The organism is Streptomyces sp. NPDC059477 (assembly GCF_042749375.1).
Classification (GTDB): Bacteria; Actinomycetota; Actinomycetes; order Streptomycetales; family Streptomycetaceae; genus Streptomyces.
Genome location: NZ_JBHYUG010000005.1, coordinates 37,524 through 94,874 on the forward strand (window position 1 = coordinate 37,524; position 57,351 = coordinate 94,874).

A 57,351-nucleotide genomic window follows, 5' to 3' on the forward strand; every position below is an offset into this window, starting at 1 on the left:
GCACGCCACAGTGCCGCCGGGGCTTTCGTTTTCTCGCGTACGCAGGCGTATAACGGCACAAGACGCTCAAAGGCTTGTGTGATCGGATGGCCAGGCATTGTGAGCATGCCTGGGAGGTGGGAGACGCGTGCGCGGGCCGCTCCGGCACGGCTTCCGGTACTGACGCTTCCTCAGGAGGACAAGTGGGACGACTCTTCGGGACGGACGGCGTGCGCGGCGTCGCCAACGTGGGACTGACGGCCGAGATGGCGCTCGGGCTGTCGGTCGCGGCGGCCCACGTACTGGCCGAGGCGGGCACGTTCGCCGGCCACCGGGCGACGGCGGTGGTCGGGCGGGACCCGCGCGCGTCCGGGGAGTTCCTGGAGGCCGCGGTGGTCGCCGGTCTGGCGAGCGCGGGCGTGGACGTACTGCGGGTGGGCGTGCTGCCGACCCCGGCGGTCGCCTATCTGACCGGCGCGCTCGGCGCCGACCTGGGCGTGATGCTCTCCGCCAGCCACAACGCCATGCCGGACAACGGCATCAAGTTCTTCGCCCGCGGCGGCCACAAACTCGCCGACGACCTGGAGGACCGGATCGAGTCCGTCTACGAGGAGCACCGCACCGGCGCGCCCTGGGACCGGCCGACCGGCGCGGGCGTGGGGCGGGTACGGGAGTACACCGAGGGGTTCGATCAGTACGCCGCCCATCTCATCGGCGTACTGCCGAACCGGCTCGACGGGCTGAAGATCGTCCTGGACGAGGCGCACGGGGCGGCGGCGCGGGTGTCGCCGGAGGCGTTCTCGCGGGCCGGGGCCGAGGTCATCACCATCGGGGCCGAGCCGGACGGGCTGAACATCAACGACGGGTGCGGGTCGACGCACCTGGGGCAGCTCACGGCGGCCGTCATCGAGCACGGCGCGGATCTGGGCATCGCGCACGACGGGGACGCCGACCGGTGCCTGGCCGTGGACCACACCGGTGCGGAGGTCGACGGGGATCAGATTCTCGCCGTGCTGGCGCTGGCCATGCGGGAGCGGGGGGCGCTGCGGTCGGAGACCGTGGTGGCGACGGTGATGTCGAATCTGGGCTTCAAGCTGGCCATGGAGCGTGAGGGTATTCACGTGGTGCAGACCGGGGTGGGGGACCGGTATGTGCTGGAGGAGATGAAGGAGCACGGGTTCGCCCTCGGCGGTGAGCAGTCCGGGCATGTGATCATCCTCGACCACGCGACGACCGGGGACGGCACGCTGACCGGGCTGATGCTGGCGGCGCGGGTCGCGCAGAGCGGGCGGTCACTGCGTGAGCTGGCGGGGGTCATGGAGCGGTTGCCGCAGGTGCTGATCAATGTGCCGGATGTGGATCGGTCGCGGGTGGGGTCGTCGGGGGATGTCGCGGCGGCGGTCGCCGAGGCGGAGCGGGAGCTGGGGGCGAGCGGGCGGGTGCTGCTGCGGCCTTCCGGGACCGAGCCGTTGGTGCGGGTGATGGTGGAGGCGGAGGATATCGAGCAGGCTCGGGCCGTGGCGGGGCGGTTGGCTGATGCCGTGAAGTCCGCGCTGGGGTAGTTCCGGGGCGGGTTCGGGGTGGGGGGCTTCGTCGTTGCGGGGTTTCCGGTGCGTCGTGGCTGGTCGCGCAGTTCCCCGCGCCCCTAGGCGCGCCGCCCTGCTCGGGGTTTGAGGTTCTGGCGGGTTTTTGACCAGAACCACTTCTGGGCCAGCAGGGTCAGGGTGGAGGCCAGGATGATTCCCAGGAGGTTGAGGAGGAGTTGTTCGGTGGAGCCCCAGGTCTGGGCGGGGTCGCCGTAGGCGAAGGCCACGGCGGCGTTGGCGGCGGCCGGGACCGTCGTGACGGAGATGGCCACGCCGACCAGGGCGCCCGACTTGGCCGAGGTCAGGGAGAGGGTGCCGGCGGCGCCGGCCAGGACCGCCACGACGAACGAGAACCAGTCGGGGGCGTACACGAAACTGGTCTGCGGGCGCTCGCCCTCCAACTGGGCCTCGGTGAACAGGCCCACGGCGTCCATGAAGAGGCTGAACCCGACCGTCACCACCATCGCCACCGCGAACCCGACCAGCAAGGCGATCAGGGAGCGGGCCGCCAGACGGGGCCGGCGGCGGACGATCGACGTGGAGATACCGGCCAGCGGGCCGAACTCCGGGCCCACCGCCATCGCGCCCACGATCAGGATCGCGTTGTCGAGCACGACACCGCAGGCCGCGATCATCGTGGCCAGCGTGATGAACGCGAGATAGGTGAACGAGAGCGTGGACTCCTCGTGGGTGGCGTCGGTGAGGTGGTCCCACAGGACCGCGTCCGCGGCCTCGCCGGGGGCCTCCTCCTCGGCCTTGGTGCCGCGCCTGGACAGGGACAGGTCGATGTTCTCGACAGCGATCGAGCCGTTGTCCTCGATGCCCAGGTCCTGGAGTCCGGTGAGGAGTTCGTCGCCCGCCTCCCGGGCGACATCGCACATCACCACATCGCCCCGCGGGTTGCGGGCCGCGCCCTCCATCACCACCAGATGCGTGGTGCCGACGGTGTGCTCGATGAGACGCACCACGTCGGCGGTCCGGTCGGCCGGGGTGATCAGGCGCAGATGCAGCAGCATGACGCCTTTCTAACAGGCGTCCGGCGCGGCTCTCACACCTTTCGCAGGCTCAGGCGCTGCACCTTGTGGTCCGGCCCCTTGCGTACGACGAGGGTGGCCCGGCCCCGGGTGGGGGCCACGTTCTCCACCAGATTGGGCCTGTTGATGGTCCGCCAGGTCGTACGGGCGTAGTCCAGTGCCTCCTCCTCGGAGACCTGGGTGTACTTGCGGAAGTACGAGGACGGGTTCTGGAACGCGGTGGCCCGCAGCTTGCGGAAACGATTCAGGTACCAGCGCTCGATGTCCTCGGGGCGGGCGTCGACGTACACACTGAAGTCGAAGTAGTCCGCGAGGCCGACGCGGGTACGGCCGTCCTTGCCGGGGAGGGCGGGCTGGAGGACGTTCAGGCCCTCCACGATGAGGATGTCCGGGCGGCGGACCACGAGCTTCTCGCCGGGGACGATGTCGTACTTCAGATGGGAGTAGACGGGGGCCGTGACCTCGTCCTTGCCCGCCTTGATGTCGGCGACGAACCGGGTCAGGGCGCGGCGGTCGTACGACTCGGGGAAACCTTTCCTCGCCAGTAGTCCGCGCGCCTCCAGCTCCTTGGTGGGCAGCAGGAAGCCGTCCGTGGTGACCAGCTCGACGCGCGGGTGCTCGGGCCAGCGGGAGAGCAGCGCCTGGAGGAGCCGGGCGACGGTCGACTTCCCCACGGCGACCGAACCGGCCACCCCTATGACGAACGGGGTGCCCGACTGCGAGCCCTGTTCGCCCAGGAAGGTGTTCAGCGCGCTGCGCAGCCCGGAGGAGGCGCCGACGTAGAGGTTGAGCAGGCGGGAGAGCGGGAGGTAGATGTCCCGCACCTCGTCGAGGTCGATGACGTCGCCCAGCCCGCGCAGCCGCTCGACCTCCTCGGCGGTGAGGGGGAGCGGCGTCTTGTCCCGCAGGGCGCTCCACTCGGCGCGGGTGAGATCGACGTAGGGAGTCGCCTCCGGGCGGTGCCGGTGGGCGCTCCGGGGCATCGAGGAGACCGGAGAGATCACAGTCCATTGTTACGGGAGATTGAACGGGGGGTGGGGTGGGGTGCGTCACGTGAGCGGTGCGTGACGCTTGCCAGCGCCTCTGGCTAGTGCTTCTTGCCAGTGCTTCCTGCCTGGCGGCGTGTGAGGGTACCCGGCGGTGGTGGGAAGCGGCGACCGGCATTCGTACCACCGTGGGAATTTCCGATTTCGGGCACGGTGTGACCCTTTGGGGAGGGATGTCGATCGTAGGCTGCGGGGTATGTGCGGAATTGTGGGATACGTGGGGCCCCAGTCGGCTCTCGATGTGGTGATGGCCGGTCTGAAGCGGCTCGAATACCGGGGGTACGACTCGGCGGGTGTCGCGGTGCTCGCGGACGGTGGACTCGCGGGCGCGAAGCGGGCCGGGAAACTGGTCAATCTGGAGAAGGAACTCGCCGAGCGGCCGTTGCCGAGCGGGCCGACGGGTATCGGGCACACCCGGTGGGCCACGCATGGCGGTCCCACGGACGCGAATGCGCATCCGCATCTCGACAATGCCGGGCGGGTGGCCGTCGTCCACAACGGAATCATCGAGAACTTCGCCGCGCTGCGGACCGAATTGGCCGGGCGGGGGCATGATCTGACGTCCGAGACCGACACCGAGGTCGTGGCGCATCTGCTCGCCGAGGAATTCTCGTCCTGCGCGGATCTGGCGGAGGCGATGCGGTTGGTGTGCCGCCGGCTGGAAGGGGCGTTCACCCTGGTGGCCGTACACGCCGATGAACCGGATGTCGTCGTGGGCGCGCGTCGCAATTCGCCGCTGGTGGTCGGGGTGGGTGAGGGCGAGACGTTCCTGGCGTCGGATGTGGCCGCGTTCATCGCGCACACCCGTTCGGCGCTGGAGCTGGGCCAGGACCAGGTGGTGGAGCTGCGGCGGGACGGGGTGACGGTGACCGGCTTCGACGGGCGCCCGGCCGACGTGCGCGCGTACCACGTCGACTGGGACGCCTCGGCGGCCGAGAAGGGCGGCTACGACTACTTCATGCTCAAGGAGATCGCCGAGCAGCCGAAGGCTGTCGCCGACACGCTGCTGGGCCGGATCGACGCCGAGGGGTCACTGACGCTGGACGAGGTCCGTATCCCCGCGGCGGAACTCCGGGAGGTGGACAAGGTCGTCATCGTCGCGTGCGGTACGGCGTTCCACGCCGGGCTGATCGCGAAGTACGCCATCGAGCACTGGACGCGGCTGCCGTGCGAGGTGGAGCTGGCGAGCGAGTTCCGTTACCGGGACCCGATCCTGGACGCCCGGTCGCTGGTGATCGCGATCTCCCAGTCCGGCGAGACGATGGACACGCTGATGGCCGTACGGCACGCGCGCGAGCAGGGCTCGAAGGTGCTGGCCATCTGCAACACGAACGGCTCGACGATCCCGCGTGAGTCGGATGCCGTGCTGTACACGCACGCGGGTCCGGAGGTCGCGGTCGCGTCGACGAAGGCGTTCCTGACGCAGCTGGTGGCCTGCTATCTGGTCGCCCTGTATCTGGGTCAGGTGCGGGGCACGAAGTGGGGTGACGAGATCCAGGCGGTGGTCCGGGATCTGTCGGGGATCGCGGGGGCGGTGGAGCGGGTCCTGGAGACGATGGAGCCGGTACGGGAGCTTGCGCGGACGCTGGCCGACAAGGACACGGTGCTGTTTCTGGGGCGGCATGTGGGATATCCGGTCGCGCTGGAAGGCGCGCTGAAGCTGAAGGAACTGGCGTACATGCACGCCGAGGGGTTCGCGGCGGGGGAGTTGAAGCATGGGCCGATCGCGTTGATCGAGGACGATCTGCCGGTGGTCGTGATCGTCCCGTCCCCGCGTGGCCGCTCCGTCCTCCACGACAAGATCGTCTCCAACATCCAGGAGATCCGGGCGAGGGGTGCGCGGACGATCGTGATCGCGGAGGAGGGTGATGAGGTGGTGGTCCCCTACGCCGACCATCTGATCCGGATTCCGGCGACGCCGGTGCTGTTGCAGCCGGTGGTGGCGGCGGTGCCGCTTCAGGTGTTCGCTTGTGAGTTGGCTACGGCGAGGGGGAATGAGGTGGATCAGCCTCGGAATTTGGCGAAGTCTGTGACGGTGGAGTAGCTGTTGGTGGGGGGTTTGAGGGCTTCTACGAAGGTGGTGAAGGCGGAGGTGGGGATGGTGAGGATGGCTCCGGCCGGGGTTTTTGAGTCGCGGATGGCTATGTGGGCAGCACCGTCGGCCACTTCGACGCAGCCGTTGCCCACGCCGCCGCCAGAGTAGGAGGACTTACGCCAGGTATAGGGCGTGATCATGGGAGCCTCACAGTTCCTTCGTCAGCTTGTGGATGAAGTCGCGGGATTCCTCGGGCGCGAGTGACGCCTCCTCAAGCCGACGAAAGAGCGCTCGAAAGTGGCTGAGTTGTGCTTCGGCGTCAAGATGGACAACGCCCTGCGGGGTGTCGCGAACGACGGTGTCGAGCTTTGGAACAGGGCTGCCCGCGTAGAGCATGGCGCTTCCCGCTCCCCCGAAATGGTCGAGGTCGAAGGGGATGACGCGCAACGTGATATGTGGAGCCTCGGCGACTTCCAGGGTGAATGACAGCTGACGTCGGGCGGATGCGCGGTCGCCGACGCGGATGCGTAGGGCTGCCTCGTGAACGAGCGCCTTGTACGGAATGGGTTCGGCGCGCTCGATGATCGTGCGGCGCTTCATGCGGTGCTCCACCCAGCGGTCGATCTCACTCTCGGGGAACTCCGGGTTGATGTAGGAGAAGAGCGCGTGCGCGTACGCCTCGGTCTGGAGGAGGCCCGGAACGTGGATGAAGTCCACGTCCCATCGGTAGCTCGCGTGGTGCTCCAGCTCAGCCAGGTCCAGGAAGGGCGTGGCCAGCTGGCCTCGGTCCGCTTCCCACCAGCCCGGGGTGCGGTCGGTCGCCATGCCCACCAGTGCGTCGATCAGCCTGGTGTCCGAACAGCCGTAGATGGCGGCCATGCGGCGTAGGCGCTGCTCGCTCACACCTGAAGTGCCGTACTCGATCTGGCTGATCTGCACGGAGTTGACGCCGAGCCGCGTCGCCGTCTCGCGAGCGCTGAGGCCGGCTGCGTCCCGCAGTCTGCGTAGTTCGGTCGCCAAACGCATCTGACGTGCTGTTGGTTCGCGCTTGGCGCCCATGACTGCTCCTTCATCCAATGTGCCTGTGAGGGCGGCTCGTTCAGGGTGAGATTACGCGATGGACTTGCGTCACCTTAAATCTAAGCTCTACCGTCAGTGACGCAACGCGCACTCTGCGGATACCGGAGATGTCGGAAGTGCACCGCCCTGCCCTGCCCCGGGCCGACGCGGCAATGACACCGGCTCCGGTCTGCCAACCCCCCACCCCAGAACGGAGTTACCCCATGCCCGAAACAGAGTCCTGGGAGTACTCGCTCAACATCCCTAACGACCTCCGCGCCGTCACCGTCTGCCGCCGCACCCTCCGTCTCATCCTCACCATCCACGGGCTCATCGGCCTCGTCGACCTCGCGGAGTTGCTCGCCGCCGAGCTGGTCTCCAACGCCGTACGGCACACCAAAGGGCCGGCGGCGATGCGCGTGAGCTGGTCGGGCGGGGTGCTGTGGATCGGGGCCTGGGACGCCGACCCCGAACCGCCGGAGCCGCCGTGCGCGGTGGAGCGGCTCGATCTGCTGGGTGAGTTGGAGGGCGGGCGCGGTCTCGAACTCGTACGGGCGTGCTCCGACCGTTGGGGATGGCTGACCGGTGGTGGCGATCCGGGCAAGTACGTCTGGTGCCAGCTGAGTTCGGTGGCGTGAACGTTTTTCCGCAACTCGAACGGGTGAACACGCCCGACTCGGCTGGATTTTCAGCCCTCTTCGCCACAAAGGTGGTCGCATGGTCACATCAGCCCATGAAGGAATGCACCGGATTTTTCAGGAGCGTCCTGAGATCCTTGGTCCCGTGTTCGAAGTGCTGGGCGTCCCGCTGTCCGCGAAGGCGACGGTGGACGTCGTCAACCCGGACGTGACGGAGACCCGCCCGCTCGAACGGCGCGTGGACACCGTGTTACGTGTCGGCCCCTCCGATGGCGAGGACTTCCTGCTCGCCATCGAGGCGCAGAGCGGCAAGAAGCAGGCCAAGTCCGTGAGCTGGGCGTACTACGTCTCGTATCTGCAATCGAAGTACGGTCTGCCCGTGCTGCTGGTCGTGGTGTGCCAGGACATGGCCACGGCCAAGTGGGCGACGGGTCCCTTCGACTGCGGGACGGCGGGGTGGACGACCCAGCGCACGACTCCGCTGGTCGTGGGGCCGCACAATCTGCCGGTCATCACCGATGCCAGGACGGCGCTGAAGATGCCCGCGCTGGCCGCGTTTTCCGCGCTGGCACACGCTCGCGTCCATGAGAGTCAGAGTCTGGCCATACTGGAGCCAATCGCCAAAGCCCTCCAGCAGCTTGGGGAAACGGACCCCAGCAGCGAAAGGTATTTCGACGATTTCTTGCAGGTCACCCTGGGGGACACCCCCGCCGGAAAAGAATGGAGTCGCATCATGACTTTCGTCAGCTACTTCCCTGGTCGGGGGACCGTCCGAGAGACGGCGTACCTGGAGGGCAAGGCCGAAGGTGAGGCCAAGGGGCAGGCCAAGGGCATCCTCTCTGTCCTCGACGTGCGTGGCATCCCCGTCTCCGACAGCGTGCGTGAGCGCATCGCCACCTGCACCGATCTTGACCGAGTGGACGCCTGGCTGAAGCGTTCCCTGACGGTCGAGCGGGCCGAGGATCTGTTCGCCGACGAGTAGAGGGATACCCCCGACCGGGGAGAAACGGAGTCGCATCATGGGTTTCGTCAGCTACTTCCCCGGTCGGGGAACGGTCCGGGAGATGGCGTACTTGGAGGGCAAGGCGGTGGGCGAGGCGGTGGGTAAGGCGGTGGGTAAGGCCAGGGGGCTGGCCAAGGGCGTCCTCCTCGTCCTGGACGTACGCGCCATCCCTGTTCCCGACACCGCCCTCGAACGCATCATCACCTGCACCGACCCCGACCTCGCCACGACCTGGCTGAAGCGTTCCCGGACGGTCGGGCGGGCCGAGGAACTGTTCGCCGACTCGTAGAGTGCCCGCGTGAGCATCATCGGAGTCGGGATCGACGTCGCCGAGATCGAGCGGTTCGCCGCGTCGCTGGAGCGGACACCCGGGCTGGCTAAGCGGCTTTTCCTGGACAGTGAGCTGTCGTTGCCCAGTGGGGAGCGGCGTGGGGTCGCCTCGCTTGCCGCGCGGTTCGCTGCCAAAGAGGCCCTTGCCAAAGCGCTCGGGGCGCCCGCCGGGCTGCACTGGACCGACGCCGAGGTGTATGTCGAGGACAGCGGGCGGCCTCGGCTGCGGGTCACCGGGACCGTGGCCGCGCGGGCCGCGCTTCTCGGGGTCGCCTCCTGGCATGTGTCGCTCAGCCATGACGCCGGGGTCGCCTCCGCCGTCGTCATCGCCGAGGGGTGACCGGTTCCGTGCGGTGACTCCCCGTTCACGAGAGACTCGAACGCATGCGTACTGCGTACAGCGTCGAGACCGTCAGGGCCGCTGAGCGGGAGCTGATGGCACGGGTGCCCGAAGGGGCCCTCATGCAGCGGGCCGCCGCCGGGCTGGCCGCCGCCTGCGCCGATCTGCTGGGGCGGGTGTACGGCAGCCGGGTGGTGTTGTTGGTCGGGAGCGGAGACAACGGGGGTGACGCCCTCTACGCCGGGGCCCGGCTGGCACGACGGGGGGCCGGGGTCACCGCCGTACTGCTGTCGCCCGCGCGGGCGCACGCCGGTGGGCTCGCCGCCCTGCGTCGGGCGGGCGGGCGCGTGACCGGGGTGCCCGGTGCCGAGGCGCTGATCGAGCGGGCCGACCTCGTGGTTGACGGGATCGTCGGGATCGGGGGCTCGGGCGGGCTGCGCAGTGAGGCCGTGCCTCTCGCCCAGGCCGCCGACCGGTCCCGCGCGGCCGTGGTCGCCGTCGATCTGCCCAGTGGCGTCGACGCCGACACGGGGGAGGTGCGCGGGGCCGCCGTCCGGGCCGATCTGACCGTCACCTTCGGGACCCATAAGCCGGGGCTGTTGATCGATCCCGCCCGCGAGTACGCCGGGGCCGTGCGGCTCGTCGACATCGGGCTCGGGGGCGTGCTGCCCGGTGAGCCCGAGCTTGAGGCGCTTCAGCATGTGGATGTGGCCGCGCTGCTGCCGGTGCCGGGGGCCGAGAGCGACAAGTACCGGCGGGGGGTCGTCGGGATCGCCGCCGGGTCCGGGCGGTATCCCGGGGCCGCCGTGCTGGCCGTCGCGGGGGCGTTGCGGGGTGGGGCCGGGGCCGTGCGGTACGTGGGGCCGGGCGCGGACGCGGTGATCGCGCGGTTTCCCGAGACGCTCGTCTCCGACCGGGGGCCCGCTCACGCCGGGCGGGTGCAGGCGTGGGTCGTCGGGCCGGGGATGGGCGATGAGTCGGGGCCGGTCGCGGAGGTGGTCGCGGCGGACGTGCCGGTGCTGATCGACGCCGATGGGCTGCGGCTCGCGGATCCGGCGGCCGTTCGGACGCGGCGGGCGCCGACCCTGATGACCCCTCACGCCGGGGAGGCGGCTGCGCTGCTGGGGGTTGCCCGGGAGGAGGTCGAGGGGGGTCGGCTGGCGGCGGTGCGGGAGTTGGCGGGGCGGTTCTCGGCGACGGTGCTGTTGAAGGGGTCCACGACGTTGGTCGCCGGGGGCGGCAACGTCGTACGGGTGAACGCCACCGGGACGGGGTGGCTGGCCACCGCCGGGAGCGGGGATGTGCTGTCGGGGCTCGCCGGATCGCTGCTGGCGGCGGGGCTCCCGGCGCTCGACGCGGGGAGCGTGGCGGCGTATCTGCATGGGCTGGCGGGGAGATTCGCGGCGGATGGGGCGCCGGTGGGGGCGCATGACGTGGCGGACGGGATTCCGGGGGCCTGGCGGGATGTGCGGGAGTGATGGTCAGGGCGGCTGGAGGGGGCTGCTCCCGCCGGTGACCGCCACGTCCTGAAGGGGCGCGGGGAACTGCGCGATCAGCCACCGTCCAGCCGCACGCGATCTACAAGCCCCCCGCCCCCCTCTGAGACACTGGACCCGTCATGACTGTGATCGCTGAGAACGTGCCGCTGTCCAGTGCCCCCGCACGCGCCCGTGCCCTGATCGATCTCGCCGCGCTGCGCGCCAACGTGCGGGTCCTGCGCGAGGCCGCGCCCGGCGCGCAGCTGATGGCGGTCGTGAAGTCGGACGCGTACGGGCATGGGGCCGTGCCCTGCGCGCGGGCGGCGCTGGACGCGGGCGCGACCTGGCTCGGGACGGCCACCCCCGAAGAGGCGCTGGCGTTGCGCGCCGCCGGGATTCCCGGGCGGATCATGTGCTGGCTCTGGACCCCCGGCGGGCCCTGGCGGGAGGCCGTCGAGGCCGATATCGATGTGTCCGTCAGCGGGATGTGGGCGCTGGACGAGGTGATCGCCGCGGCCCGGGGCGCGGCGACCCCCGCGCGCGTCCAGCTCAAGGCCGACACCGGCCTCGGGCGCAACGGCTGTCAGCCGGGCGACGACTGGGAACGGCTGGTCGACGCCGCGCTGCGGGCCCAGGCCGACGGGCTGCTCCGGATCACCGGGCTCTGGTCCCACTTCGCCTGCGCCGACGAACCCGGGCACCCCTCCATCGCCGCCCAGCTCAGCCGCTTCCGGGAGATCCTCGCGCTGGCCGAGGGCAAGGGCGTCACGCCCGAGGTGCGGCACATCGCCAACTCGCCGGCCACCCTCACCCTTCCCGAGAGCCACTTCGACCTCGTCCGCAGCGGGATCGCCGTCTACGGCATCTCGCCCAGCCCCGAGATCGGCACCGCCGCCGACCTCGGACTGCGCCCGGTGATGACGCTGACCGCGTCGGTGGCGCTGGTCAAGCGGGTGCCCGGCGGGCACGGCGTCAGCTACGGGCACCACTACACCACCCCCGGCGCCACCACCCTCGGCCTCATCCCCGTCGGCTACGCCGACGGCATCCCCCGCCATGCCTCCGACCGCGGTCCGGTACTCGTCGGCGGCAAATGGCGGACCGCCGCCGGGCGGATCGCCATGGATCAGTTCGTCGTGGATCTCGGGGGGGACGAGCCGCCGGCCGGGACCGAGGCCGTGCTGTTCGGGCCCGGCGACCGCGGTGAGCCCACCGCCGAGGACTGGGCGCAGGCCGCGGGGACCATCGCGTACGAGATCGTCACCCGGATCGGCACCCGGGTGCCGCGCGTCCATGTGCACCTGGACGCGGACGCCGACGCCGACGCCGACGCCGACGTGGACGTGGACGGGAGCGGTACGTGACCGACAGCGGCGCCGGGCCCAACTGGCGCAAGGCGACGGGGATCGCCGGTGCCGCCATAGGAGTGCTCGCGGCGGGCGCGGCGGCCGGGGTCGCGATAGAGCGGATGACCGTCGGACGGGGCATACGGCAGAAGGCGCGGCTGGCACTGGACTCGGCGGGCCCGTACGGCTCGCTGCGCGGCAATCCCGGCCGGGCCCACGGCGACGACGGCACCGAGCTGTACTACGAGGTCGATGAGGCCGAGGAGCCGGAGAAGTCGCAGAGCTCGAACAAGGAGGACGGACTCGCGCCCCGGCGGCGTCGGCTCTTCGGGCGGAAGGCGCCCGCCCCGGTCACCGTCGTCTTCAGCCACGGCTACTGCCTCAACCAGGACTCCTGGCACTTCCAGCGGGCGGCGCTGCGCGGTGTCGTGCGGACCGTGTACTGGGATCAGCGCAGCCATGGGCGCTCGGGGCGCGGGCTCGCGCAGATCGAGCGGCGGGAGCCGGTCAGCATCGACCAGCTCGGCCGGGATCTCAAGGCCGTCATCGACGCCGCCGCGCCCGAGGGGCCGATCGTGCTGGTCGGGCACTCCATGGGCGGGATGACGATCATGGCGCTCGCCGCGCAGTTCCCCGAGCTGATCAGGGACCGGGTCGTCGCCGTGGCGCTGGTGGGGACCTCCGCCGGGCGGCTCGGCGAGGTGAGTTTCGGGCTGCCGGTCGCCGGGGTCAACGCCGTACGGCGGGTGCTGCCGGGGGTGCTCAAGGCGCTCGGGCAGCAGGCCGAGCTGGTGGAGCGGGGGCGGCGGGCGACCGCCGATCTGTTCGCCGGTGTCATCAAGCGGTACTCGTTCGCCTCGCGGGACGTCGATCCGGCGGTGGCCCGGTTCGCCGAACGGATGATCGAGGCGACGCCCATCGATGTCGTCGCGGAGTTCTACCCGGCGTTCACCGAGCACGACAAGTCCGAGGCGCTGGAGCAGTTCACCGAGCTGCCGGTGCTGGTGCTGGCCGGGGTCAAGGATCTGATCACGCCCAGCGAGCACAGCGAGGCCATCGCCGACCGGCTGCCCGACGCCGAACTGGTCCTGGTCCCGGACGCCGGGCACCTGGTGATGCTGGAGCATCCGGAGGTGGTCACCGACCGTCTCGCCGACCTGCTCACCCGCGTGGGCGCCGTCCCCGCAGGGGTTACGGTGGGTGGCTATGGAAGCAGCACCGCACCACCCGGCTGACACCGGGGTGATCACCCACTCCCTGACCGTCAAGTCCCCCGAGCTGATGCGCGAACTGGGCCGCCGGCTGGCCGCCCTGCTGCGCGCCGGGGACCTCGTCATGCTCACCGGGGAGCTGGGCGCCGGAAAGACGACACTCACCCGCGGGGTCGGTGAGGGGCTCGGCGTGCGCGGGGCGGTCACCTCCCCGACCTTCGTCATCGCCCGGGTGCATCCGCCGCTGGGTGACGGGCCGCCGCTGGTCCATGTCGACGCCTACCGGCTGGGCGGCGGGCTCGACGAGATGGAGGATCTCGACCTCGATGTCTCACTGCCCGAGTCGGTGATGGTCGTGGAGTGGGGCGAGGGCAAGGTCGAGGAGCTGACCGAGGACCGGCTGCACATTTTGATCCACCGGGCCGTCGGGGACACCACCGACGAGGCGCGCGAGGTGACGCTGACCGGGATCGGCGCGCGCTGGCGGGCGGCGGACCTCCGGGCGCTGACCGTCTGACGTCCCGTGTGAGGGGCGCCGTCTGACGCCCGGCGCCCGGTGGGGGCGAGGAATTGGGCGGACTTTCCGACAAGCCGTCGGGAAGATATTGCGTTCGCCCTCTTTCCCGTGGTCACATGGTATCCCGAACGTAGTTAGGTTCACCTAACTATCCCGCCCCCGAACCTCAGGAGGCGTCCATGTCGGCCATCGAGAACACGCCGGAGCCGCAGCAGGAGCCCCGGCAGGAGCCGCACGGATCTGCCGGGGTGGTGTCCATGCGCGATCTGCTGGCCTCCTGCGCGGCGGCGGAGCTGATCTCCACCCCGCCCCGCGCCCCCGAGCCGACGGCCCCGGCGACGGCCATGGTGGTCAGGACGCCGGCCCCGTCCCCTTCGCGAGCGGCGTGACGTCGATCCGTCCGTGCTGAAGCACCTCGCCCAGCGTCCAGGCGGTGGTCAGGTGCCGGTGCGCGTCGGGCGGGGTCACCTCCAGCCGGGTGGGGTTCCGCTCGGCCTTCGTGGGTTCGCCGTCCGCCGGTACGACGGTCCAGTGCAGCAGGGTGTAGACGCTCTGCCCCGGCTTCAGCGTGAGCTGCGGGGTGCGCCCGGGACCCCGTACGACCTTGGTCGGGACGGCCTCGCCCCGCGCGTTCCGCAGTTGCAGTCCGACGTACCCCTCGGTGCGTACGGCGCTGTCCGTCTTGTTGGTGAGGACCACCGCCGCGTAGCGCTGGCCCGCACCGGGGCTGAGTCCGCGCACATGCACGGAGAGTGAGGTCGTGTCCGCCCAGCCGGGGCGGGTGGCCGCCTGTGCGGGGGCGGTGGTGAGACCGACGACGGCCGCCGTCGCGACGGTGCTGAGGGCGAGGGGGAGGGCGAGGAATCGGGTGCGCTTGCCTATTCGCATGACTGTTCCCTTTCGTTGAACACCTCTGCCCCGAGAGAGAACGTATGTGCGGGCGCGGTTTCGGGTGATTCGCAACCTTTGCCCAATGGCAACCCTACGCGGTCGGCTGTTGACCCGCTGTTGGGGAGTCCGGGAACCTCGTGCGCCGCCTCAGCGGATCACGACCACCTTCGCGCCGATCGTCGCGAACTCCCACAGCGCGTCCCCGTCCGGCCGGGACTCCCGGATGCCGCCCGTCTTCACCGCCGGGTCGTGCGTGGGCGACGAGCCGTCGACGGCCGCGCTGAAACCGATGGTGACGCCCTCCACCGAGGTGAAGCGGACCACGTGCTCGATGGCGGTGCCGTCCGAGCCGGTGGCCCGGTTGGAGCGGGACGTGACGCCGTAGGTGCCCGGCTCCGGGTCGACCGAGGAGGGGGTCACCGTGAAGGTCCGCGTGACCCGGTCGCCCGGCGCCACCAGCCAGATCCGGTCGTCGTCCAGCGAGTACACCACCCGCTCGCCGTGCCCGCTGCGGCCCGGCAGCGCCTTGGGGTGCCGCTTGTCGCGCGGGGCCTTGGGGGCGCTGCTCGCGGCGGACGCCTGCGTGCCGGCCAACTTGGCGGGAGCGGTCGCGAACGCCTGGTAGGCGAGCGTCCCGACCGTCAGGAGGGCCGCCCCGGTGAGCCCGAACACGATCCCCGCGCTGCTGCTTGTCACCTCGGCCACCTCTGCGTGAGACGTATGACGTGGGACACATGACGTGAGACATGTGACGTGAGGCAGGTGAAGAATGCGGAATGTCCGCTTCGTACCTGCTTCCAGGTGACCGTAACAGCCACCGGACCGCCGACCGGGGCGGCAGTGCGCGCCTCGCGAGCGCCGTACGCTGTTTGCGTGCTCTTGCTCGCTCTGGATACCGCCACGCCCGCCGTCACCGTCGCCCTGCACGACGGAACGGACGTCATCGCCTCGTCCGGTCAGATCGACGCCCGCCGCCACGGCGAGCTGCTGCTCCCGGCCGTCGACCGGGTGCTGTCCGAGGCCGGGCTCGGGCTGGACGCCGTCACCGGCATCGTCGTGGGGATCGGCCCCGGCCCCTACACCGGGCTGCGGGTCGGGCTGATGACCGCCGACACCTTCGGGCTCGCGCTCGACATCCCCGTGCACGGCGTGTGCACACTCGACGGCCTGGCCTACGCGGCCGATCTGCCCGGACCGTTCGTCGTCGCGACCGACGCCCGCCGCAAAGAGGTCTACTGGGCGCGCTACGCCGACTCCCGCACCCGGCTGACCGACCCGGCCGTCGACCGCCCCGCCGACCTCGCCGAGCAGGTGGCCGGGCTCCCGGCGGTGGGCGCGGGCGCGCTGCTCTACCCGGAGACCTTCCCGCAGGTGCACGAGCCCGAGCATGTCTCGGCCGCCGCGCTCGCCTCGCTGGCCGCCGAGCGGCTCGCGGCCGGCGCGGAGCTGTCCGCGCCCCGGCCGCTGTATCTGCGCCGCCCGGACGCGCAGGTCCCCAAGAACTACAAGGTGGTCACCCCGAAGTGACCGCCACCGTGACCCCGGCCACCGAACCGTCCCTGGCGCCCCGGCTGCGCGAGATGCGCTGGTGGGACATCGACGCCGTACTGGAGCTGGAGAAGGCGCTCTTCCCCGAGGACGCCTGGTCGCGCGGCATGTTCTGGTCCGAGCTGGCGCACGCGCGCGGCCCCGAGGCGACCCGGCGCTATCTGGTCGCCGAGTCCGGCCCCGGACGGATCGTCGGGTACGCGGGGCTGGTCACCGCCGGTGAGCAGGGGGACGTGCAGACCATCGCCGTCGCGCGCGAGCTGTGGGGCAGCGGGCTCGGCGCCCGGCTGCTGACCGAGCTGCTGCGGGCGGCGACCGCGTTCGAGTGCGCCGAGGTGATGCTCGAATGCCGGGTCGACAATGTGCGGGCCCAGCGGCTGTACGAGCGGTTCGGCTTCGAGCCCATCGGCTTCCGGCGCGGCTACTACCAGCCGGGCAACGTGGACGCGCTGGTGATGCGGCTGAGCGACCCGGCCACGTCCGTGAACGGTGCGGGGAACGCCTCCGGCGGGGGGATCGGGAAGGGCTCTGACGCGGGCGACGACAGCACCGGCGGCGGCAGCAGCGCCAGTGACAGCAGCGCGGGCAACAGGAACAGCGCGGGCACCAGCAAGAGCACCAGCAAGACCAACAGCAACGACAACGGCGTACAAGGAACCGAGAGCAATGGCTGACGAACCTCTGGTCCTGGGGATCGAGACCTCCTGCGACGAGACCGGCGTCGGCATCGTGCGCGGCACCACCCTGCTGGCCGACGCCGTCGCCTCCAGCGTCGAGGAGCACGCCCGCTTCGGCGGGGTCGTCCCCGAGGTCGCCTCGCGCGCCCACCTGGAGGCGATGGTCCCGACGATCCAGCGCGCCCTGAAGGACGCCGGGGTGAGCGCCAGGGACCTCGACGGCATCGCGGTGACCGCCGGTCCCGGGCTCGCGGGCGCGCTGCTGGTCGGGGTCTCGGCCGCGAAGACGTACGCGTACGCGCTCGGCAAGCCGCTGTACGGCGTCAACCATCTCGCCTCGCACATCTGCGTCGACCAGCTGGAGCACGGCCCGTTGCCGGAGCCGACGATGGCCCTGCTGGTCAGCGGCGGCCACTCCTCACTGCTGCTGTCCTCCGACATCACCTCCGACGTGCGCCCGCTCGGCGCGACCATCGACGACGCGGCGGGCGAGGCGTTCGACAAGATCGCCCGGGTGCTGAACCTGGGCTTCCCCGGCGGTCCCGTCATCGACCGGTACGCGCGAGAGGGCGACCCGGCCGCCATCGCCTTCCCGCGCGGACTGACCGGCCCGCGCGACGCGGCGTACGACTTCTCCTTCTCCGGGCTGAAGACGGCCGTCGCGCGCTGGATCGAGGCGAAGCGGGCGGCGGGGGAGGAGGTACCGGTACGGGATGTGTCGGCGTCCTTCCAGGAGGCCGTGGTGGATGTGCTGACCCGCAAGGCCGTCCGCGCCTGCAAGGACGAGGGCGTGGAGCATCTGATGATCGGCGGCGGCGTGGCCGCGAACTCGCGGCTGCGGGCGCTGGCCCAGGAGCGGTGCGAGCGCGCCGGTATCCAACTGCGGGTGCCCCGCCCGAAGCTGTGCACCGACAACGGCGCGATGGTCGCCGCGCTGGGCGCGGAGATGGTGGCGCGCGGGCGGGCGGCCTCCGACTGGGACCTGTCGGCGGACTCCTCAATGCCGGTGACGGACCCTCATGTGCCGGGGCGCTCCCATTCCCTGCCTCAGTCCCACTCCCATTCGCACTCGCACTCGCACTCGCACGACCATGTGCACGAGGTCGGCAAGGGGAACCTGTACTCGTGACGGTGGCGTTGATGTGGGAGGCGCGGGCGGTTCCCGGGCGGGGTGCGGAGCTGCTGGACTGGGCGCGGGAGCAGCGGTTGTCGCCGGAGCCGCTGCGGCGAGAGACTTTCAGCGCGCCGCAGGACCGGGTGCTGGTGGTGACGTGGTGGGACGCGCCGTACGCCGCCGAGCTGCCCGAACTGCCGGAGCCGGAGGGGGAGTTGGGCATGCGGGCCGTCCACAGGTGGCGATTCGAGTCGGTCGGGGTGGAGACGCCGGGCGCGGAGGTCGGCTGACCCGTGCCGCCGCCGCAGCCCGAGGGCGTCACCCCTGACGCCCCCACGCACATACGCACCCCTCTTCTCACCCAGCAGTGGCTCGACCTCGCCTTCGTGCACTGGGCGGTCGAACCGGCGGTGGTGGCACCGCTGCTGCCGCGCGGCACCTTCCCGGACACGTACGAGGGGGTCACGTACGTCGGGCTGGTCGCGTTCCGGATGCACCGGGTGGGCTGGTTCCGGCTGCCGGGCGTCCCGTACCTGGGCAGCTTCCCGGAGACGAACGTACGGCTGTACTCGGTGGACGGGCAGGGCCGGCGCGGGGTCGTGTTCCGGTCGATGGACGCGTCCCGGCTGATCCCGGTCGTGATGGGCCGGGCGGGGTTCCGGCTGCCGTATCTGTGGTCCCGGATGAGCGTGCGGGCCGACGGGGCCGACGGGGCTGATGGGGCCGACCGGGTCGACGGGGCCGACGTGGTCGATGGGGGCACTGTCACGTACACCAGTTCGCGGCGCTGGCCCGGCCCGCGCGGGGCGTTCAGCCGGATCGTCGTACGGCCCGGGGAGCGGATCGCCGCGCCGACCGGCCTCGAACACTTCCTCACCGCCCGCTGGGGCATGCACAACGCCTTCTTCAACGGCGCCGCCTATCTCGCCAACGACCATCCGCGCTGGCCGCTGCACCGGGCCGAGTTGCTGGAGTGCGAGGAGAACCTGATCGCGGCGGCCGGACTGCCGACGCCGGGCGAACCGCCCGTCAGCGTCCTCTACTCGCCGGGGGTTCCGGTGCGGCTCGGGCGGCCGGCGTCCCGTCCGGCGGGGATTCCGACGCCCTGAGGGCGCGTTGGGCCACGCAGTGCGACCGTCGGGCGTCATCGCGCCTCCGAAGTCTGAGATTTTCCGAAGAAAAGCCTTCCGACCAGCGGTCGTTGTCATAATTCACACTTAGGTTCGTATGTGTGACGGCAGATGATGAGCGCGGTGACGCGGGCGAGAACGCGGGCGGGGCGGCGACGGGCAACACCGAGCGGGAGGCCGCCGGACCCGGGCGCCGGGGGCGCGGGGTGCTCAAGGTGCTGGCGATGGCCGTCGCCGGGGCGGTGGTGCTCGGGGTGGCCGCTGGCGGCTGGGTGTACTGGAAGCTCAACGACAACATCACCGGCGTCGACATCAACAGCGCGCTCGGCGACAACCGCCCGGCCAAGCCCGCGATCACTCCCTCGCCCGGCGCGGAGGCCGCCTCCGCGCCGCTGCCGAGCCAGGCCATGAACATCCTGGTGCTGGGCTCGGACTCGCGCAGCGGCGCCGAGAACCAGCGGCTGGGCGGCGGCGACACCTCCGGCGCCCGCTCCGACACGGCGATGGTGTTCCACCTCGACGCGGGCGGGGAGTCCGGCACGGTCGTCAGCATCCCGCGCGACACGCTCGTCACCCGGCCGTCCTGTCCGCTGCCGGACGGCGGCGAGACGGAGGAACGGCACGGGGTCATGTTCAACACCGCGTACTCGGTGGGCGGGCCCGTCTGCGCGGTCAAGACGGTCGAGTCCTTCACCGGCGTACGGATGGACCACTATCTGGAGATCGACTTCGCGGGGTTCGCCGCGCTCATCGACGCCGTGGGGGGTGTCACCGTCACCGTCGACCAGGACATCGAGGACGAGCAGTCCCATCTGAGCCTGGAGGCGGGCACCCATCTGCTGGACGGCGAGCAGGCCCTCGGTCTGGCCCGCACCCGCTACAGCCTGCCCGGCGGCAGCGACCTCGCCCGCATCGAGCTTCAGCAGCGGCTGGTGAAGGCGCTGCTGACGCAGATCGCGGACACCTCCCTGCTGACCGACCCGGCCAAGCTGTACGACGTCGCCACCACCGTCACCGGCAGCCTCACCACCGATACCGGGCTGGACTCCCTGGGCGAGCTGGTCGGCCTCGGCGAGAGCCTGCGCGCGCTGTCGCCGGACGCGGTGGAGACGCTGACCCTGCCGGTGGTCCGGGCGCCCTCCGACCCCAACCGGGTGGTGGCCGACGAACCGGAGGCGGGGGAGCTGTGGGAGTCGCTGAGGTGAGGCGAGGTGAGCCGAGGTGAGGCGAGCTGAGGTGAGGTGAGGTGAACCCGGTCCGCCCGGCTCCGGAAAAAGAATCCGGCGCGCGTGTCGATCCGGCGTCCCCCCGCTCGACGCACAGGGTGAGAGGCGGAAAAGGAACCCGCCCCCGACCCGAGAGCGAGCGTCATCATGCCGCGCTACATGTCCCTGATCCGAGTCGACGAGAACAACGCCCCCGAGGGCGGCCCCAGCCCCGAGCTGATGCAGCGGATGGGGGTACTGCTGGAGGAGATGACCAAGGCCGGGGTCATGCTCGACACCGGCGGGCTGCTGCCCACCGCCGAGGGCACCCGGGTGCGCTGGGAGGGCGGCAAGATCTCCGTCACCGACGGGCCCTTCACCGAGACCAAGGAGGTCATCGGCGGGTACGCGCTGCTCCAGTGCAAGGACCGGGCCGAGGCCGTCGAGTGGACCACCCGCTTCCTGAAGGTGCACGAGGACCACTGGACGGTGACCGTCGAGCTGCGGGAGATCGTGGCCGGTTAGTACGGGGGCCGGCCCCCGCCGGACCCGCAACCTGCTTGGCCCCCGGCGCCGCGCGGTGTTCCATGGGGGCTGTGAACGACGCACAGCCCCCCGGCGACCCGCGCGGCACCGTCGAGAGCGGCGGTCCCACCGAATCCGACAGGCCCACCGAATCCGACAGGCCCGCCGAATCCGACAGGCCCGCCGAATCCGGCAGACCTGCCGAGAGCGACAGGCCCGCCGAAACCGACAGGACCGTCGAGACCGTCTTCCGGCTGGAGTCCCCCCGGGTCATCGCGGCCGTCACCCGGATCGTGCGGGACATCGGCATAGCCGAGGAGATCGCCCAGGACGCCCTGGTCGCCGCCCTGGAGCAGTGGCCGCGCGACGGGGTGCCGGACAACCCCGGCGCCTGGCTGACGACCACCGCCCGGCGCCGGGCGATCGACCTGGTCCGCCGCCGGGACACCTACGCCCGCAAGCTCACCGAGATCGGCCGCGACCTCACCGACGTACCGCCGCCGCCCGAACCCGCCGACCCGCAGGACATCGACGACGATCTGCTCCGGCTGGTCTTCACGGCCTGCCACCCGGTGCTGACCCGGGAGGCCCGCACGGCCCTCACGCTGCGCCTCCTCGGCGGGCTGACCACCCCCGAGATCGCCCGCGCCTTCCTGGTCCCCGAGCCGACGGTCGCCCAGCGCATCGTCCGCGCCAAACGCACCCTCGCCACCAGGAACATCGCCTTCGAGGTCCCGTACGGCCCGGACCGCGAGGCCCGCCTGGGCTCGGTCCTGGACGTCATCTACCTGATCTTCAACGAGGGGTACGCGGCCACCGCCGGGGACGACTGGCTGCGCCCGGCGCTGTGCGAGGACGCCCTGAGGCTGGCCCGGCAACTGGCGGCGCTGATGCCGAAGGAGTCCGAGGTGCACGGGCTGGCCGCGCTGCTGGAGTTCCAGTACGCGCGCACCGCCGCCCGTACCGCCCCCGACGGCACCCCGATCCTGCTCAAGGACCAGAACCGCCGCCGCTGGGACCGCCTCCTGATCGCCCGGGGCGTCCACGCCCTCACCCGCGCCGACGCCACCGCCACCGGCGCCCTGGGGCCGTACGCCCTCCAGGCGGCCATCGCCGCGTGCCACGCCCACGCGTACACGTACGAGGACACCGACTGGCACCGCATCGCCACCCTCTACACCCTGCTCGCCACCCGGGCCCCGTCCCCGGTGGTGGAACTCAACCGCGCGGTGGCCGTCTCGATGGCACAGGGCCCGGCCCAGGCCCTGGAGATCGTGGACACCCTCACCACCGAACCCGCCCTCCGCGACTACCACCTCCTCCCCAGCGTCCGAGGCGACCTCCTGGAACGGCTGGGCCGAGTGGCGGAGGCGAGGGCGGAGTTCATCCGGGCGGCAGCCCTGGCGGGCAACGAGAGAGAACGGAACCTCCTCCTACGCCGGGCAAGGGCAACGCCCTAAAGGGGCGCGGGGCTGCTTCGACATGCGGCTCCGCCGCGTGGGCGCGACCGGCCACAAACAACCCGCACTCGACCACTCACACCGGCCGCCCGACAAGCATCGCCGGCGCCCCCGCAACCCGTGTGAGAAAGACAGTCGCCGCCGAAGCCCCCCGAGGCTTCACCATCCGCCGCAACTCCTCCGGCTCCACAGCCGACCCCCGCTTCTTCACGGTCAGATTCCCCACCCCCCGCTCCCGCAGCAACGCCTTCAACTTCTTCACCCCGAAGGGAAGCTGATCGGTGATCTCATAGGCGCTGGCATACGGAGTACCCCGCAAGGAGTCCCCCGTGACGTACGCGATCGTCGGATCGATCAGCCCACCCCCCACCTCCTCGGCCACCTCGGCCACCAGATGCGCCCGGATGACGGCCCCGTCAGGCTCGTACAGATACCGCCCGACGCCCCGCACCGCGGGATCCGGCAGCCCCCGCCCCACCAGGCTGTGCCCCCCCGGCAGCAAGGTGGCCCGCACGCCCCCCGCCCCCCCGCTCCCGAACCACAGCACCGCCTCCTTCACATCCCCGCCGTCCGAGATCCACTCGGCCTCGGCGGCGCCCGGCACGGCCTCGTGCGGGATGCCGGGCGCGACCTTGAGGGCGGCGTGCGGAGCCTTGAGCGCGGTGGCCACCGCCCAGGACAGCGGCGGCGAGTACGCCTCCGGATCGAAGATCCGCCCCCGCCCGCCACGCCGCGCCGGATCGACGAACACCGCGTCGTACGGCGCCACGTCGATGTCCGTCACCTCCGCCTCCCGTACGTCGATCAGCTCGGCGAGCCCGAGCGCGGCGGCGTTGGCGCGGGCGGCGGCGGCCGTGAGCGGGTCGCGGTCGACGGCGAGGACCCGGATCCCGGCGCGGGCGAAGGCGATCGCGTCCCCGCCGATGCCACAGCACAGATCGGCGACCGAGGTCACCCCGGCCTCCCGCAGCCGCGCGGCGCGATACGTGGCGACACTCGCCCGCGTCGCCTGCTCGACCCCGTGGGGCGTGAAGAACATCCGCCCGGCGTCCGCCGCGCCGAACTTCGCCGCCGCCCGCTGCCGCAGCCGGGCCTGGCCGAGCGCGGCCGAGACCAGGTCGGCCGGGTGCGAGCGGCGCAGCCGGGTGGCGACGGCGAGTTCCTGGGCGGGATCGGTGTCGCGCACCTCGTCGAGCAGGGCGCGGCCCTCGGGGGTGAGCAGGCTGTGGAGCGGGGCGAGGTCGTTCACCGGGTCATTGTGGGCCAGTCGGTGGATGGTGTGCGCCCGGTGGCGGTGTCGGCGGGGGGAGGGGACGGGGGGCTGCCAGGATCCGAGGGCATGGGAGAAGTCGTACAAAAGGATAAAAATAGGGTGGCTGGGTGCGCAGGGCGGGCCCCGGCGCGGATGGGCGTGGCCGCGCTGGCGATCACCGCGCTCGCGTCGGGCTGCGGGCTGGACGGCGCGCCCTCCGGCTCGGTCTCCGTTTCCGGATCGTCCGTCAAGTCCGCGCCCGGACAGCAGAACGGCGGCGGCCCGCAGGACGTGGCGGCCCGCCAGCGCGCCGAGCGGCAGGCGGTGGTGGCCGCCGCCAAGCGCTGGGGCCTGAAGACGCCCCCGCTCACGCCCCCCGCGCCCCCGGCGAAGAAACCGGTCATCACCACCCGCGACGGCTTCGAGGTCGACGGCCATGTGGAGGAGGGTCTGCCGCCCGTCTTCACCACCATCCCCACCCGCGAGAAGGTCGTCTTCCTCACCATCGACGACGGGGCCGAGAAGGACCCGGAGTTCCTGCGGATGATGAGCGAGCTGAAGGTGCCGTACACGGCGTTCATCAGCGACTACCTCGTCAAGGAGGACTACGCCCACTTCAAGGACATGCAGGCCAGGGGCGTCGTCCTGAACAACCACACCCTCGACCACCCCTATCTGCCGGGCCTGTCCTACGAGCAGCAGAAGCAGGAGATCTGCGGCATGCAGGACGTGATCGACAAGCGGTACGGCAAGCGCCCCGTGCTCTTCCGCCCGCCCTTCGGCAACTACAACAAGGACACCCTGGTGGCCGCCAAGGCGTGCGGCATCACGCACGCGCCGCTGTGGAACGAGGAGGTGTTCGTCGACCACTGGGAGTACCGCGAGTGGGACCGGGATCTGCACCCCGGCGACATCGTCCTCAGCCACTTCCGGGGCCGCGACGACTGGGAGGGCACCATGCCCGACATGATCCGCCTCTTCCTCGACAAGGTGACCGAGAAGGGGTACGCGGTGGGCCGCCTGGAGGACTACCTGTGAGGCACCGCCTGCTGGCCGCCGCGCTGCTGCTCCTCACCGTCTCGTCGGTGGCGGGCTGCGGCCGGGGTCCGGGCCCGTCGGCCTGGGTGGAGTCGGCGGGCGGCGGCCCGGGCACGTCACCGAGCGCCTCCGGCACATCCCCCGTCCCCCGGGTGCTCTCCCGCGTCCCGACCCGGGACAACGTGGTCTTCCTGACGTACGACGACGGGGCGGAGCGCGATCCGCGCTTCGTGGACATGGTCCGTCAGCGGCGGCTCCCCGTCAGCCTGTTCCTGACGGACAGCGTGGCGGGCCCGGGGTACGGCCACTTCGCCCGGCTGCGCGCGGTGGGCGCGACCCTCCAGAACCACACCATGGACCACGCCGCCCTGCGCGGCCTGCCGTACGCCGGTCAGCGCGCCGAGATCTGCGGCCAGCAGAACAAACTCAAGGCCCGCTTCGGCATCCGCCCGGCACTGCTCCGCCCGCCGTACGGCATGTACGACGACACGACCCTGCGGGCGGCCCGGGACTGCGGTATCCAGGCCCTGATCCTCTGGCGCGTCACGGCAACCGACACCGACACCCACTTCACCACCGCCCCGCACCAGCTGATGCCCGGCGACATCATCTCCGTCACCCCCGACGAAACCCCCGGCCCCACCTTGGTGACCCGCACGACCAGACTCCTGAAGGAGATCGAGCAGCGGGGACTGAGGGTGGCCCGCCTGGAGGACTACCTGTAGCCCGTTTCCGGCCGGTGAATCCTGCCGGGCCGGCGTGGGAGCGCTGGGTTGGGCAGCGCCGGTCAGGATCACGGGAAGTCGCCGGGCCAGGCACCGCCGGGTAGGGGCGCGGGGAACTGCGCGACCAGCCCCCACCCACCCGCACCCGGCGCACAACCCACCCGCACCCGGCACACAACCGACCCCACCCACGGCGCGAAGCCACCCCAAAACACCGGCGCGAACCAACCCGGCGCACACCAGAAACCCCCCGCCACGCCGGAGGCGATTGGCACTCCGCTTGACCGAGTGCTAATCCCGGTCATAGTCTCAGGTCTGGCACTCCCCCCTGGAGAGTGCCAACAACGCGACGGGCAGGTCCGGCACCCGCGACGACGGATCCACCTGGTCGCCACCTCAGACAGTTAACCCCGTGAGATCTCCGAAGGGGGAGGTCGGATCGTGACGACCACCAGCTCCAAGGTTGCCATCAAGCCGCTTGAGGACCGCATCGTGGTCCAGCCGCTCGACGCCGAGCAGACCACGGCCTCTGGCCTGGTCATCCCGGACACCGCGAAGGAGAAGCCCCAGGAGGGCGTCGTCCTGGCCGTGGGCCCGGGCCGTTTCGAGAACGGCGAGCGCCTGCCGCTCGACGTCAAGACCGGCGACGTCGTCCTGTACAGCAAGTACGGCGGCACCGAGGTGAAGTACAACGGCGAGGAGTACCTCGTCCTCTCGGCCCGCGACGTGCTCGCGATCATCGAGAAGTAATCACCTCAGATTTTCTTCTACTGCGCCGCTGGCCCCCGCTAACTCCAATGCACCCGGGCGCCGGGGGCGCAGTGCCATTTCACCCAGAATTCCGAGAGGGCTCACGCTGTCATGGCGAAGATCCTGAAGTTCGACGAGGACGCCCGTCGCGCCCTTGAGCGCGGCGTCAACAAGCTGGCCGACACGGTGAAGGTGACGATCGGCCCCAAGGGCCGCAACGTCGTCATCGACAAGAAGTTCGGCGCCCCGACCATCACCAACGACGGCGTGACCATCGCCCGCGAGGTGGAGCTGGAGGACCCGTACGAGAACCTGGGTGCCCAGCTGGTGAAGGAGGTGGCGACCAAGACCAACGACATCGCGGGTGACGGCACCACCACCGCCACCGTGCTGGCCCAGGCGCTCGTCCGCGAGGGCCTGAAGAACGTCGCCGCCGGTGCCTCCCCGGCCTCCCTGAAGAAGGGCATCGACGCGGCCGTCGCCGCCGTCTCCGAGGAGCTGCTGGCGACCGCCCGCCCGATCAACGACAAGGCGGACATCGCCGCCGTGGCCGCGCTGTCCGCCCAGGACCAGCAGGTCGGCGACCTGATCGCCGAGGCGATGGACAAGGTCGGCAAGGACGGTGTCATCACCGTCGAGGAGTCCAACACCTTCGGCCTGGAGCTGGACTTCACCGAGGGCATGGCCTTCGACAAGGGCTACCTGTCGCCGTACTTCGTGACGGACCAGGAGCGCATGGAGGCGGTCCTGGAGGACCCCTACATCCTCATCAACCAGGGCAAGATCTCCTCCATCGCGGAGCTGCTGCCGCTGCTGGAGAAGATCATCCAGGCCAACGCCTCCAAGCCGCTGCTGATCATCGCCGAGGACGTGGAGGGCGAGGCCCTGTCCACCCTCGTCGTCAACAAGATCCGCGGCACCTTCAACGCCACCGCGGTGAAGGCCCCCGGCTTCGGCGACCGCCGCAAGGCGATGCTCCAGGACATGGCCGTCCTGACCGGCGCCACCGTCATCTCCGAGGAGGTCGGCCTCAAGCTCGACCAGGTCGGCCTGGACGTGCTCGGCTCCGCCCGCCGGATCACCGTCACCAAGGACGACACGACCATCGTCGACGGCTCGGGTGACAAGTCCGAGGTCCAGGGCCGCATCGCCCAGATCAAGGCCGAGATCGACAACACCGACTCCGACTGGGACCGCGAGAAGCTCCAGGAGCGCCTCGCCAAGCTGGCCGGCGGCGTGTGCGTGATCAAGGTCGGCGCCGCCACCGAGGTGGAGCTGAAGGAGAAGAAGCACCGCCTGGAGGACGCCATCTCCGCGACCCGCGCCGCGGTCGAGGAAGGCATCGTCTCCGGTGGCGGTTCCGCCCTGGTCCACGCCGTCAAGGTCCTTGAGGGCAACCTCGGCAAGACCGGCGACGAGGCCACCGGCGTCGCCGTGGTCCGCAAGGCCGCCGTCGAGCCGCTGCGCTGGATCGCCGAGAACGCCGGCCTGGAGGGTTACGTCATCACCTCCAAGGTCGCCGAGCTGGAGAAGGGCCAGGGCTTCAACGCCGCCACCGGCGAGTACGGCGACCTGGTCAAGGCCGGCGTCATCGACCCGGTCAAGGTCACCCGCTCCGCCCTGGAGAACGCCGCCTCCATCGCCTCCCTCCTCCTGACGACCGAGACCCTGGTCGTCGAGAAGAAGGAAGAGGAGGAGCCGGCGGCGGGCGGCGGCCACCACGGCCACTCGCACTGACGCACGGCGAACTGACGGCCGTACGACCGCGTCACCGACGCCCGTACGGGAACGTCAAAGGCCCGGCACCCTGGACTCGGGGTGCCGGGCCTTCGCGTGTTCCCGTACCACCGCAGCCGGCCGACCCGAACGACCGGAACGACCTGACCGACCGGCCGACCCGGCTACCGCGGCCCGTACTTCCGCCCCGTCCGCGACGAGATCCCCCCGAGCATCCCGCGCGGCACCACCTTCGCCACCCCCATCAGCGCCTTGTAGCGCGGGTCCGGAATGGACAGGGACTTGCCGCGGGCGAGGTCGGTGAGGCCCTCGGCGACCACCTTGTCGGCGTCCAGCCACATCCAGCCGGGGATGTTGTCGGTACCCATCCCGGCCCGCTCATGGAACTCGGTGCGGACGAAACCGGGGCACAGCACCATCAGCCGTACGCCGGTGCCCGCGAGGTCGCGCGCCGCGCCCTGGGTGAACTGGACGACCCACGCCTTGGAGGCGCCGTACGTGCCACGGGGCACGAAGGCGGCCACCGACGCCACATTCACCACCCCGCCCCGGCCCCGCGCGCGCATCGACTCCGCCGCCGCCGAGGTCAGCCGGAGCACCGCCTCGCAGTGCACCTTCATCATGCGCAGCTCGTCGGCCATCGATACGTCGAGATAGCGGCCCTTGTGGCCGAAGCCGGCGTTGTTCACCAGCAGGTCCACGGCGTTCTTGCGGTCGGCGAGACGGGTGGCGACCGCCTCGATGCCGGTGTCCTCGGCGAGGTCGGCGCGCAGCACCTCCGCCTCGATGCCGTGCCGGTCGTGCAGTTCGGTCGCCTGCTCGTGCAGCCGCTCGGCGTCGCGCGCCACCAGGACCAGGTCATGCCCGTCGGCGGCCAGCCGCCGGGCGAACGCGGCACCGATGCCCGCCGTCGATCCCGTAATCAGAGCCGTTGTCATGGCCCAACATTAGTGACCCGCGCCACTCCGCGCGGACCTCGGGAGGCCGTTCACCGGGCACCAGGTGTGTGGATGACCGGCGTGGCGTCAAGAGCTGTATTTCGCCAGGTACGTGTCCATCGCCGCCACCGACTCCGGGTGCAGCGTCTCCCGCGCGGGCAGCAGGTCCGGCAGCAGATCCCGGCGGGTGGTCACCGCGAGGAACTGCAGGGCGACCGTCACCCCGTGGTCCGGCCGGCGCACGATCTCCACCGGGTCACCCGCGCGGATCTCGCCCGGCTCGATCACCCGCAGATACGCCCCCGGCGCCGCCCGCTCGGTGAACCGCTTCACCCAGCGCTCCTCACCCATATGGCCCTGGAAGGTCCGGCACGGCACCCGCCCGCTGGTCACCTCCAGCACCACCCCTGCCCCGATCCGCCACCGCTCGCCGATCAGCGCGCCGGAGACATCGAGGCCCTCGGTGGTGAGGTTCTCGCCGAACACCCCGTCGGGCAGCTCCCGCCCCAGCTCGCGCTGCCAGGCGTCGAGTTCCTCGCGCGCCACCGCGTACACCGCCTGGTCGTCGCCGCCGTGGTGGCGCAGCGAGGCGATGGCGTCCCCGGCCAGCCCGCTCCCGCCGATCCCCTTGGGCCCCGGCGCCGCCACCCGCACCGGACCCCGCACCGGCCGCTTGTCGATCCCGGTCACCCCCTCGGGATGGTCGGTGTACGGCACGGCACGTGCCCGGCCCACATTCACAGACAGCAGCTTCATGACAGGAACGGTAAGCCGACCACCCCCAAAGGCGCGACGCCGTATTCGCCGCACTCCCCAAGGTCCGCTTATGCTCGAAGGGTGATCGAGGCCCGCCATCTCCGTGTCCTGCGTGCCGTCGCCACCACCGGTTCCTTCTCGGCGGCGGGGCGTGAGCTGGGCTGCACCCAGCCCGCCGTCAGCCAGCAGATGAAGGCCCTGGAGGCGTCCGTGGGCACCCCGCTGCTGATCCGCAGCGGCCGTGAGATGCGGCTGACCCAGGCGGGCGAGGCGCTGGTCCGGCATGCCGCCGGGATCCTCTCGGGGCTCACGGCCGCCGAGGAGGAGGTCGCCGCCATCGCCGGGCTGCGCGCCGGACGGGTCCGGCTGGTCTCCTTCCCCAGCGGCAGCTCCACCCTGGTCCCCACCGCGCTGGCCGCCCTGCGCGCCGCCCACCCCGGCACCCGGGTCTCCCTGGAGGAGGCCGAACCGCCGCGCTCGGTGGAACTGCTCAGGGACGGCGACTGCGACCTCGCCCTCGCCTTCCGCTACGAGGGCGCGGCGGGCGCCGATGACGCGGGGGACGCAGAGGACACAGGAGAATGGCACGACCTGGTCGTACGGCCCCTGCTGCGCGACCGTCTGGTGGCCCTCGTACCCGAACGGCACCGGCTGGCCCGCGCCGCGTCCGTCGCCATCGGTGAACTCGCCGGTGAGCCGTGGATCGCCGGCTGTCCGCGCTGCCGGGGCCAGCTGATCGAGGTGTGCGAGAGCGCGGGGTTCACCCCCCGCATCGACTTCGCCACCGACGACTACCCGGCGGTGGTCGGCCTGGTCGGCGCCGGACTCGGCGTGGCCGTCCTGCCCCAGCTCGCGGTGGAGTCGGTCCGGCCGCGCGGCGCGCGCACGGTCACCCTGGAACCGCCGGTCCGGCGCGAGATCGTCGCCCTGACCCTGCCCGATCTGGCCCAGGTCCCGGCGGTAGCGGCGACCCTGGACGAACTGGAACGGGCGGCGGCCCGAGCGGGCGCGGCGACCCGATAGGCACGGTGGAACCGGCCGGAGGCGTACGTACATGGAGGGGGGCGTACGTACACAGAGGCGTACGCACATAAGGGCACGTCTAGGCGTGCCCGGCGTGAAGAAACGTTACTTCAGTTATGTGGGGCGCCATGGCCGCCATTGGCCGTCGCCGGCACCAGCCGGTTGCGCGCCCGTCCCATCAGCTCTTCGCGCTCGTCCTCGGTGAGCCCGCCCCACACGCCGTACGGCTCACGCACCGCCAGTGCGTGCGCCGCGCACTCCGCGCGGACCGGGCACCTCATGCAGACCTCCTTGGCCGAGTTCTCACGAGCGCTTCGTGCCGCACCGCGCTCACCCTCCGGATGGAAGAAGAGCGAGCTGTCGACCCCGCGGCAGGCAGCCAGCAGCTGCCAGTCCCACAGGTCCGCGTTCGGTCCGGGAAGGCGGGAGAAATCTGCCATTACGTGACCCCTTGTAGCCGTTCTGAGCGGATACGGTGCCCACGACCGTACAACTACGATCTAAGGAGATGAAAATATGACCACTTGCGAATCTAGCCTCAGACACCAGCAAAAGGGAAGAAAATAGGCCAAATGGGGCATACCTTGTGACGAAACCTTGAGGGTCCGTTGTGCATGTCTGCACTGTGTCCGTCCCCTCACGTAGAGTGCCGGAGACGGCGTACGGCCCCGTAACTCTTTCGAGTGACCGTCGTTGAGAGTGCGGTGGCGGTTGAAAACACATGCGCTCGGGCAAGCGTCCGAGACGGTCGACCGCACAGGTGACGATACGTACCAGCCTGGAGGCTCAAGGTGACGCGCATCAGCTGCGGAGGGCGGCCATGACTTCCGTCCTCGTCTGCGACGACTCCCCGCTTGCCCGAGAAGCGCTGCGGCGCGCGGTTGCGACCGTGCCCGGCGTCGAACGAGTGACGACGGCGGCCAACGGCGAGGAAGTCCTCCGCCGCTGGGGTGCCGATCGCTCGGACCTGATTCTGATGGACGTACGCATGCCCGGACTGGGCGGCGTCGAGACCGTACGGCGGCTGCTGTCCGCCGATCCAGGAGCGCGCATCATCATGCTCACCGTCGCCGAGGATCTCGACGGAGTGGCCCTCGCGGTCGCCGCCGGGGCCCGCGGCTATCTGCACAAGGACGCCTCGCGCGCCGAACTGCGGGCCACGGTGACACAGGCGCTCGCCGACCCCACCTGGCGACTGGCCCCGCGCCGGCTGCGCTCCGCCGAGATGGGCGCCGCGCCGACGCTCACCGCACGCGAGATCCAGGTGCTGGAGGGCATGAGTCACGGCCGCTCCAACGCCGAGATCGGCCGTGAGCTGTTCCTCTCCGAGGACACGGTGAAGACCCACGCGCGCCGGCTGTTCAAGAAGCTCGGCGCGTCCGACCGGGCCCACGCGGTGGCGCTGGGCTTCCGGTGGGGGCTGGTCCGTTAGGCCCTGCCGGCCCGGGTCCTCGCAAGGGGCCCGTGGACCCGCTGTCTGGTGCAGGCCCGCGGTACCGGGGCCTGCCAGGCGCCCGCCGGTCGAGGGAGCGCGCGCGTCGCCGCTCGGACCGTGAACGTCGTGAAAGCCCCGTCTGCCGGGTGGCGGACGGGGGTGGTTCGGCGGTGGTTCGGCGGTCCTTCGGACGCCCGCTGCTCGTTTCGCCGCGGATGCCGCATCCTTGAGGTGTGGAGTTCCTCGCGGACGAGTCGGTCGAGCGGAAGGGGAGGGCGCAGGGGATGAGTTCCGGCGCACCTGCTCATAACGCTTCGGTGCACAACCACCAAGGCGGTGCCACGGAGGCGACAGCGCCAAGGCACCATGGTCCGATGCGCGACGACGAGGCGGGCACTGCCCACGGGGCGATCGGTGCGCTCGTCCATCGCGCCGTCGACGGGGACGAGCAGGCCACACACGACCTGCTCGCCCATGTCCACCCCCTCGCGCTGCGCTACTGCCGCACCCGGCTGTCCCGGCTCCCGGGCGACGCGCGGCACTTCGTCGAGGACCTGGCGCAGGAGGTCTGCGTCGCCGTCCTGCTCGCCCTGCCGCGCTACCGCGACACGGGCCGCCCCTTCGAGGCGTTCGTCTTCGCCATCGCCGCGCACAAGGTCGCCGACCTCCAGCGCGCCGCGATGCGCCACCCCGGTTCCACGGCCGTGCCGTCCGACGAGATGCCCGAGCGGCCCGACGACTCCCTCGGCCCCGAGGAGCGCGCCCTGCTCAGCAGCGACGCGGAATGGGCCAAGAAACTGCTGGCCAACCTCCCCGAGAACCAGCGCGAGCTGCTGCTGCTGCGGATCGCCGTGGGCCTGACCGCGGAGGAGACGGGCCAGATGTTGGGAATGTCACCGGGCGCGGTCCGGGTGGCCCAGCACCGGGCCCTGAGCAGACTGCGGGCGCTCGCCGAGCAGTAGGCGGCTCCTTCCCCGAGGCCACTGGGCAGCCGTTCTGTACGCGGGATGCCCTGTCTTCCGTACGAACATACGAAGCCGTTCGGCCCGCTGAACCGTGGAATGAGGTGCCCCCGCTTCCCGTTAGCATGGACATCCGCACCGAGCAAGGCCATATGGGGAAGGTGTCATGACTGCCAACGTCGACGGAGTGCCCGGGAAATTCGCGACACTCGGGCTGACCTACGACGACGTGCTGCTGCTGCCGGGCCCGTCGGACATGGCTCCTGACGAGATCGACACCGCCTCGTACGTCTCCAAGAACGTGCGGGTCAACATCCCGCTGCTGTCCGCCGCCATGGACAAGGTCACCGAATCGCGCATGGCGATCGCGATGGCCCGCCAGGGCGGCGTCGGCGTTCTGCACCGCAATCTGTCCATCGAGGACCAGGCCAACCAGGTCGACCTGGTCAAGCGGTCCGAGTCCGGCATGGTGACCGACCCGATCACCATCCACCCGGACGCCACGCTCGCCGAGGCCGACGCGCTGTGCGCCAAGTTCCGCATCAGCGGCGTCCCGGTCACCGACGGCGACAAGAAGCTGCTGGGCATCGTCACCAACCGCGACATGGCCTTCGAGACCGACCGCACCCGCCGGGTGCGCGAGGTCATGACGCCGATGCCGCTGGTCACCGGCAAGGTCGGCATCTCCGGCATGGACGCCATCGAGCTGCTGCGCCGCCACAAGATCGAGAAGCTGCCGCTGGTCGACGGCGGCGGCGTCCTCAAGGGCCTGATCACGGTCAAGGACTTCGTCAAGGCCGAGAAGTACCCCAACGCCGCGAAGGACTCCGAGGGGCGGCTGCTGGTCGGCGCCGCGGTCGGTGTCGCCGGTGACTCCTTCGAACGGGCCCAGGCGCTGATCGAGGCGGGCGCCGACTTCATCGTCGTCGACACCGCCCATGGCCACTCCCGGCTGGTCGGCGACATGGTCGCCAAGATCAAGTCGAACTCCTCCGGCGTCGATGTCATCGGCGGCAATGTCGCCACCCGCGACGGCGCCCAGGCCCTGATCGACTCCGGCGTGGACGGCATCAAGGTGGGCGTGGGCCCCGGCTCGATCTGTACGACCCGCGTGGTCGCCGGCGTCGGCGTCCCGCAGGTCACCGCCATCTACGAGGCGGCCCTCGCCGCCAAGGCGGCCGGCGTCCCGGTGATCGGCGACGGCGGCCTCCAGTACTCCGGCGACATCGCGAAGGCCCTGGTGGCGGGCGCCGACACGGTCATGCTGGGCTCGCTGCTCGCGGGCTGCGAGGAGTCGCCGGGCGAGCTGCTGTTCATCAACGGCAAGCAGTTCAAGTCGTACCGCGGCATGGGCTCGCTGGGCGCCATGCAGACCCGCGGCGACCGCAAGTCCTTCTCCAAGGACCGCTACTTCCAGGAGGGCGTCGCCTCCGACGAGCAGCTGGTCCCCGAGGGCATCGAGGGCCAGGTGCCCTACCGCGGCCCGCTCGCCTCCGTGGTCCACCAGCTGGTCGGCGGGCTGCGCCAGTCGATGTTCTACGTCGGCGGCCGGACCGTGCCCGACCTCCAGGAGGGCGGCCGGTTCGTCCGGATCACCTCCGCGGGCCTCAAGGAGAGCCACCCGCACGACATCCAGATGACGGTCGAGGCGCCGAACTACAGCCGGGGCAAGTAGTCCGCACGGCGTGCCGAGGGCGGCTCCGGAGACTCCGGGGCCGCCCTCGCCGTGCCGGTCGGTGATACTGGAAGGCGCTGAACGCAAAGGGAGAGGCCACACACGTGACTGAGATCGAGATCGGGCGCGGCAAGCGCGGGCGCCGGGCATACGCCTTCGACGACATCGCCGTCGTCCCCAGCCGCCGTACGCGCGACCCGAAGGAGGTCTCGATCGCCTGGCAGATCGACGCCTACCGCTTCGAGCTGCCCTTCCTGGCCGCCCCCATGGACTCGGTCGTCTCCCCGGCCACCGCGATCCGCATCGGCGAGCTGGGCGGTGTCGGCGTACTGAACCTCGAAGGGCTGTGGACCCGCTACGAGGACCCGCAGCCGCTGCTCGACGAGATCGCCGCGCTGCCCGCCGGGTCCGCCACCCGCCGGATCCAGGAGATCTACGCCGCGCCCATCAAGGAAGAGCTGATCGGCGCCCGCATCAAGGAGGTGCGCGACGCCGGTGTGGTCACCGCCGCCGCGCTCTCCCCGCAGCGCACGGCCCAGTTCTCCAAGGCCGTGGTGGACGCGGGCGTGGACCTGTTCGTCATCCGCGGTACGACGGTCTCGGCGGAGCATGTCTCGTCCTCGCACGAGCCGCTGAACCTGAAGCAGTTCATCTACGAACTCGATGTCCCGGTGATCGTCGGCGGCTGCGCCACGTACACCGCCGCCCTGCATCTGATGCGCACGGGCGCGGCGGGTGTCCTGGTCGGCTTCGGCGGGGGCGCCGCCCACACCACGCGCAATGTGCTCGGCATCCAGGTCCCGATGGCCACGGCGGTGGCGGATGTCGCCGCCGCCCGCCGTGACTACATGGACGAGTCGGGTGGCCGGTACGCGCATGTGATCGCGGACGGCGGGGTCGGCTGGTCCGGTGACCTGTCCAAGGCGATCGCCTGCGGCGCCGACGCGGTGATGATGGGCTCGCCGCTGGCCCGCGCCACCGACGCGCCGGGCAGGGGCCACCACTGGGGCATGGAGGCCGTCAACGAGGAGCTGCCGCGCGGCAACAAGGTCGACCTCGGCACGGTCGGCACGATCGAGGAGATCCTCACCGGCCCGTCGCACATCCCCGACGGCTCGATGAACTTCTTCGGCGCGCTGAAGAGGGCGATGGCCACCACCGGGTACAGCGAGCTGAAGGAGTTCCAGCGGGTGGAGGTCACGGTGGCGGACTCGCAGCACAAGCGGTGACGCCGCGCTCTGACTGATTCGCCCGATCGGCTGTCGGCTGCCGGCTATTGGCTGTCGGCTTGAGCGGAGGGGTCCGGTTGCCCTGGGGGGTGGCCGGGCCCCTTTTGCGTGCCTGAACGCGCTGGTGGGGGCGTGTTGTGCGAGGCGGGGGCGCACGGTTGCGTTCGGGGTGGATGTGGGCTGAATGGGCGAAGCGGGGCGGTAACGTCCGTGTCCGGCGCCCCAGTTCTCTGGGACGCCCCCTTCCAAGGAGAGCGTTCCGGACCCCGGCCCTCGGGGCCCGGCCCGAATTCCACATGAGCCGCCTACCGGGCCTATGGGTGGCGTCATGGAAGGGGGCGTGCCCATGGGACGTCACCGCAAGCCCACCCGCTGGGACCGTCTTCAGCTTCGGCTGGTGAAGTTCCGGAGGAGGTGGATCTTGCGGATCTATGGCCGATGAGCGGCCGCCCCCAAGAGAACTAGGGGCGGACACCCGTTAGTCGGTCGGAGCCTGCCGCAGTGTCCGCTGCGGTGGGCTCCACCCTTGTGCTGGCCGATGAGCGGCCGCCCCCAAGAGAACTAGGGGCGGACACCCGTTAGTCGGTCGGAGCCTGCCGCAGTGCCCTCTGCGGTGGGCTCCTCTTTGATCTTTTGTGCAAGGTGTGGACGGCCGTCCCCATAGGGACTGGGGGCGGACACCCGTGATTCAGCCGTCTCCACCGTACTGGCACCACCCGGCCCACGCCAGCAGCTCTCGCGGCGCCGCACCCCCACGCGCCCCCCGCTCACAACCTGTGCGCCGCCCCCGTGGGTGTGGCTCCCCGGGTGTCCAGGAGGAGCTGGGCCTTCACCGAGAGGCCCTGGAGGTCGTACGTGCGGTGCTGCTGGAGGAGGATCGTGAGGTCGGCGTCGGCTGCGGCCTCGTAGAGGGAGTCGGCCCGGGGGACCGGGCGGTCCAGGACGTTCCAGGACGAGACATGCGGGTCGTGGTAGCTGACGGCGGCGCCGAGTTCCATGAGGCGGATCGCGATCTCGTGGGCGGGGGTGCCCTGCTGGTCGGCGAGGTCGGGTTTGTAGGTGACGCCGAGGAGCAGCACGCGGGCGCCGCGGGCGGATTTGCCGTGCTCGTTGAGGAGGGCGGCGGCGCGCTGGACGACGTAGCGCGGCATCTGTTCGTTGACGTGCCGGGCCAGTTCGACCATGCGCAGGCCGCGGCCGGCCGGGCCGGTGAGGGCCTGGGGGGTGGCGTGGCCGCCGACGCCGGGGCCGGGGCGGAAGGCGTGGAAGCCGAAGGGCTTGGTCTCGGCGCAGCGGACGACGTCCCACAGGTCGACGCCGAGGTCGTGGCAGAGCACGGCCATCTCGTTGACGAGGGCGATGTTGACGTGCCGGAAGTTGGTCTCCAGGAGCTGCACGGTCTCGGCCTCGCGCAGGCCACGCGCGCGGACGACTTTGTCGGTGAGGCGGCTGTAGAAGGTGGCGGCGGACTCGGTGCAGGCGGGGGTGAGGCCGCCGATGACCTTGGGGGTGTTGGCCGGGGTGAAGTCGCGGTTGCCGGGGTCGACGCGGCTGGGGGAGTAGGCGAGGTGGAAATCGCGGCCCGCGCGCAGGCCGGAGCCGGCCTCCAGGAGGGGGCGGAGGAACGTCTCGGTCGTGCCGGGGTGGACCGGGGACTCCAGGATGACGGTGGTGTGCGGGCGCAGGCGCGGGGCGAGGGTGCGGGCGGCGCTCTCCACCTGGCCGAGGTCGGGGTCGCCGTCGGGGCCGCGCGGGGTGGGCGCGCAGATGACCGCGTAGCGGACGCGGCCCAGCTCGGCGGGGGCGGGGGCCTGGCGGTAGCCGTCGGCCAGCATCCGGCGCATGTCGGCGGGGCTCAGGGAGCCGGCCTCCGGCCCGGTCGGGTAGCCGACGGTGGGGATGCCTGCGGCGACGGCGGCCTGGGCCAGGGGGAGGCCGAGCGCGCCGAGTCCGATGACGGCGAGATCTGCGGGCATGGCGTGGGCCGTCCTTCCCAGTTGCCGAAGCGGTTGGCGGGAGCAGAGAGCGGGGGCGGTACGGGGGTGGTGCGGGGGGTGGAGCGGCTAGCAGGGGTGGGGCGGGTGCGCAACCCCTGTGGACAGAACGGGGCAGCGCAATGTCAGACTAGGAGTAAATATGACCGAAATACGGCATTGCCTCCTTGTGTCGCCGGGCCGGACGTCCCTTCTCGCGTTGCGCGGACGGGTGGGTTGTCCACAGGCTGGAGGTGTGTGGTGGCCGGAGTCGGGCAAGACGGTCAGAATCTGGGCAGGGGGATGCGGCCGTGGCAGCGCCCGACGGGTGTGGCCGGCGTGACCGACGAGCGGGAGGCAGCGGTGAGGACAGCGACACTGGGGCCGGCGCAGCGCGCCGAGTCCCTGGCATCAATGGCCGAGCGTGAACTGGATGTGCTGGTCGTGGGCGGTGGGGTGGTCGGCGCGGGCACCGCCCTGGACGCGGTCACCCGCGGACTGTCCACGGGGCTGGTGGAGGCCCGCGACTGGGCGTCGGGCACATCGAGCAGGTCCAGCAAGCTGATCCATGGCGGGCTGCGCTATCTGGAGATGCTGGACTTCACTCTCGTGCGCGAGGCGCTCAAGGAGCGCGGTCTGCTGCTGGAGCGGCTCGCCCCGCACCTGGTCAAGCCGGTGCCGTTCCTGTACCCGCTCCAGCACAAGGGCTGGGAGCGGCTGTACGCGGGCTCGGGCGTCGCCCTCTACGACGCGATGTCGCTGGCCCGCGGCCATGGGCGCGGGCTGCCCACCCACCGCCATCTGACCCGCCGTCACGCCCTGCGGGTCGCCCCCTGCTTGAAGAAGGACGCGCTGGTCGGGGCGTTGCAGTACTACGACGCGCAGATGGACGACGCGCGGTACGTGGCGACGCTGGTGCGGACCTCGGCGGCGTACGGCGCGAAGGTCGCCAACCGCGCGCGTGTGACGGGTTTCCTGCGCGAGGGCGGGCGGGTCGTGGGCGCGCGCGTGCAGGACGTCGAGGCGGGCGGGGAGTACGAGATCCACGCCAAGCAGATCGTCAACGCCACGGGTGTGTGGACCGACGACACCCAGGCGATGGTGGGCGAGCGCGGGCAGTTCCACGTCCGGGCCTCCAAGGGGATCCACCTCGTCGTGCCCAAGGACCGGGTCAGTTCCACGACCGGGCTGATCCTGCGGACGGAGAAGTCCGTGCTGTTCGTCATCCCCTGGGGGCGGCACTGGATCATCGGCACCACCGACACCGACTGGAGCCTCGACAAGGCGCACCCGGCCGCCTCCAGCGCGGACATCGACTATCTGCTGGAGCACGTCAACTCGGTGCTCGCGGTGCCGCTGACCCGCGACGACGTGGAGGGGGTCTACGCCGGGCTGCGCCCGCTGCTGGCCGGTGAGTCGGACGCCACCAGCAAGCTGTCGCGCGAGCACACCGTGGCCCATCCGGCGCCGGGCCTGGTGGTGGTGGCGGGCGGCAAGTACACGACGTACCGGGTGATGGCCAAGGACGCGGTGGACGAGGCCGTGCGCGGGCTGGACATGCGGGTTGCCGACTGTGTCACCGAGGACATCCCGCTGCTGGGCGCGGAGGGCTACCGGGCGCTGTGGAACGCGCGGGCGCGGATCGCCGCGCGGACCGGCATCCATGTGGTGCGCGTGGAGCATCTGCTGAACCGGTACGGGTCACTGGCCGAGGAGGTCCTCGACCTGATCGCCGCCGACTCCTCGCTGGGCGAGCCGCTCCAGGCCGCCGACGACTATCTGCGCGCCGAGGTCGTCTACGCCGCCTCGCACGAGGGGGCGCGGCATCTGGACGACGTGCTGACCCGGCGTACCCGGATCTCCATCGAGACCTTCGACCGGGGTACGCGCAGTGCCCGGGAGGCCGCCGGGTTGATGGCTCCGGTGCTCGGCTGGGACGAGGGCCAGATCGAGCGCGAGGTCGAGCACTACGAGAAGCGGGTGCAGGCCGAGCGGGAGTCCCAGCGCCAGCCGGACGACCTGACGGCGGACGCGGCGCGGCTGGGGGCGCCGGACATCGTGCCGCTGTGACGGGGGCGGCTTTGGTGGGGCCGCGCTGAATCCTCATGGGGGGCGGCACACTGACGGGCGGGGCGCTCTGAGGGTTGGGGCGCTCTGACGGTTGAGGCGTGCTGACGGTTCGTCGTGGGGGGCGTCGGTCATGTCACTCGAACGGGTGTAGGGGTTCGGGATCTCTGTTCGGGGTCGGTTCGTTCATCGGGTGTCGGGCGGTGTGCTGGCCGCATTCCGGTGGTGGGGGACGGAGGGACTCCGGCGGAGGCCGGGGAAGGGCACCCGGGGCGCTGAGCACTTGTCGGGTGAGAGACAATGGAGGCTCTGTCAGGGCGGGTTGCATGAGGGGACGCATGTCGGAGGCGGAGCGAACGGGGGCATCCCGTCAGGACCAGAACGCACGTCTCCTCGCCGGGCGGTACCGGCTGGGAGGCGTGCTCGGCCGCGGTGGCATGGGGACGGTGTGGCGGGCCGAGGACGAGACGCTGGGGCGGACGGTCGCGGTCAAGGAGTTGCGGTTCCCGACCAGCATCGACGAGGAGGAGAAACGCCGGCTCATCACCCGCACCCTGCGCGAGGCCAAGGCCATCGCGCGGATCCGGAACACGAGCGCGGTCACGGTCTTCGACGTGGTCCAGGAGGACGACCGTCCCTGGATCGTGATGGAGCTGGTCGAGGGCAAGTCGCTGGCCGAGGCGATCCGTGAGGACGGGCTGCTGGAGCCGCGCCGCGCGGCCGAGGTGGGCCTCGCGATCCTGGACGTGCTGCGCTCTGCGCACCGCGAGGGCATCCTGCACCGGGATGTGAAGCCGTCCAACGTACTGATCGCCGAGGACGGCCGGGTCGTGCTGACCGACTTCGGTATCGCCCAGGTCGAGGGCGACCCGTCCATCACCTCGACCGGCATGCTCGTCGGCGCCCCCTCCTACATCTCCCCGGAGCGGGCCCGTGGCCACAAGCCCGGCCCGGCCGCCGACCTCTGGTCGCTGGGCGGACTGCTCTACGCGGCCGTGGAAGGCGGCCCGCCCTACGACAAGGGCTCCGCGATCGCCACGCTCACGGCGGTGATGACCGAGCCGCTGGAGGAGCCGAAGAACGCCGGGCCGCTGGCGGACGTCATCCGGGGCCTGCTCACCAAGGACCCCCAGAAGCGGCTCGACGACGCGGGCGCGCGGGCGAAGCTGCACGCCGTGATCCACGCGCCGGTGTCCGGAGGCGCTGAGCCGGCGGACGCGACGCGGGCGATTCCGCTGCCGCCGCAGCCGGACCGGCGCTCGGAGAAAGGGAGTCCGGGCACCGAACGTAGTGCCGGGCAGGGCTCTGGACCGGGCGCCGAGTCGGGCGGGCGGCTGCGCGGGGCACTGCGGTCGGGGCGCAAGGGCGCGGTGGCCACCGGGGCCGCGGCGGCGGGCGCCGCTGGCGCGGCCGGTGCGGCGGCGGTCACGCGCACGCCGGGGGGCGGTACGGACGCCGGGCCGGCGGGCGGGGTCGGCGGTTCTTCCGGTGGGGCTTCTGGTGGGACCTCCGGTGGGTCCGCCGGGTCTTCTGGATCCCCCGGGTCCTCCGGGTCCTCCGGGTCTTCCGGCGAGGGTGCCGCGTCGGTGACGGCCGGGATGTCGGCGGCGGCCGTGGCGTCGCGGGGTACCGGCGGCTCGGGTGGCTCCGCAGGCAAGGCCGGGGCGGCGGGTGTGGCCGGTGACGGGTCTCTTGCGGGGTCCGCTTCGGGGCCCGCACCGGTCGGCTCGTCGGCCGGGGGTGATTCCTCCTCCGGTGGCGGGGCGGGGGTGAAGAGTACGGCGCCGGGGCGCAGTGCGTCCGGGTGGCCCGTGGTGCCGCCGCCGGATCTGCCCGCGCGCCCGGCGCCGAGGGCCTCGCTGACCGACGTGGTGCCCAGGCGGACGCTGCTGATCATCGCCGTGGTGGTGGTGCTGGCGGTGCTCGGAGTGGTGCTGAGCATCGTGTTCGCCGGGGACGACGCGTCGGACGCGCAGTCCGACGGCTCCGCCCGGAGCACGCCCAGCGCGACGGCGAGCGCCGACACCCGCTCCGAGGCCGGCGGCGGCACGGGCACGGACGGACAGGCCACCGACCCCGCGGCCCAGGGCGGTACGCCGGATGCGGGCACCGGTCAGGCGGACGACGAGGAGAAGTCGGACGACGCCTCCGACGACGCGGGCGAGGACGGGGGCGGCACGTCCGGGGTCAGCGGAGTGGCGTCGACGTACGAGGGGCAGCAGGGCTACTCGGTGGGGCTGCCCGAGGGCTGGAAGTACCAGTCCTCGGACAGCGCCGGGGACCGCTTCACCGGCCCCGACGGGCAGAAGCTGCTGGTCGGCTGGACGACCACGCCCAAGGACGACCCGGTGGCGGACTGGGAGAACCAGGAACGCTCGATGTCCCGCGCGCAGTACGAGCGGATCCGAATAGCCGCGGTGGACTACCGGGGCTGGAACACGGCCGACTGGGAGTTCACCTATGTGGAGAGCGGCACGCAGTACCGCTCGGTCGACCGGGGGTTCGTCGTGGACGACGATCAGGGCTACGCGCTGATGTACACGGCGAAGGCGGCGAACTGGGGCGATGCCGAGCGCGCCGACACGTGGAGCACGCTGACGGAGTCCTTCGAACCCAAGCCGTGAGCGGGCGCGGACAGGGGGCGGAAAACGGGTAGGGACGATGAGATGTCCCATCCCCTCAATGCGTATTGCCTCTGGCACGTATCGTGAGTGCTTGCGAACCGTACGCATCCGGAACGGGACGCCTGACGAACGGAATTGACCAACCCGGACGGCCGGGGGAGGCAACGTGGACGACTACGCGGGGCGGGTGCTCGCCGACCGCTACCGCCTGCCGCTGCCGCCTTCCGACGAGTACGAACTCGCCGAGAGCCGGGCCTTCGACACCTACAGCGGACAGGAAGTCCTGGTGCGGCAGGTGCCGTTGCCGGAGGTGGTCGAGGCGGAGGTGCTCGACGACCAGGGGCTGCCCGAGGGATTCACCGCCCGCAGCCATGTGGGACGCAGACCGCAGGCCCGCAGCGCGAGTTCGCGCCGGTCGGCAGATCCGGCCGTGCGGCGGGCCGTCGAGGCGGCACAGGCGGCGGCGCGGATCCCCGATCATGCCCGGCTGGACCAGGTCTTCGATGTGTTCGCCGAGGGCGGTTCGCTGTGGATAGTCAGTGAGCTGGTACCGGCCCGGCCGCTCGCGGCCCTGCTCGCCGAGCAGCCGCTGACGCCCTATCGCGCCGCCGAGGTCGCCTCCGATGTCCTCACCGCCCTGCGGGTGCTGCACGCCCATGGCTGGGTGCACCGCAACATCACCGCACGCACGGTCCTGATCTGCGACGACGGCCGGGTCATGCTGACCGGGCTGGCGGTCGGCGCGGCGGAGGAGGCACTGTGCGGGTACGACCCGGTGCCGCCTCCGGAGGGGGATGACGGCAGCGGTGGCGGGGGTGGGGCGAGGGCCGGTGGAGGGCCGGGGGTGGGACCTGGTGGATCCGGGGTTGCCGGTGCGCTCGGTGGGTCCGGTGTGCCTGGTGGGGCTTCTGGTCGTGTGGGTGGGGGTTCCGGTGGCGGGGCGCAGTTTGGGCAGGTGGGTGCCGGTGGGCCTGCGGGTGTGGGTGCCGGTGGGCAGGTAGGCGCTGGTTGGGCCGCGGGTGCTGGTGGGCACGTAGGCGCCGATGGGGCTGCGGGTCCCGGGGGGCACGCGGGGGCGGTGGAGACCGCCGGGGCCTTCGGGAATGATCCCGAGGCCGCGCGGCGGGCCGCGATCGAGGCGCGGGCGGCCGGAGGGCTGCCGGTGGCCGGGGCCGAGCGGGGGGCGGGTGCCGGGGGTTCGGCGGTGCCGGACCGGCGGGCGGTGGAGAGCGGCGGGGACATCAGGGCGGCGCGGGCCGGGGCGATCGCCGCGTACCGTGCGGGTGCGCGGGCGGCGGCCCGGGTGCAGGAGACGCAGCAGAACGGGCGCGCGGCACTGCCCGGTGCCGGTCCGGCGCCCGAGAGCGGGGAACCGCAGGGGCCGCACGGGCAGATAGCCGACCCCTATGGGGTGCGGAGCGCCGGCCGGCAGATCGAGCCGGTCGAGCAGGCCGGGCAAGGCGCCGGAGCCCCCGCCGTGCTGCCGCCCGCGATGCCCGGAGGGCAGGCGCTGGAGCGTCAGGGGGCGGGAAGCCACGGCGTCGGAGTGCCAGGCGCTGGAGTCCCGGGCGCGGGGCTCCCGGGGGCAGGAGTGGCCGGGGTTCCGGCGGCGGGTGTTCCGGCGCAGGCGGGGCCGGCCGAGGTCGGCTCGGTGGCCGGGGGGACCGCGCGCTGGGACGAGGTGGCCGCCGGGCGGCCGGGCGTCCGGCGGGGGCCGGCCACGGCGCTGGCCGCCGAGCGGGCGCGGCAGGCGCGGATGGCCGTCGTCGGGCCGGTGACCGAGCGCTGGGCGCCGGAGCAGGCCGGGCCGGTGCACGAGAACTGGCAGCTGGCGGCGCCGATCGGTCCCGCGACCGACCTGTGGGCGCTCGGGGCGCTGCTCTTCCGTGCCGTACAGGGGCATGCTCCGTATCCGGAGGAGTCGACGGCCGAGCTGGTGCAGATGGTGTGCGGGGAGCCGCCCGCCTTCGCCGAGGAGTGCGGGCCGCTGCGGCCGGTCGTGGAGTCGCTGCTGCGTCAGGACCCCACCGAGCGCATCGACTTCGAGGAGCTGCGGGGCTGGCTGCGTTCCCTGGTGCGCTCGGCGCCCGAGCCGGAGGCCGGGGTGCATGTGGTGGCGGCGCCGCCCGCCGACACCAGCCGGCTGCCGGTGGTGCGCCGCCGGGGCGAGCTGGTGCGCAGGCGCAAGGCCGGGCTCCCGGCGACGCACGGGCGGCACAAGCGGGCGCGGCAGGAGAAGGGCGCGCCGCGCAAGCTCGGCCGTACCCTGCTCGTCCTGGTGCTGCTGGCGATGGCGGGGGCGATCACGTACGCGGCGCTGTTCATGCCGAAGGCCGGTGAGAACGGCGCGAGCGGGGCCGGCGGCACCGACCGGACCGGGGCGGCCGGCGGGGTGAGCGAGGAGTCCGGAGCGCCGGACGCCAGCAGTGAACCCCGGCCCGACCAGACGTCACCCGGCGGGGAGGGGAGCGGCGACGGATCGTCAGGCGGGTCGGACGGGTCGACGGGGTCGGCGGAGACGCAGACCGCCGGTCCGGAGGTTGCCGACGGGTTCACGCTGCGCAACGACCCCGAGGGTTTCCGGGTGGCCGTCGCCAACGGCTGGGACCGGACGGCGGAGAACGGGCGCGGGCAAGTCGTCTACTCGCAGGGCTCCTTCGAGCTGATCCTGGTGCCGGGGCGGGACCCGGCGGACGAGTTCGGCACGGATCCGATGGAGTACCAGCGCGAGCGCGAGCCGGAGCTCCAGCCGTACCGCGACTCCAGCTGGGCCACCTCCACCGGGCTGAAGTCCATCGAGGTGGGCGGACGGATGATGGCCGAGGGGCAGTTCACCTGGACCGGCGACGACGGGCGCGAACTGTTCGTACGCAATCTCGCGATCCTGGTCGACGGCCGTTATCACGTGGTGCAGTTGCGCGGTCCGGAGGCCGAGCGGGACGAGGTGACCCGGCTCTACGAACAGGCTGCGCAGACGTATCAGGTGACGGACTGACAGGACTGACAGGGCTGACAGGGCTGACAGGAGCCGGAAGGGGCTGACCGGGGGCCGGCAGGGAGCTGAAGAGGGAGGGCGAACGCCTGCTCGGTTAGGGCTGATCCATGGCCGGATCGGGGCCAAAACGGGCGTTCGTGGGTTTGGTTCATTTCTGTCCCGCGAAGCGACAACCGTCACAGTGCGGTCTCCGAGGCCACCCACAGGTTCCCCGAGCGCGGGGCGGTCTTTACGCTGACCCTGTCAAGAGCATTGCGGGGAAACGTGAATCAGATGCAGGGCCTGCGCCTGGGGGACCGCTACCGGCTGACCGACGCCATCGGCAGTGGAGGCATGGGACGGGTCTGGCGCGCCCATGACGAAGTACTGAACCGGGCCGTCGCCATCAAGGAGCTGACCGCCGCGCTCTACGCCTCCGACAGCGACCAGTCGGTGCTGCTGGCGCGGACCCGGGCCGAGGCGCGGGCGGCGGCGCGGATCAACCACTCGGCCGTCGTCACCGTCCATGACGTACTCGAACACGACGGCCGGCCATGGATCGTGATGGAGCTGGTCGAGGGGTATTCGCTCGCCGACGCGGTGAAGGAGAACAGCCGGATCGAGCCCGCCGAGGCCGCCCGGATCGGGCTGTGGGTGCTGCGGGCCCTGCGCGCCGCGCACACCGCCGGGGTGCTGCACCGCGATGTGAAGCCGGGCAACGTCCTGCTCGCGCGCGACGGCCGGGTGCTGCTCACGGACTTCGGGATAGCGCAGATAGAGGGCGACAGCACCATCACGCGGACCGGTGAGGTGGTCGGTTCCGTCGACTATCTGGCCCCGGAGCGGGTGCGCGGCCACGATCCCGGACCGGCCGCCGACCTGTGGGCGCTCGGGGCGACGCTGTACACGGCGGTGGAGGGGCTGTCGCCGTTCCGCCGCACGTCACCGCTGGGCACGATGCAGGCGGTGGTCGAGGAGGAGCCCGAACCACCGGCGTACGCTGGGGCGCTCGCGCCCGTCATCACCGCGCTGCTGCGCAAGGACCCGGCCGCCCGCCCCGGCACCGCCGAGACCGAGCAGCTCCTCGCGGAGGCGGCGGAGGGGCGACGGCCCCGGGCGGCGCAGGCGTACATACCCACGTCGTTCGCGCCCACCCCGTCGCATCCCGCCGGGGCGGGAGGACCCACGGGGACCGGGACGACCCCGCATTCATCGCCCCCGCACGCGTCGACTGCGCATTCATCGACTCCGCACTCATCGACTCCGTATCCGCCGACCCCGTACGCGTCGACTCCGTACGCGTCGACTCCGTATGCGCCGGTGATCGGGCCGACCGCTGTCGGCCCGCACCCGCCCGGCGGTGGCGGTCCGGGTCCCGCGGTTCTTCCGGGCGGCCCGTCCGGTCCGTCCGGTCCACCGCGGCGGCAGCGGCGGTTGCGCACGCTCGCGCTGGTCGTCGCGGTGGCCGCGCTGGTCGGCGGGGGTACGGCGGTGGTGCTGGAGCAGCGGTACGGGGGCGAGGACAGCCCGCAGGGGCAGCAGAACTCCACGTCCCCCGAGTCGCCGCCCCAGCCGGAATCGACGTCGTCGCAGGGCCAGGACGGCCAGGACGAGCCGGTCGATCAGGGGGCGGCCGTACCGGACGGGTGGGTGCCGGTCACGGATCCGCTGGGCTTCGGGCTCTCGCTGCCCGAGGGCTGGGAGCGGCAGAAGCCGAGCGTCTCCGGTGACATCCAGCAGGTCGACTACACCCCCGACGGCGGGCGGCACTTCCTGCGCATAGCCGTCGACGGATCACCCGACTACGCCGACCCGTACGCGCATCTGCTCGACCTCGACCAGCAGCTCGGGGACCGGCTGGTGGACTATCAGCAGACCTCGCTGGAGCGGAACGTCTACCGGGACCGGTCCGGCGCCCGCTGGGAGTACGGCTGGACGGCGCTGGCCAAGGACACCGCGTTCCCGGGGCCGTACCGGGCGGTGGACCAGATGTATCTCTCCCGGGACGGGGTCGAGTACGCGCTCTACATGGCGGCGCCCGCGGAGGAGTGGGAGACGGCCGTCGAGGAGTTCGAGGCGGTGCTGCGCAGCTGGAGCGAGCCGGGAGCGGAATCGTCCGGCTGATTCGTCCGGCTGATTCGTCCAGCCGATTCGTCCGGGTGAGTCCTCAAGCCGGGCCGGGCGGCAGCGGTACGTACCGGACGGTGGATTGGGCCGTCGGCGGGGGCGGGATTCGGTCGTATCGGGCGAACGGGTTTCGTACGGTGATCTCCCGGCGCCTCGGGGGAGTTGTCCCGCCGGTCGCCGGGTGGGGTGCCGTGACCGGCGTCGGTTGTCGGCCACCTGCGCGCTCAGGGTCCGGAAGGGGTGGCTCCGGGTCGGGCATGATGGGGCGCATGGGGACCGAGCGCGCGGATGGTCGTGTCATCGCGGGCCGCTACCGGCTGGAGGCGCTCCTCGGACGGGGCGGTATGGGGGTGGTCTGGCGGGCCACCGACGAACTGCTCGGCCGCCGGGTCGCGGTCAAGGAACTCGAAGTCGACCCCTCCCTGTCGCCCGACCGGGCCCGGGTGCAGCGCGAGCGCATCCTGCGCGAGGCCCGTACCGTCGCCCGGCTCCACCATCCGCATCTGATCGTCGTCCATGACGTGGTGGCGCACGAGGAACGGCCCTACCTCGTCATGGAGCTGATCGACGGCGGGTCGCTCGCCGACCGGATCGCGGCGGGCGGTCCCGTCGAGCCGCGCGAGGCCGCCCGGATCGGGGTCGCGCTGCTCGGCGCGCTCGGCACCGCGCACGCGGCGGGCGTGCTGCACCGCGACCTCAAGCCCGCCAATGTGCTCATCGAGGCCGGCACCGGGCGGGTCGTGCTCACCGACTTCGGGGTGGCGCGGGTGTCCGGGGCGTCCACGCTCACCGAGAGCGGGACGTTCGTGGGGTCGCCGGAGTACACCGCGCCGGAGCGGATGTCGGGCACGGGCACCGGACCGGCCTCCGACCTGTGGTCGCTGGGCGCGCTGCTGTGCGCGGCGGTGAGCGGTGAATCGCCCTTCCAGCGCGCCTCGGTGGGCGGCACGCTCAACGCCGTGGTCTCCGCCCAGATTCGGCTTCCGACACAGGCGGGGCCGCTGCTGCCCGTCGTACGGCGGCTGCTGGAGCGCGATCCCGAGCGGCGGCTGGACGCGGCCGGGGCCGAACGGATGCTGCGGGCCTTCCTGGACACGGGCCGTACCGAACGGCGGCGGCTGGACCGGGTGCTGTCCCGGCGTCGTGGGCTGCTCGCCGCCGCGCTGCTGGTGGCCGCGCTGACCGGGGCGGGCGTGTCGGCGGCGCTGCTGGCGGACGACGATGGGGGAGAGGGGAACGGGGACGAGCGGCCGGGCGGGGGGCCGCCGAGTATGTCGGTGAGTGCGACGGTGACCGGGTCGGTCGGTGCTTCCGTGGGGGCCTCGGTGAGTCCCTCGGTGACCGCTTCCGGTGGTCCGACCGGTGGTCCGACGGCCGTTCCGTGAGCCGTCGTGACGTACTCCCGACATAGGCCCAGAAGCACCGCCATAAAAGGGAGATAAGTCGCGGCCCGCGTCACGGGTATGGTACGGCCCCGGTTTCGAGGTGGAAACGGGGGCGTTCCGCGCGATATGGATGGGCCCATGAGTAACAACGGGGGAGCCCGCCACGGGGCCGATGAACCGACGAGTTTCGAACTGCAACCGCCGCAGCCGCCGGCCCGTCCGGCGAACCCGCAGGTGCCGAACCCGCAGGTACCGGTCCCGCACCCCGGCAACCCCTACGCGACGCCCGCGCACGCGGGCCCCCCGCATGCCGTGCCCCCGCATGCCCAGTCCTCGCACGAGCAGTCCGCGCAGCCGCACCCCGCCGAGCAGTCACCCGCCCCGCAGCGGGCGGTGCCTCATCAGGCGGCCCATGATCCCGGCGCCGGGCGGCTGATCGCCGAGCGGTACCGGCTGCTGTCCAAGCTCGGGCACGGCGGCATGGGGACGGTGTGGCGGGCCAAGGACGAGACCGTGGACCGTGAGGTCGCGGTAAAGGAGCCCCGCGTCCCGGACCACCTTCCCGAGCGTGAACGGGAGAACGCCTACGAGCGGATGCGGCGCGAGGCGCGGGCGGCGGCCCGGCTCGACCATCCGGCCGTGGTGAACGTCCATGACGTGGCCGTCGTGGACGGGCGGCCCTGGATCGTCATGGAGCTGGTGCAGGGACGTTCCCTCGGTCATGCCCTCCAGGAGGGCACCCTGGGTGTGCGCGAGGCCGCCCGGGTCGGCCTGGAGGTGCTCGGCGCGCTGGAGGCCGCCCATGCCGCCGGGATCCTGCACCGGGACGTCAAACCGGACAACGTCCTGCTCGGCCGGCACGACCGGGTGGTCCTCACGGACTTCGGGATCGCGCAGATCGAGGGCGAGACGAACCTGACCGACACGGGCGGGTTCGTGGGCTCGCCCGAGTACATCGCGCCGGAGCGGGTGCTGGGCCAGCGGCCCGGACCGGCGAGCGATCTGTGGTCGCTGGGGGTGGTGCTGTACGCGGCGACCGAGGGCGTGTCGCCGTTCCGCCGCAGCAACACGCCCGCCACCCTCCAGTCCGTCCTCAACGCGGCCCCCGCCCCACCCGCCGTGGCCGCCGGACCGCTCGCCGAGGCCATCAACGGCCTCCTCCAGAAGGACCCGGCCCGCCGCCCGGACGCCGTGCGCGTCCGCACCCTGCTGGAGGCCGCCGCCAACCCGGCCCCGCCCGCGCCCGTGCCCACGCAGAGCGTCGCCGTCGCCGAACCGGCCCGCCGGGGTCGGCGGTTCGGGCGGGCGGCCTGGATCGGGCTGGGGGCGGTGGTGGTCGCGGCGGCGGTGACGTCGTACGTCGTGATCGCCGATCCGTTCGCCGGGCCGCTGCCGGACGGCTGGAAGACCCGGCAGGAACAGGCGCTCGGCGTCACCCTCGCGGTACCGGAGGACTACAAGCGGGGTGTGCCCGAGAAGGACGACGAGTCGCACTGGGTGACGTACACCGACGCGAGCGGGGCCGTCTGGATCGGGCTGACCCTGGAGAAGAAGGCCGAGGACACCACCGGTGACATCGCCGACTCCGCGTCGGCGGAGATGTACGACGACAACGCGACCTTCAAGGACAGCGGTTCGTACGAGCTGAGCATGCCGGAGGCGCCGGGGACCGCCCCCAAGCCGGAGGTGTCGTACGAGGGGAAGAAGGCCGCCGAGAACACGGTGACGTACACGACCACCGACACGCAGAATCCGCGCCCCCGTGAACTGCGGATCTTCTACTTCAAGACGTCCGGCGGGGACATGTACAAACTGACCGTCGGCTACCCGGGCCAGGGCGACTTCACCGAGCGGGGCCGGGACGTGGCACGGACCGCGATCGCGAACCTGGACGTCGACAAGCTGTGAGTCGCCCCGCGGCCCGGACGCCGCGTCGACAGCGAGGCGCTCGGCGCGGTAGGCATGGGGCATGAGTGACGGCGGCACACACCGGCCCGACCCCGACGGACGGCCCAGCGGTGAACGGACGGCCACGGGTGGGCGGTTGGTCGATGGGCGGTTGACTGATGGGCCGTTGGTCGATGGGCGGTTGGTCGGTGGGCGGTACCGGCTCGTCGAGCGGATCGGTTCCGGTGGCATGGGCGCCGTGTGGCGGGCGCACGACGAACTGGTCGACCGCGAAGTCGCCGTCAAGCAGCCGCATCTGCCCGGCGCCCCGGAGGACGAGGCGTATCAGCGGGCCGCGCACCGGCTGCACCGGGAGGCGCGCGCCGCCGCCCGCGTCGACCATCCCTGCGCGGTCACCATCCATGACGTGGTCGTCGACGACGGGGTCCCCTGGATCGTCATGGAACTGGTCCGCGGCGAGTCCCTGCACGAGCGGCTGCGCCGGGGCACCCTGTCGCCGGTCGAGTCCGCCCGGATCGGCCTCGCCGTCCTCGGCGCGCTGCGCGCCGCGCATGCCGTCGGAATCGTGCACCGCGATGTGAAACCGGCCAATGTGCTGCTCGGCTCCCACAGCCGGGTCGTCCTCACGGACTTCGGTGTCGCACACGTCCAGGGCGAGGAATCGCTCACGGTGAGCGGGGAGTTCGTGGGCTCGCTGGAGTTCGTCGCGCCGGAGCGGATGTCCGGGCGCGGTGCCGGACCCGCCTCCGACCTGTGGTCGCTCGGCGTGCTCCTGTACGCGGCCGTCGAGGGCGGCTCCCCCTTCCGGCGTACGACGCTGGAGTCCACGCTCGCCGCGATCCTCGCCACCGATCCGCCCGAGCCGAAGCAGGCCGGACCACTGGGGCCGCTGATCGTGGGGCTGCTGGTGAAGGACCCCGACGGTCGGCCGGGGCCCGCGGAGACGGCGGCTGCCTTGGAGACGGTGGTGGAGAAGTGGCCGACGCCCGGGGAGGCGGGGGTCGCCCAGGAGACGGATGGGTTGAGGGAGTTCGGGGAGGACGGGGGGACGGTGTGGTTGGGGAGTGGGGACGGGGTACCGGCCGGGGTGGCGGGTGCCGGGGTGGGGGAGCACGCGGGTGGGGAGGACGCGGGTGGGGAGGACGGGAGCGGCGTGGCGCCGGGGGAGGCGGATGTCGTGGACGGGGGGATACCTCAGGCGGACCCCGGTGCGTCGGCGGACGCCGTATCCCCTGCCGGGGCCCCTGCCCTGCCCCCGCGTGGTCGGCGCGGTCTCCGTCACCCCGTCGCCCTCGCGCTCGTGGGAGCGCTCCTCGGCGGTGGGATATGGGCCGGGACGATGGCCTTCGGTGGGACGGAGGGCGGGGACGGGGAGACGGCGGTTGCCGAATTGACGCCTGGGTCGGCGACCGGACCCACGTCCGGGTCGGCGGCCGGAACGTCGGCCGGACTGACCGGGGCGCCCGAGGGGGCCGCGTCGCCGTCGGCGTCCGCCATCGAGACCTGGGTACTCCATCCCGAGGGCGACATGGACGCCGTACTGGCGCTCCCGGTGGAGTACGAGGAGCTGGCGCGGCAGGGCGGGCCGGACGATCAGCCTCGGCTGGTGGTCTACTCGTCCGGCTCCGTGGACGTACGCCTCACGCAGTGGGACCGGGCGCCACGGGATGCCATGGGACAGGCGAAGGACGCGCACGCGACCTGGGCGGGGTACGACCCGCAGGCGCGCACCCAGTACACCGAGACCAGCTTCCGGGGCAGTGACGCGGTGATCGCGGACACCACGTACACCTCCGAGGGGTTCACCACCCGGGTGATGGAGCTGATGATCCTCACCGGGGACGGCCGGATGTATGAGCTGCGGGTGGACATGCCGAAGGGGACGGCGGAGGAGCAGCGGGGTACGACGGTGTTCAAGGAGGCGCGGGACCGGCTGGAGCTGGGCGCGGGGGGCTGAGCCTGGGGCGGGATCCGGTCGGCGGTCGGTGCCGCTCCATTACCGGCGGGTACACAAAGCCTGCGGCGCGGCATACCCTGCGCCTCATGACCGACGCGCAGGGTTCTGAGACGGCCACCGGCCCCGTGGACACCACGACCCCCATCGCTACGAACGCCAGTGCGGACAATGGGGCGAATGGCGGGGCAGGCGGCGGGGCGGACGACGGAGCGGATATCGGTGCTGGGGTCGGTGCTGGGGTCGGTACGAATCCGGTCGCACCCGCCCCGGCGGGTGTGCGGACCGCCGCCGATGTGGTCACGCCGGAGCTGATCGCCCAGCTCACCAAGGGGGTGGCCGGTTCCGGCCTGACCGCGAGCCACTCACCCTTCACCGGCGAGAAGCTGGCCGATCTGCCCGAGTCGACGCCGGAAGACGTGGCAGGGGCGTTCGAGGCGGCGCGGGCCGCGCAGGCCGTGTGGGCGCGGATCCCGGTGCGGCGGCGGGCCGCCGTACTGCTGCGCTTCCACGATCTGGTGCTGGAGCGGCAGGCCGAGGTGCTGGACCTGATCCAGCTGGAGACCGGCAAGGCCCGGCTGCACGCCCACGAGGAGGTGCAGGCCGTCGCGGTCGCCGCCCGCCACTATGGCCGCCGGGCCGCCGCCTATCTGCGGCCCAAGCGGCACGCGGGCGCCGTGCCCGCGCTCACCCATGTCACCGAGTTGCGCCACCCGCGTGGAGTCGTCGGTCAGATCGCCCCCTGGAACTACCCCCTGGAGCTGAGCGTCGGCGACGCGCTGCCGGCGTTCGTCGCGGGCAACGCGGTGGTGATGAAGCCGGACACGGAGACCTGTCTGACCGCGCTGTGGGCCCGTGACCTGCTGATCGAGGCCGGGTTGCCCGCCGAGGTGTTCCAGGTCGTGCTAGGCGAGGGCCCGGTCGTAGGACCTGAGGTCGTCACCCACGCGGACTACGTCTCCTTCACCGGCTCCACCCGCACCGGCCGCGAGGTCGCCGAGCGCGCCGCCGCCCGCCTGGTCGGCGTGTCCCTCGAACTCGGCGGCAAGAACGCCATGCTGGTCCTCGCGGACGCCGACGTAGACAAGGCCGCGGCGGGCGCGATCCGCGCCTGCTTCTCCTCCGCGGGCCAGCTCTGCGTCTCCATCGAACGGCTGTATGTCCACGAGTCGATCGCGGACACCTTCCTGGAGCGGTTCGCCGCGCGGACCCGGGGCATGCGGCTCGGTACGTCCCTGGCGTACGGCGCCGACATGGGCTCGCTGGTCGGCGAGCGGCAACTGGCCACCGTACAGCGGCATGTGGCGGACGCGGTCGCCAAGGGCGCGACGGTCGTCGCCGGGGGCGTGGCCCGGCCGGACATCGGCCCGTACTTCTATGAGCCGACCATCCTCGACGGCGTCGGCGAGCCGATGGCCGTCTGCGCGGAGGAGACCTTCGGCCCGGTCGTCTCCGTCTACCGCTTCGCCGACGAAGAGGACGCGATCGAGCGCGCCAACTCCACGTCGTACGGCCTGAACGCCTCGGTCTGGAGCAAGGATGCCCGGCGTGGCCGCGAGATCGCGGCGCGGCTGCGCACCGGCACGGTCAATGTCAACGAGGGGTACGCCTCCGCGTACGGCAGCGCGCAGTCCCCGATGGGCGGCATGAAGGACTCGGGCCTGGGCCGCCGACATGGCGCCGAGGGCATCCTCAAATACACCGAGGCGCAGACGGTGGCGGTGCAGCGGGTGCTGCCGATGGGGCCTTCGCTGGGGATGAGCGATGAGCAGTACGCGCGGGTCATGAGTACGAGTCTGCGGGTGATGAAGGCGTTGCGGTTCCGGTAGCCGGTAGCCGGTAGCCGGTAGTAGCCGTAGCCGGCCGTCGGTCGTGATCGGGGGCGTTGTCCTGGGTGGGGCAAAGAGAAGGACCTGCGCCCCCCTCCGAGCGCAGGTCCTTCTCTTGCTTGCGTGTGCTTGCGTGAAGCTGTTCGGTTGTTGAGCCGTCGGGCCGTTCGGCCTCGTTATGCCTCGACGCCGGTCTTGCGCTTGCGCACCACGAACACCGCGCCGGCGCCGAGCACGACGGCGGCGCCGCCGACGAGGCCGATGACGGGAAGCGTGGAACTGGAACCGGTCTCGGCGAGGTTGCCGGTCACCTGGGGGGTGTTGGTGCCGGGCTCCTTGTCGGTGATGGGAGCCTTGCCGCCCTCCTGCGGGCCGGTGCCGTCGGTGTCCGTACCGGAGGCCACGATCTGGAAGCGGTACGCGACCTCGCCGAAGCCGAAGCACTCGGCGTCGCGGTCGCCGTAGATCGTCGCGCCGAGCGAGAAGCCGGCGCCGACCGGGGCGGATGACTTCACATCGATCCGGAGCGGGATGTTGACCTCGTAGTCCGGCTTCAGCTCGTCGGTGTAGCCGACATACCCGACGGCGTAGCCCTCTTCGTTGAGGTCTCCCCACGTCTCACTGTCCGGGTCCCACGCCTGGAGCCGGACCTGCTGGGTGCGGAAGAGGTCCGTGCCGTCCTCGTCGGGGGAGGCTCCGGCGAAGAAGTCCAGGTCGGTGAGGGTGGAGTCGGAGCTGTTCAGGACGTCCAGCGAGAACTCGTGCCAGCCGCTGCCCGCCTCGATCTTGCCCGGCAGGCCGGTGATGGTGACATCGACCTTCTGGTCCGCGCACGCCGAGGGCTCGGGGTCGGGGCTCTCGGTCTCCTCCGGCGGGGTGGTGGTCTCCGCCGGGGTGGTCGCCGGAGTGGTCGACGGGGTGGTCGCCGGCGGGGACGTCGAGGTCTCGGTGTCCGTCTCCGGCTCCGAGGACTTGTCGTCGTCGGACGGCGTGGTCGACACGGTGTCGGTCGGTTCTGAGGTCTGCGATTCCGAGTCCGTCGGTGAGGCGGTCAGCGACGGGTCGGCCGAGATGGACTCGGAGGACGTCGGGGACGGGGAGGTGTCCCCGTCGGTCGCGAACGCGACGGGCGCGGCGGTCAGCAGCGCGAGCGGCGAGATGACGGCTGTCGCAGCCGCCACCGCGAGGGCACGGCGGAGCTTCATGAAGACCTCGAAAGTCAAGTACCACGGCGTCGCGGTACGGGCGGCCGGGTCTCACGTGTGGGGCGTGGGATGGTCCGGTGATTCGAGAGGTTGGATCAGTGAAGCCTGTGAAGGGTTGCCCTTCGCTCACAAAAATCTTATGTGACCTGGGTCACTTGGAGGGGGCATGTGGAAGGGCCCCGCGGGGGTCGGCCGCGGGGCCCTTCTTCGTCAGCACCGGCGTCAGGGCGGCGCCGGTGCCGGGGAGCGGCGCCGGGGGGTTGCGCCGCTGGCTGTGTGCGCCTGGGTCGGCGCTCCGGCGCATCGGGGGTGCGCGGGTGGTCCGACAACGGGCGGGGTTGTGGTGAGGGTGTGGGGAGGATGGGGCGGATGGGGACGGCGGGTGTGATGCCGACGATGTTCGCCGCCGCGGGGCAGGGCGGCGGCTGTCTGTCTGATTGGCTGTCCGCTGTACGGACGAGCGTTGCGGGGGAGACCTTCGCCCTGGACCTGGACGGATTCCGCCGGCCGGCCCCGGGCGTCCCCGGAGCCGGCCGTTCTCTTGGGTGACCGGGCTGCTGTCCCCGGCCGTCCGGACACGACCCTGGAGCGAGGTCCCACGACGTACGGCACGATCCGTACGTCTCATCGCTCCAGCGAGCCACGCGTGGTTCTTTCGGGCCCGCACCTGGCTGACACGGACATCGGTACCAACGAAGGGTCTCGCGGGGCGGTCACGCGCCGTACGGGTGAGAGGGCATGCGTACGTACGTACACGGAACGCCGATTCTCAGATCTTGCCGCGGCACAGTTCGAGCAGCGTCATGGCGAGGGGGGTGCCGGGCTTGCCCAGGGCCTCGCGGTAGTGGCCGAGGATCTCCATCTCCCGGGAGAGGTTCACCCGGCGTCCGCCGGAGGTGATCCGGGCGTCCTGGATCACGGCCGAGACGGCCATCCGTTCCTGGATCAGGCCGATGATCCGGTCGTCGAGCGCGTCGATACGTTCACGGGCGCCGGTGATGACATCGGCGGCGGCGTCGGTGTGCGCGCCGGTCTTCTCCGCGGGGGTGGTGGTCATGGCGGGGTCTCCTGGGGATGGGGAGGGGGAGTGGTGTCGGATGTCTCGACCCCGGTACGGACAGGCCCCGGAAACGCCAGGCGCCCCGGACCTTGTCGGCCCGGGGCGCCTGGGAAGTCGCTTGTCAGTAGCTCAAGCAGCACGACCATGGCAGCCGGCGGGCCGGTCGCCATAGGTAAACAGGAAGGTCGGGTGCTTGCGCATGGGGTGAGTATGGCATGGGGGTGCCGGACGGTCGGGGGAGGGGGTGGGGGTAGGGGGGTGGAGGTGGCTGTTTGGCCGGGAGGGGCTTGGCCGGGGTGGCACCTCTCTGTCCGACCGAGACGGGTGGCTGGGTGGGCGTAGGTCTGGGGGGCTGGGGGCGTAGCCCCCAGGTACGGCGGCGACCGTCCGACCCGCAACCGGCGGCAGACCCGAGCCGCCACCCCCGTAACGCCGACCCGCACCGGGCGGCAGACCCGAGCCGCCACCCCCGTAACCCCACCCCGCCCCCCGTTAGACTCGGTACCCACACACCCCGCCCCACCGCCGGAAGGCACCCCGTGTCATCAGCGACCCCCGCTGCCCCCGCCCCCG

49 protein-coding genes and 1 pseudogene (1 of these 50 cut by a window edge) are annotated in these 57,351 nt (G+C 71.7%); 37 read left to right on the plus strand and 13 right to left on the minus strand.

Annotated features, from left to right (window positions below; genetic code table 11):
* The first annotated feature begins 182 nt into the window (after positions 1-182).
* Positions 183-1,541, plus strand: a complete 1,359-nt coding sequence (glmM, locus tag ACFXAZ_RS03940; protein WP_384584633.1) for a phosphoglucosamine mutase — start codon at positions 183-185, stop codon at positions 1,539-1,541.
* Between the two features lie 83 nt (positions 1,542-1,624).
* On the opposite strand, the gene ACFXAZ_RS03945 is transcribed toward glmM, so the two are convergent.
* Complete coding sequence (locus tag ACFXAZ_RS03945; protein ID WP_384584935.1) at positions 1,625-2,578, minus strand: DUF389 domain-containing protein; 954 nt, start codon at positions 2,576-2,578, stop codon at positions 1,625-1,627.
* 35 nt (positions 2,579-2,613) lie between these two features.
* On the minus strand, positions 2,614-3,582 hold the full coding sequence (gene coaA / locus ACFXAZ_RS03950; protein ID WP_382680390.1) for a type I pantothenate kinase: 969 nt from the start codon (positions 3,580-3,582) through the stop codon (positions 2,614-2,616).
* A gap of 259 nt (positions 3,583-3,841) precedes the next feature.
* Between coaA and glmS the strand changes: the two genes are divergently transcribed.
* On the plus strand, positions 3,842-5,689 hold the full coding sequence (glmS, locus tag ACFXAZ_RS03955; protein WP_384584636.1) for a glutamine--fructose-6-phosphate transaminase (isomerizing): 1,848 nt from the start codon (positions 3,842-3,844) through the stop codon (positions 5,687-5,689).
* Here the strand turns inward: glmS and ACFXAZ_RS03960 are convergent.
* Both ACFXAZ_RS03960 and ACFXAZ_RS03965 read right to left on the minus strand, forming a co-directional pair.
* Positions 5,650-5,880, minus strand: coding sequence for a DUF397 domain-containing protein (locus tag ACFXAZ_RS03960; RefSeq protein ID WP_384584639.1), 231 nt, complete (start codon positions 5,878-5,880; stop codon positions 5,650-5,652). The two genes, glmS and ACFXAZ_RS03960, sit on opposite strands and share 40 nt — an antisense overlap.
* 7 nt (positions 5,881-5,887) lie before the next feature.
* A complete protein-coding gene (locus ACFXAZ_RS03965; RefSeq protein WP_384584642.1) occupies positions 5,888-6,739 on the minus strand; it encodes a helix-turn-helix domain-containing protein in 852 nt (283 codons plus the stop codon).
* Between the two features lie 224 nt (positions 6,740-6,963).
* Between ACFXAZ_RS03965 and ACFXAZ_RS03970 the strand changes: the two genes are divergently transcribed.
* The 9 genes from ACFXAZ_RS03970 (at position 6,964) to ACFXAZ_RS04010 (ending at position 13,991) form a co-directional block, all read left to right on the plus strand.
* Entirely contained in the window at positions 6,964-7,377 is a 414-nt protein-coding gene (locus ACFXAZ_RS03970; protein ID WP_384584645.1) for an ATP-binding protein, read from the plus strand.
* 79 nt (positions 7,378-7,456) lie between these two features.
* Positions 7,457-8,359, plus strand: a complete 903-nt coding sequence (locus ACFXAZ_RS03975) for a hypothetical protein (protein ID WP_384584648.1) — start codon at positions 7,457-7,459, stop codon at positions 8,357-8,359.
* A gap of 37 nt (positions 8,360-8,396) precedes the next feature.
* The gene (locus ACFXAZ_RS03980) at positions 8,397-8,669 is read left to right on the plus strand and encodes a hypothetical protein (RefSeq protein ID WP_384584651.1); all 273 of its coding nucleotides are present in this window, start codon (positions 8,397-8,399) and stop codon (positions 8,667-8,669) included.
* Positions 8,670-8,678: 9 nt separating this feature from the next.
* On the plus strand, positions 8,679-9,050 hold the full coding sequence (locus tag ACFXAZ_RS03985) for a holo-ACP synthase (RefSeq protein WP_382680397.1): 372 nt from the start codon (positions 8,679-8,681) through the stop codon (positions 9,048-9,050).
* Positions 9,051-9,094: 44 nt separating this feature from the next.
* A complete protein-coding gene (locus ACFXAZ_RS03990) occupies positions 9,095-10,528 on the plus strand; it encodes an NAD(P)H-hydrate dehydratase (RefSeq protein ID WP_384584654.1) in 1,434 nt (477 codons plus the stop codon).
* Positions 10,529-10,668: 140 nt separating this feature from the next.
* Entirely contained in the window at positions 10,669-11,892 is a 1,224-nt protein-coding gene (gene alr, locus ACFXAZ_RS03995) for an alanine racemase (protein ID WP_384584657.1), read from the plus strand.
* On the plus strand, positions 11,889-13,109 hold the full coding sequence (locus ACFXAZ_RS04000; protein WP_384584660.1) for an alpha/beta fold hydrolase: 1,221 nt from the start codon (positions 11,889-11,891) through the stop codon (positions 13,107-13,109). Before alr ends, ACFXAZ_RS04000 begins: the two co-directional genes overlap by 4 nt.
* Positions 13,081-13,602 (plus strand): tRNA (adenosine(37)-N6)-threonylcarbamoyltransferase complex ATPase subunit type 1 TsaE, encoded by a 522-nt coding sequence (gene tsaE, locus ACFXAZ_RS04005; protein WP_384584663.1) that lies wholly within the window; start codon positions 13,081-13,083, stop codon positions 13,600-13,602. The genes ACFXAZ_RS04000 and tsaE overlap by 29 nt, the downstream gene beginning before the upstream one ends.
* A gap of 179 nt (positions 13,603-13,781) precedes the next feature.
* Positions 13,782-13,991 carry a hypothetical protein gene (locus tag ACFXAZ_RS04010; RefSeq protein ID WP_384584664.1) on the plus strand — a complete coding sequence of 70 codons (210 nt, stop codon included), beginning with the start codon at positions 13,782-13,784 and terminating at the stop codon, positions 13,989-13,991.
* Here the strand turns inward: ACFXAZ_RS04010 and ACFXAZ_RS04015 are convergent.
* Together ACFXAZ_RS04015 and ACFXAZ_RS04020 are read right to left on the minus strand one after the other, a co-directional pair.
* On the minus strand, positions 13,954-14,490 hold the full coding sequence (locus ACFXAZ_RS04015) for a DUF4232 domain-containing protein (RefSeq protein WP_384584667.1): 537 nt from the start codon (positions 14,488-14,490) through the stop codon (positions 13,954-13,956). The genes ACFXAZ_RS04010 and ACFXAZ_RS04015 overlap by 38 nt on opposite strands.
* Positions 14,491-14,640: 150 nt before the next feature.
* Positions 14,641-15,189 (minus strand): hypothetical protein, encoded by a 549-nt coding sequence (locus ACFXAZ_RS04020; protein WP_384584670.1) that lies wholly within the window; start codon positions 15,187-15,189, stop codon positions 14,641-14,643.
* 177 nt (positions 15,190-15,366) lie between these two features.
* On the opposite strand from ACFXAZ_RS04020, the gene tsaB reads away from it, so the two are divergent.
* The 8 genes and pseudogenes from tsaB (at position 15,367) to ACFXAZ_RS04060 (ending at position 22,152) form a co-directional block, all read left to right on the plus strand.
* The gene (tsaB, locus tag ACFXAZ_RS04025; protein WP_384584673.1) at positions 15,367-16,020 is read left to right on the plus strand and encodes a tRNA (adenosine(37)-N6)-threonylcarbamoyltransferase complex dimerization subunit type 1 TsaB; all 654 of its coding nucleotides are present in this window, start codon (positions 15,367-15,369) and stop codon (positions 16,018-16,020) included.
* A 53-nt stretch (positions 16,021-16,073) separates the two neighbouring features.
* A pseudogene (rimI, locus tag ACFXAZ_RS04030) lies at positions 16,074-16,532 on the plus strand (ribosomal protein S18-alanine N-acetyltransferase); the annotation flags it as partial.
* 175 nt (positions 16,533-16,707) lie between these two features.
* Positions 16,708-17,847, plus strand: a complete 1,140-nt coding sequence (gene tsaD, locus ACFXAZ_RS04035; RefSeq protein ID WP_384584676.1) for a tRNA (adenosine(37)-N6)-threonylcarbamoyltransferase complex transferase subunit TsaD — start codon at positions 16,708-16,710, stop codon at positions 17,845-17,847.
* Entirely contained in the window at positions 17,844-18,122 is a 279-nt protein-coding gene (locus ACFXAZ_RS04040) for a hypothetical protein (RefSeq protein ID WP_384584678.1), read from the plus strand. Before tsaD ends, ACFXAZ_RS04040 begins: the two co-directional genes overlap by 4 nt.
* A 3-nt stretch (positions 18,123-18,125) precedes the next feature.
* Entirely contained in the window at positions 18,126-18,941 is an 816-nt protein-coding gene (locus ACFXAZ_RS04045) for a YqjF family protein (protein WP_384584681.1), read from the plus strand.
* A 245-nt stretch (positions 18,942-19,186) separates the two neighbouring features.
* Positions 19,187-20,167 (plus strand): LCP family protein, encoded by a 981-nt coding sequence (locus ACFXAZ_RS04050; protein ID WP_384584938.1) that lies wholly within the window; start codon positions 19,187-19,189, stop codon positions 20,165-20,167.
* 168 nt (positions 20,168-20,335) lie between these two features.
* Positions 20,336-20,692: a YciI family protein gene (locus tag ACFXAZ_RS04055; RefSeq protein ID WP_384584684.1), complete on the plus strand. Its 357-nt coding sequence runs from the start codon at positions 20,336-20,338 to the stop codon at positions 20,690-20,692.
* 254 nt (positions 20,693-20,946) lie between these two features.
* Entirely contained in the window at positions 20,947-22,152 is a 1,206-nt protein-coding gene (locus tag ACFXAZ_RS04060) for an RNA polymerase sigma factor (RefSeq protein WP_384584940.1), read from the plus strand.
* A gap of 76 nt (positions 22,153-22,228) precedes the next feature.
* On the opposite strand, the gene ACFXAZ_RS04065 is transcribed toward ACFXAZ_RS04060, so the two are convergent.
* Positions 22,229-23,401 carry a methyltransferase domain-containing protein gene (locus ACFXAZ_RS04065; protein ID WP_384584687.1) on the minus strand — a complete coding sequence of 391 codons (1,173 nt, stop codon included), beginning with the start codon at positions 23,399-23,401 and terminating at the stop codon, positions 22,229-22,231.
* Positions 23,402-23,557: 156 nt separating this feature from the next.
* On the opposite strand from ACFXAZ_RS04065, the gene ACFXAZ_RS04070 reads away from it, so the two are divergent.
* The 4 genes from ACFXAZ_RS04070 to groL all read left to right on the plus strand — a co-directional run bounded on the left by ACFXAZ_RS04070 (position 23,558) and on the right by groL (position 27,654).
* Positions 23,558-24,442, plus strand: a complete 885-nt coding sequence (locus tag ACFXAZ_RS04070; protein WP_384584943.1) for a polysaccharide deacetylase family protein — start codon at positions 23,558-23,560, stop codon at positions 24,440-24,442.
* Entirely contained in the window at positions 24,439-25,167 is a 729-nt protein-coding gene (locus ACFXAZ_RS04075; protein WP_384584690.1) for a polysaccharide deacetylase family protein, read from the plus strand. The genes ACFXAZ_RS04070 and ACFXAZ_RS04075 overlap by 4 nt, the downstream gene beginning before the upstream one ends.
* 441 nt (positions 25,168-25,608) lie before the next feature.
* Complete coding sequence (gene groES / locus ACFXAZ_RS04080) at positions 25,609-25,917, plus strand: co-chaperone GroES (protein ID WP_190121666.1); 309 nt, start codon at positions 25,609-25,611, stop codon at positions 25,915-25,917.
* Between the two features lie 111 nt (positions 25,918-26,028).
* Complete coding sequence (gene groL, locus ACFXAZ_RS04085; RefSeq protein WP_384584692.1) at positions 26,029-27,654, plus strand: chaperonin GroEL; 1,626 nt, start codon at positions 26,029-26,031, stop codon at positions 27,652-27,654.
* A 164-nt stretch (positions 27,655-27,818) separates the two neighbouring features.
* Here groL and ACFXAZ_RS04090 read toward each other — a convergent pair whose 3' ends face one another.
* Both ACFXAZ_RS04090 and ACFXAZ_RS04095 read right to left on the minus strand, forming a co-directional pair.
* A complete protein-coding gene (locus tag ACFXAZ_RS04090) occupies positions 27,819-28,592 on the minus strand; it encodes an SDR family NAD(P)-dependent oxidoreductase (RefSeq protein ID WP_384584695.1) in 774 nt (257 codons plus the stop codon).
* Positions 28,593-28,679: 87 nt separating this feature from the next.
* Positions 28,680-29,348 carry an MOSC domain-containing protein gene (locus tag ACFXAZ_RS04095; RefSeq protein WP_384584698.1) on the minus strand — a complete coding sequence of 223 codons (669 nt, stop codon included), beginning with the start codon at positions 29,346-29,348 and terminating at the stop codon, positions 28,680-28,682.
* A gap of 81 nt (positions 29,349-29,429) precedes the next feature.
* On the opposite strand from ACFXAZ_RS04095, the gene ACFXAZ_RS04100 reads away from it, so the two are divergent.
* Entirely contained in the window at positions 29,430-30,371 is a 942-nt protein-coding gene (locus ACFXAZ_RS04100) for a LysR family transcriptional regulator (protein WP_384584701.1), read from the plus strand.
* A 110-nt stretch (positions 30,372-30,481) separates the two neighbouring features.
* On the opposite strand, the gene ACFXAZ_RS04105 is transcribed toward ACFXAZ_RS04100, so the two are convergent.
* Positions 30,482-30,811: a WhiB family transcriptional regulator gene (locus tag ACFXAZ_RS04105; RefSeq protein WP_384584704.1), complete on the minus strand. Its 330-nt coding sequence runs from the start codon at positions 30,809-30,811 to the stop codon at positions 30,482-30,484.
* Between the two features lie 380 nt (positions 30,812-31,191).
* Between ACFXAZ_RS04105 and ACFXAZ_RS04110 the strand changes: the two genes are divergently transcribed.
* The 4 genes from ACFXAZ_RS04110 (at position 31,192) to ACFXAZ_RS04125 (ending at position 35,672) form a co-directional block, all read left to right on the plus strand.
* Positions 31,192-31,803: a response regulator transcription factor gene (locus ACFXAZ_RS04110; protein ID WP_003948568.1), complete on the plus strand. Its 612-nt coding sequence runs from the start codon at positions 31,192-31,194 to the stop codon at positions 31,801-31,803.
* 377 nt (positions 31,804-32,180) lie between these two features.
* Positions 32,181-32,768, plus strand: a complete 588-nt coding sequence (locus ACFXAZ_RS04115; RefSeq protein ID WP_382680426.1) for a sigma-70 family RNA polymerase sigma factor — start codon at positions 32,181-32,183, stop codon at positions 32,766-32,768.
* Between the two features lie 166 nt (positions 32,769-32,934).
* Positions 32,935-34,443 carry an IMP dehydrogenase gene (gene guaB / locus ACFXAZ_RS04120; RefSeq protein WP_384584707.1) on the plus strand — a complete coding sequence of 503 codons (1,509 nt, stop codon included), beginning with the start codon at positions 32,935-32,937 and terminating at the stop codon, positions 34,441-34,443.
* A gap of 104 nt (positions 34,444-34,547) precedes the next feature.
* Complete coding sequence (locus tag ACFXAZ_RS04125) at positions 34,548-35,672, plus strand: GuaB3 family IMP dehydrogenase-related protein (RefSeq protein ID WP_384584710.1); 1,125 nt, start codon at positions 34,548-34,550, stop codon at positions 35,670-35,672.
* Between the two features lie 767 nt (positions 35,673-36,439).
* On the opposite strand, the gene ACFXAZ_RS04130 is transcribed toward ACFXAZ_RS04125, so the two are convergent.
* Positions 36,440-37,648: a nucleotide sugar dehydrogenase gene (locus ACFXAZ_RS04130; protein WP_384584713.1), complete on the minus strand. Its 1,209-nt coding sequence runs from the start codon at positions 37,646-37,648 to the stop codon at positions 36,440-36,442.
* Between the two features lie 360 nt (positions 37,649-38,008).
* On the opposite strand from ACFXAZ_RS04130, the gene ACFXAZ_RS04135 reads away from it, so the two are divergent.
* From ACFXAZ_RS04135 to ACFXAZ_RS04170, 8 genes are all read left to right on the plus strand, one after another.
* Positions 38,009-39,715: a glycerol-3-phosphate dehydrogenase/oxidase gene (locus ACFXAZ_RS04135; protein WP_384584946.1), complete on the plus strand. Its 1,707-nt coding sequence runs from the start codon at positions 38,009-38,011 to the stop codon at positions 39,713-39,715.
* A 335-nt stretch (positions 39,716-40,050) separates the two neighbouring features.
* A complete protein-coding gene (locus tag ACFXAZ_RS04140; protein WP_384584716.1) occupies positions 40,051-42,336 on the plus strand; it encodes a serine/threonine-protein kinase in 2,286 nt (761 codons plus the stop codon).
* Between the two features lie 166 nt (positions 42,337-42,502).
* Positions 42,503-45,331 (plus strand): protein kinase, encoded by a 2,829-nt coding sequence (locus tag ACFXAZ_RS04145; protein ID WP_384584719.1) that lies wholly within the window; start codon positions 42,503-42,505, stop codon positions 45,329-45,331.
* A gap of 273 nt (positions 45,332-45,604) precedes the next feature.
* On the plus strand, positions 45,605-47,434 hold the full coding sequence (locus ACFXAZ_RS04150; protein ID WP_384584949.1) for a protein kinase: 1,830 nt from the start codon (positions 45,605-45,607) through the stop codon (positions 47,432-47,434).
* 272 nt (positions 47,435-47,706) lie between these two features.
* A complete protein-coding gene (locus ACFXAZ_RS04155; protein WP_384584722.1) occupies positions 47,707-48,822 on the plus strand; it encodes a serine/threonine-protein kinase in 1,116 nt (371 codons plus the stop codon).
* Between the two features lie 138 nt (positions 48,823-48,960).
* Positions 48,961-50,730, plus strand: a complete 1,770-nt coding sequence (locus ACFXAZ_RS04160) for a protein kinase (protein ID WP_384584725.1) — start codon at positions 48,961-48,963, stop codon at positions 50,728-50,730.
* A gap of 229 nt (positions 50,731-50,959) precedes the next feature.
* Positions 50,960-52,687, plus strand: a complete 1,728-nt coding sequence (locus ACFXAZ_RS04165) for a serine/threonine-protein kinase (RefSeq protein WP_384584952.1) — start codon at positions 50,960-50,962, stop codon at positions 52,685-52,687.
* A gap of 86 nt (positions 52,688-52,773) precedes the next feature.
* Entirely contained in the window at positions 52,774-54,513 is a 1,740-nt protein-coding gene (locus tag ACFXAZ_RS04170) for a succinic semialdehyde dehydrogenase (RefSeq protein ID WP_384584728.1), read from the plus strand.
* 176 nt (positions 54,514-54,689) lie between these two features.
* On the opposite strand, the gene ACFXAZ_RS04175 is transcribed toward ACFXAZ_RS04170, so the two are convergent.
* Complete coding sequence (locus tag ACFXAZ_RS04175) at positions 54,690-55,718, minus strand: LAETG motif-containing sortase-dependent surface protein (RefSeq protein ID WP_384584731.1); 1,029 nt, start codon at positions 55,716-55,718, stop codon at positions 54,690-54,692.
* A gap of 769 nt (positions 55,719-56,487) precedes the next feature.
* On the minus strand, positions 56,488-56,775 hold the full coding sequence (locus tag ACFXAZ_RS04180) for a chorismate mutase (RefSeq protein WP_384584734.1): 288 nt from the start codon (positions 56,773-56,775) through the stop codon (positions 56,488-56,490).
* A gap of 542 nt (positions 56,776-57,317) precedes the next feature.
* On the opposite strand from ACFXAZ_RS04180, the gene guaA reads away from it, so the two are divergent.
* On the plus strand, positions 57,318-57,351 hold the start of the coding sequence (gene guaA / locus ACFXAZ_RS04185) for a glutamine-hydrolyzing GMP synthase (RefSeq protein ID WP_384584737.1). It continues 1,547 nt past the right edge of the window; the window shows 34 of its 1,581 coding nt (coding positions 1-34); its start codon is at positions 57,318-57,320; its stop codon lies off the right edge, out of view.

What these genes read in the sequence shown, in the direction of transcription:
- ACFXAZ_RS04160 (WP_384584725.1), top strand. Translation starts at nt 48,961, where the DNA reads ATGAGTAACAACGGGGGAGCCCGCCACGGGGCCGATGAACCGACGAGT.
- ACFXAZ_RS03970 (WP_384584645.1), top strand. Translation starts at nt 6,964, where the DNA reads ATGCCCGAAACAGAGTCCTGGGAGTACTCGCTCAACATCCCTAACGAC.
- ACFXAZ_RS04015 (WP_384584667.1), bottom strand. Translation starts at nt 14,490, where the DNA reads ATGCGAATAGGCAAGCGCACCCGATTCCTCGCCCTCCCCCTCGCCCTC.
- ACFXAZ_RS04155 (WP_384584722.1), top strand. Translation starts at nt 47,707, where the DNA reads ATGGGGACCGAGCGCGCGGATGGTCGTGTCATCGCGGGCCGCTACCGG.
- ACFXAZ_RS03975 (WP_384584648.1), top strand. Translation starts at nt 7,457, where the DNA reads ATGGTCACATCAGCCCATGAAGGAATGCACCGGATTTTTCAGGAGCGT.
- ACFXAZ_RS03990 (WP_384584654.1), top strand. Translation starts at nt 9,095, where the DNA reads ATGCGTACTGCGTACAGCGTCGAGACCGTCAGGGCCGCTGAGCGGGAG.
- ACFXAZ_RS03965 (WP_384584642.1), bottom strand. Translation starts at nt 6,739, where the DNA reads ATGGGCGCCAAGCGCGAACCAACAGCACGTCAGATGCGTTTGGCGACC.
- ACFXAZ_RS04140 (WP_384584716.1), top strand. Translation starts at nt 40,051, where the DNA reads ATGTCGGAGGCGGAGCGAACGGGGGCATCCCGTCAGGACCAGAACGCA.
- ACFXAZ_RS04165 (WP_384584952.1), top strand. Translation starts at nt 50,960, where the DNA reads ATGGGCGCCGTGTGGCGGGCGCACGACGAACTGGTCGACCGCGAAGTC.
- ACFXAZ_RS04010 (WP_384584664.1), top strand. Translation starts at nt 13,782, where the DNA reads ATGTCGGCCATCGAGAACACGCCGGAGCCGCAGCAGGAGCCCCGGCAG.
- ACFXAZ_RS04105 (WP_384584704.1), bottom strand. Translation starts at nt 30,811, where the DNA reads ATGGCAGATTTCTCCCGCCTTCCCGGACCGAACGCGGACCTGTGGGAC.
- ACFXAZ_RS04095 (WP_384584698.1), bottom strand. Translation starts at nt 29,348, where the DNA reads ATGAAGCTGCTGTCTGTGAATGTGGGCCGGGCACGTGCCGTGCCGTAC.
- ACFXAZ_RS04180 (WP_384584734.1), bottom strand. Translation starts at nt 56,775, where the DNA reads ATGACCACCACCCCCGCGGAGAAGACCGGCGCGCACACCGACGCCGCC.
- tsaD (WP_384584676.1), top strand. Translation starts at nt 16,708, where the DNA reads ATGGCTGACGAACCTCTGGTCCTGGGGATCGAGACCTCCTGCGACGAG.
- ACFXAZ_RS04055 (WP_384584684.1), top strand. Translation starts at nt 20,336, where the DNA reads ATGCCGCGCTACATGTCCCTGATCCGAGTCGACGAGAACAACGCCCCC.
- tsaE (WP_384584663.1), top strand. Translation starts at nt 13,081, where the DNA reads ATGGAAGCAGCACCGCACCACCCGGCTGACACCGGGGTGATCACCCAC.
- ACFXAZ_RS04170 (WP_384584728.1), top strand. Translation starts at nt 52,774, where the DNA reads ATGACCGACGCGCAGGGTTCTGAGACGGCCACCGGCCCCGTGGACACC.
- groL (WP_384584692.1), top strand. Translation starts at nt 26,029, where the DNA reads ATGGCGAAGATCCTGAAGTTCGACGAGGACGCCCGTCGCGCCCTTGAG.
- ACFXAZ_RS04050 (WP_384584938.1), top strand. Translation starts at nt 19,187, where the DNA reads ATGGCCGTCGCCGGGGCGGTGGTGCTCGGGGTGGCCGCTGGCGGCTGG.
- ACFXAZ_RS04090 (WP_384584695.1), bottom strand. Translation starts at nt 28,592, where the DNA reads ATGACAACGGCTCTGATTACGGGATCGACGGCGGGCATCGGTGCCGCG.
- ACFXAZ_RS04115 (WP_382680426.1), top strand. Translation starts at nt 32,181, where the DNA reads ATGCGCGACGACGAGGCGGGCACTGCCCACGGGGCGATCGGTGCGCTC.
- glmS (WP_384584636.1), top strand. Translation starts at nt 3,842, where the DNA reads ATGTGCGGAATTGTGGGATACGTGGGGCCCCAGTCGGCTCTCGATGTG.
- ACFXAZ_RS03980 (WP_384584651.1), top strand. Translation starts at nt 8,397, where the DNA reads ATGGGTTTCGTCAGCTACTTCCCCGGTCGGGGAACGGTCCGGGAGATG.
- coaA (WP_382680390.1), bottom strand. Translation starts at nt 3,582, where the DNA reads ATGCCCCGGAGCGCCCACCGGCACCGCCCGGAGGCGACTCCCTACGTC.
- ACFXAZ_RS04130 (WP_384584713.1), bottom strand. Translation starts at nt 37,648, where the DNA reads ATGCCCGCAGATCTCGCCGTCATCGGACTCGGCGCGCTCGGCCTCCCC.
- ACFXAZ_RS04150 (WP_384584949.1), top strand. Translation starts at nt 45,605, where the DNA reads ATGCAGGGCCTGCGCCTGGGGGACCGCTACCGGCTGACCGACGCCATC.
- ACFXAZ_RS04175 (WP_384584731.1), bottom strand. Translation starts at nt 55,718, where the DNA reads ATGAAGCTCCGCCGTGCCCTCGCGGTGGCGGCTGCGACAGCCGTCATC.
- ACFXAZ_RS03960 (WP_384584639.1), bottom strand. Translation starts at nt 5,880, where the DNA reads ATGATCACGCCCTATACCTGGCGTAAGTCCTCCTACTCTGGCGGCGGC.
- alr (WP_384584657.1), top strand. Translation starts at nt 10,669, where the DNA reads ATGACTGTGATCGCTGAGAACGTGCCGCTGTCCAGTGCCCCCGCACGC.
- ACFXAZ_RS04070 (WP_384584943.1), top strand. Translation starts at nt 23,558, where the DNA reads ATGGGCGTGGCCGCGCTGGCGATCACCGCGCTCGCGTCGGGCTGCGGG.
- ACFXAZ_RS04110 (WP_003948568.1), top strand. Translation starts at nt 31,192, where the DNA reads ATGACTTCCGTCCTCGTCTGCGACGACTCCCCGCTTGCCCGAGAAGCG.
- guaB (WP_384584707.1), top strand. Translation starts at nt 32,935, where the DNA reads ATGACTGCCAACGTCGACGGAGTGCCCGGGAAATTCGCGACACTCGGG.